37 protein-coding genes are annotated in these 45,422 nt (G+C 74.5%); 18 read left to right on the top strand and 19 right to left on the bottom strand.

Annotated features, from left to right (window positions below):
* Nucleotides 1–249 precede the first annotated feature (249 nt).
* Nucleotides 250–1,542, bottom strand: a complete 1,293-nt coding sequence (locus M0638_RS24020; RefSeq protein WP_248669492.1) for an MFS transporter — start codon at nucleotides 1,540–1,542, stop codon at nucleotides 250–252.
* Between the two features lie 363 nt (nucleotides 1,543–1,905).
* Here M0638_RS24020 and M0638_RS24015 point away from each other — a divergent pair, with 363 nt between their 5' ends.
* Together M0638_RS24015 and M0638_RS24010 are read left to right on the top strand one after the other, a co-directional pair.
* The gene (locus M0638_RS24015; protein WP_248669491.1) at nucleotides 1,906–2,796 is read left to right on the top strand and encodes an ArsR/SmtB family transcription factor; all 891 of its coding nucleotides are present in this window, start codon (nucleotides 1,906–1,908) and stop codon (nucleotides 2,794–2,796) included.
* A 128-nt stretch (nucleotides 2,797–2,924) separates the two neighbouring features.
* A complete protein-coding gene (locus M0638_RS24010; RefSeq protein ID WP_248669490.1) occupies nucleotides 2,925–3,266 on the top strand; it encodes a hypothetical protein in 342 nt (113 codons plus the stop codon).
* A 266-nt stretch (nucleotides 3,267–3,532) separates the two neighbouring features.
* Here the strand turns inward: M0638_RS24010 and dnaE are convergent, their stop codons facing one another.
* From dnaE to M0638_RS23985, 5 genes are all read right to left on the bottom strand, one after another.
* The gene (gene dnaE / locus M0638_RS24005; RefSeq protein ID WP_248669489.1) at nucleotides 3,533–7,018 is read right to left on the bottom strand and encodes a DNA polymerase III subunit alpha; all 3,486 of its coding nucleotides are present in this window, start codon (nucleotides 7,016–7,018) and stop codon (nucleotides 3,533–3,535) included.
* A 188-nt stretch (nucleotides 7,019–7,206) separates the two neighbouring features.
* Nucleotides 7,207–8,319 (bottom strand): ketopantoate reductase family protein, encoded by a 1,113-nt coding sequence (locus M0638_RS24000; protein ID WP_248669488.1) that lies wholly within the window; start codon nucleotides 8,317–8,319, stop codon nucleotides 7,207–7,209.
* Between the two features lie 297 nt (nucleotides 8,320–8,616).
* Nucleotides 8,617–9,315, bottom strand: coding sequence for an enoyl-CoA hydratase/isomerase family protein (locus M0638_RS23995; protein WP_248669487.1), 699 nt, complete (start codon nucleotides 9,313–9,315; stop codon nucleotides 8,617–8,619).
* Nucleotides 9,316–9,594: 279 nt separating this feature from the next.
* Nucleotides 9,595–10,986: a Si-specific NAD(P)(+) transhydrogenase gene (sthA, locus tag M0638_RS23990; RefSeq protein ID WP_248669486.1), complete on the bottom strand. Its 1,392-nt coding sequence runs from the start codon at nucleotides 10,984–10,986 to the stop codon at nucleotides 9,595–9,597.
* A 286-nt stretch (nucleotides 10,987–11,272) separates the two neighbouring features.
* Entirely contained in the window at nucleotides 11,273–12,589 is a 1,317-nt protein-coding gene (locus tag M0638_RS23985; RefSeq protein WP_248669485.1) for a DUF445 domain-containing protein, read from the bottom strand.
* Between the two features lie 316 nt (nucleotides 12,590–12,905).
* Here M0638_RS23985 and M0638_RS28960 point away from each other — a divergent pair, with 316 nt between their 5' ends.
* From M0638_RS28960 to M0638_RS23940, 10 genes are all read left to right on the top strand, one after another.
* Entirely contained in the window at nucleotides 12,906–13,037 is a 132-nt protein-coding gene (locus M0638_RS28960; RefSeq protein ID WP_282572260.1) for a hypothetical protein, read from the top strand.
* An 8-nt stretch (nucleotides 13,038–13,045) separates the two neighbouring features.
* On the top strand, nucleotides 13,046–14,095 hold the full coding sequence (locus tag M0638_RS23980; protein WP_345893064.1) for a metal ABC transporter ATP-binding protein: 1,050 nt from the start codon (nucleotides 13,046–13,048) through the stop codon (nucleotides 14,093–14,095).
* A gap of 35 nt (nucleotides 14,096–14,130) precedes the next feature.
* Nucleotides 14,131–15,081, top strand: a complete 951-nt coding sequence (locus tag M0638_RS23975; RefSeq protein WP_248669484.1) for a metal ABC transporter permease — start codon at nucleotides 14,131–14,133, stop codon at nucleotides 15,079–15,081.
* A 397-nt stretch (nucleotides 15,082–15,478) separates the two neighbouring features.
* Nucleotides 15,479–15,844, top strand: coding sequence for a RidA family protein (locus M0638_RS23970; RefSeq protein ID WP_248669483.1), 366 nt, complete (start codon nucleotides 15,479–15,481; stop codon nucleotides 15,842–15,844).
* Nucleotides 15,845–16,443: 599 nt separating this feature from the next.
* Nucleotides 16,444–17,391, top strand: coding sequence for an NAD-dependent epimerase/dehydratase family protein (locus M0638_RS23965; protein ID WP_345893063.1), 948 nt, complete (start codon nucleotides 16,444–16,446; stop codon nucleotides 17,389–17,391).
* Between the two features lie 112 nt (nucleotides 17,392–17,503).
* A complete protein-coding gene (locus tag M0638_RS23960; protein WP_456316055.1) occupies nucleotides 17,504–18,808 on the top strand; it encodes a DegT/DnrJ/EryC1/StrS family aminotransferase in 1,305 nt (434 codons plus the stop codon).
* A gap of 218 nt (nucleotides 18,809–19,026) precedes the next feature.
* Nucleotides 19,027–20,184, top strand: coding sequence for an aminotransferase class V-fold PLP-dependent enzyme (locus M0638_RS23955; RefSeq protein ID WP_248669481.1), 1,158 nt, complete (start codon nucleotides 19,027–19,029; stop codon nucleotides 20,182–20,184).
* 261 nt (nucleotides 20,185–20,445) lie between these two features.
* On the top strand, nucleotides 20,446–21,282 hold the full coding sequence (dapD, locus tag M0638_RS23950; RefSeq protein ID WP_248669480.1) for a 2,3,4,5-tetrahydropyridine-2,6-dicarboxylate N-succinyltransferase: 837 nt from the start codon (nucleotides 20,446–20,448) through the stop codon (nucleotides 21,280–21,282).
* Between the two features lie 104 nt (nucleotides 21,283–21,386).
* Complete coding sequence (gene dapE, locus M0638_RS23945; protein WP_248669479.1) at nucleotides 21,387–22,664, top strand: succinyl-diaminopimelate desuccinylase; 1,278 nt, start codon at nucleotides 21,387–21,389, stop codon at nucleotides 22,662–22,664.
* A 434-nt stretch (nucleotides 22,665–23,098) separates the two neighbouring features.
* Nucleotides 23,099–23,329: a hypothetical protein gene (locus M0638_RS23940; protein WP_248669478.1), complete on the top strand. Its 231-nt coding sequence runs from the start codon at nucleotides 23,099–23,101 to the stop codon at nucleotides 23,327–23,329.
* A 25-nt stretch (nucleotides 23,330–23,354) separates the two neighbouring features.
* Here the strand turns inward: M0638_RS23940 and hemW are convergent, their stop codons facing one another.
* Nucleotides 23,355–24,515 carry a radical SAM family heme chaperone HemW gene (hemW, locus tag M0638_RS23935; RefSeq protein WP_248669477.1) on the bottom strand — a complete coding sequence of 387 codons (1,161 nt, stop codon included), beginning with the start codon at nucleotides 24,513–24,515 and terminating at the stop codon, nucleotides 23,355–23,357.
* A gap of 108 nt (nucleotides 24,516–24,623) precedes the next feature.
* On the opposite strand from hemW, the gene M0638_RS23930 reads away from it, so the two are divergent.
* The 4 genes from M0638_RS23930 to M0638_RS23915 all read left to right on the top strand — a co-directional run bounded on the left by M0638_RS23930 (nucleotide 24,624) and on the right by M0638_RS23915 (nucleotide 27,594).
* Nucleotides 24,624–25,367, top strand: coding sequence for a hypothetical protein (locus M0638_RS23930; protein ID WP_248669476.1), 744 nt, complete (start codon nucleotides 24,624–24,626; stop codon nucleotides 25,365–25,367).
* A gap of 174 nt (nucleotides 25,368–25,541) precedes the next feature.
* A complete protein-coding gene (locus tag M0638_RS23925; protein WP_248669475.1) occupies nucleotides 25,542–26,012 on the top strand; it encodes a YbaK/EbsC family protein in 471 nt (156 codons plus the stop codon).
* Between the two features lie 278 nt (nucleotides 26,013–26,290).
* Nucleotides 26,291–26,965 carry an RraA family protein gene (locus tag M0638_RS23920; protein ID WP_248669474.1) on the top strand — a complete coding sequence of 225 codons (675 nt, stop codon included), beginning with the start codon at nucleotides 26,291–26,293 and terminating at the stop codon, nucleotides 26,963–26,965.
* A 254-nt stretch (nucleotides 26,966–27,219) separates the two neighbouring features.
* The gene (locus tag M0638_RS23915) at nucleotides 27,220–27,594 is read left to right on the top strand and encodes an FKBP-type peptidyl-prolyl cis-trans isomerase (RefSeq protein ID WP_248669473.1); all 375 of its coding nucleotides are present in this window, start codon (nucleotides 27,220–27,222) and stop codon (nucleotides 27,592–27,594) included.
* 81 nt (nucleotides 27,595–27,675) lie between these two features.
* Here the strand turns inward: M0638_RS23915 and M0638_RS23910 are convergent, their stop codons facing one another.
* Together M0638_RS23910 and pnp are read right to left on the bottom strand one after the other, a co-directional pair.
* On the bottom strand, nucleotides 27,676–29,076 hold the full coding sequence (locus M0638_RS23910) for an NAD(P)H-dependent flavin oxidoreductase (protein WP_248669472.1): 1,401 nt from the start codon (nucleotides 29,074–29,076) through the stop codon (nucleotides 27,676–27,678).
* A gap of 160 nt (nucleotides 29,077–29,236) precedes the next feature.
* Complete coding sequence (gene pnp, locus M0638_RS23905; RefSeq protein ID WP_248669471.1) at nucleotides 29,237–31,441, bottom strand: polyribonucleotide nucleotidyltransferase; 2,205 nt, start codon at nucleotides 31,439–31,441, stop codon at nucleotides 29,237–29,239.
* A gap of 558 nt (nucleotides 31,442–31,999) precedes the next feature.
* Between pnp and M0638_RS23900 the strand changes: the two genes are divergently transcribed.
* Nucleotides 32,000–33,130 carry an AI-2E family transporter gene (locus M0638_RS23900; protein ID WP_248669470.1) on the top strand — a complete coding sequence of 377 codons (1,131 nt, stop codon included), beginning with the start codon at nucleotides 32,000–32,002 and terminating at the stop codon, nucleotides 33,128–33,130.
* A gap of 213 nt (nucleotides 33,131–33,343) precedes the next feature.
* On the opposite strand, the gene rpsO is transcribed toward M0638_RS23900, so the two are convergent.
* The 9 genes from rpsO to M0638_RS23855 all read right to left on the bottom strand — a co-directional run bounded on the left by rpsO (nucleotide 33,344) and on the right by M0638_RS23855 (nucleotide 43,487).
* Nucleotides 33,344–33,613: a 30S ribosomal protein S15 gene (gene rpsO / locus M0638_RS23895; RefSeq protein ID WP_248669469.1), complete on the bottom strand. Its 270-nt coding sequence runs from the start codon at nucleotides 33,611–33,613 to the stop codon at nucleotides 33,344–33,346.
* Nucleotides 33,614–33,636: 23 nt separating this feature from the next.
* Complete coding sequence (gene truB, locus M0638_RS23890) at nucleotides 33,637–34,587, bottom strand: tRNA pseudouridine(55) synthase TruB (protein WP_248669468.1); 951 nt, start codon at nucleotides 34,585–34,587, stop codon at nucleotides 33,637–33,639.
* Nucleotides 34,588–35,042: 455 nt separating this feature from the next.
* Nucleotides 35,043–35,567: a hypothetical protein gene (locus tag M0638_RS23885; protein WP_248669467.1), complete on the bottom strand. Its 525-nt coding sequence runs from the start codon at nucleotides 35,565–35,567 to the stop codon at nucleotides 35,043–35,045.
* 118 nt (nucleotides 35,568–35,685) lie between these two features.
* A complete protein-coding gene (gene rbfA, locus M0638_RS23880; RefSeq protein ID WP_248669466.1) occupies nucleotides 35,686–36,114 on the bottom strand; it encodes a 30S ribosome-binding factor RbfA in 429 nt (142 codons plus the stop codon).
* 294 nt (nucleotides 36,115–36,408) lie between these two features.
* Nucleotides 36,409–39,126 (bottom strand): translation initiation factor IF-2, encoded by a 2,718-nt coding sequence (gene infB, locus M0638_RS23875; RefSeq protein WP_248669465.1) that lies wholly within the window; start codon nucleotides 39,124–39,126, stop codon nucleotides 36,409–36,411.
* A gap of 41 nt (nucleotides 39,127–39,167) precedes the next feature.
* Complete coding sequence (locus M0638_RS23870) at nucleotides 39,168–39,938, bottom strand: RNA-binding protein (protein ID WP_282572259.1); 771 nt, start codon at nucleotides 39,936–39,938, stop codon at nucleotides 39,168–39,170.
* Nucleotides 39,904–41,490 carry a transcription termination factor NusA gene (gene nusA / locus M0638_RS23865; protein WP_248669464.1) on the bottom strand — a complete coding sequence of 529 codons (1,587 nt, stop codon included), beginning with the start codon at nucleotides 41,488–41,490 and terminating at the stop codon, nucleotides 39,904–39,906. The genes M0638_RS23870 and nusA overlap by 35 nt, the downstream gene beginning before the upstream one ends.
* 4 nt (nucleotides 41,491–41,494) lie before the next feature.
* Nucleotides 41,495–42,043 (bottom strand): ribosome maturation factor RimP, encoded by a 549-nt coding sequence (gene rimP, locus M0638_RS23860; RefSeq protein WP_248669463.1) that lies wholly within the window; start codon nucleotides 42,041–42,043, stop codon nucleotides 41,495–41,497.
* Nucleotides 42,044–42,278: 235 nt separating this feature from the next.
* The gene (locus M0638_RS23855; protein ID WP_248669462.1) at nucleotides 42,279–43,487 is read right to left on the bottom strand and encodes a M20 aminoacylase family protein; all 1,209 of its coding nucleotides are present in this window, start codon (nucleotides 43,485–43,487) and stop codon (nucleotides 42,279–42,281) included.
* 157 nt (nucleotides 43,488–43,644) lie between these two features.
* On the opposite strand from M0638_RS23855, the gene M0638_RS23850 reads away from it, so the two are divergent.
* Nucleotides 43,645–44,457 carry an alpha/beta fold hydrolase gene (locus tag M0638_RS23850; protein ID WP_248669461.1) on the top strand — a complete coding sequence of 271 codons (813 nt, stop codon included), beginning with the start codon at nucleotides 43,645–43,647 and terminating at the stop codon, nucleotides 44,455–44,457.
* 76 nt (nucleotides 44,458–44,533) lie between these two features.
* On the opposite strand, the gene trmB is transcribed toward M0638_RS23850, so the two are convergent.
* The gene (gene trmB / locus M0638_RS23845) at nucleotides 44,534–45,262 is read right to left on the bottom strand and encodes a tRNA (guanine(46)-N(7))-methyltransferase TrmB (protein WP_248669460.1); all 729 of its coding nucleotides are present in this window, start codon (nucleotides 45,260–45,262) and stop codon (nucleotides 44,534–44,536) included.
* Between the last annotated feature and the right edge of the window lie 160 nt (nucleotides 45,263–45,422).

Raw genomic sequence — 45,422 nt, 5'->3', positions numbered from 1 at the left:
CCTGGCGGCTGGAGTCGGCTTCTGCCAGCAGCTTCCAGAACGGATCAGGCAATTTCAATGAGCTATGGCGCTTAAGGCAGCCTGTGTCTTTTCGTGTCATGATACTGGTTCGGTTTTGTAAACCGAAGGTCGGGGGTTCGATCCCCTCACCCGGCACCATCGCGGGCGCGCCGCGGCGCCGGCCTGCCGGAGCGCCCGGCGCCGAAGCCCCGACGCCGGGGGGGCGGTACCGGACGGGCGGCGGGGCGGTCATTCCGCCGGGACGGCCCCGGGCCGGCCGCGCAGCATCACGACCATCGCCGCGACCTGGATCGCCGCCACGGCGGCGAACAGGGCGACGGCTCCCCCGCCCGGCAACGCCGCCTCGGCGGTGTCCCGCACGAGGCCGAGCAGCGCCGGCGCGAAGGCGTAGCCGGCCTGGCCGGCGGCGGTGGCGAGCGCCACGACGCGGGCGACATCGGCCGGCCGGAACTCCGCCTGCGCGATCAGCGGCGGCAGCGAGGTCGCGTTGCCGATCCCGAGGCCGAACAGCACCACGCCGAGCAGCAGCACCGCCCCGCCATCGGCGGCGAGGAAGGCGAGCGAGCCGGCCAGTTGCACGCCGTAGCCGGCCGCCGAGGCGACGCGGCGGTCGGCGCCGGGCGGCAGCAGCCAGCCCGTGGCCGTCCGCCCCAGCACCGCGCAGGCCGTGGCGAGGCCGAGGGCGAACCCGGCCTGCCGCATCCCGATCGCCGGCGCGAGCAGCGAGAGCAGGTGCGCGAGGAGGCCGACCTGGGCGAACAGGCCGAGCGAGGCGCCGGCGGCGAGCGTCAGGAAGCGGCGGTCGCGCCAAGGCGAGCCGGGGGAGGAGCCGGGGGGAGAGCCGGCGAGCGGCGCCGCGTCGGCACGGGCCCGGGCAGGCGGCGTCACGCCCCCCGGCGCGTCCCCGTCCGGCGCCAGCCCCAGCTCCGCCGGCAGGCGCCCGAGGCAGCGTCCCGAGAGCCACCAGAGCGCGAGCGCCATGGCCGCGCCGAGCAGCGCCGCGGCGCCCGCGAGGCCGCACCAGGCGATCAGCGCCACCCAGAGCGGCGAGAACAGCACGCCGCCGACGCTGGCGCCGTTGTAGGCGGTCGAGAGTGCGGCCGGACGCAGGCGGACGAACCAGGGTGCCACCATGGCGTTGATCGCCGCCGCTCCCGTTCCCGCCCAGCCGAAGCCGGTCAGCGGGGTGGCCGCGAAGAGCTGCCAGGGCTCGCGCGCCAGTGCCCAGCCGAGGAAGCCGCACGCCGCGGCGAGCCCGGCCGCACGCGTGACCGCGACCACCCCGAAGCGGCGGTGCAGCGCGGCGAGGTTGGCGACCGCCAGCGCCCCGAGCAGGAAGTGCAGCGTGACGGCGGCCGAGACGAGCCCCACCGGCCAGCCGCGCGATTCGTGCAGCGCGTGCAGGAAGACCGGGGGGCCGTAGAAGCCGACGCCCCAGCCGAAGACGGCCACCGCGAAGGCGGCCCGGACGACGCGCCAGCCGGGGAACGGGGCCGGCCGGTCCTGCCTCGCGACGATCATGCGCGGCGCGTGGCGGCGGCACCGGGCCGGGGAGGCAGGTCGGGAGGGGGCCGGGACAGGCTCATCGGGGTGATCCGCCATTGCCGGGACGATGGTCGCGCCGCGCGCCGGCCATTGCTACGGGCGCGGCCGAAGCATCGCGCCGCGTGCCGCCCTATGCTTGCCCACCCCGTGCTCGCCTGCCCCAAGCACGCCGGCCGCGAGCCGGGGCCGTCCTCGCGGCCGCACCGGCCGGAGACGGTGCCGGCCCTCGATCCGACGGACCTCGGCATCGCGGGACAGGCGCGTCCCCTGGGCCCGCACGCCCCCGCGTGGTTCCGGGGGGCGAAGGGAAGCTGAGGAAAGCCGAAGGAGAGCACGCCCATGCTCAGCACCGCCGCCTTCGCCGGGACCGCCGCCCTCGCGGGCGACCCGGCACGCGCCAGCATGCTGCTGGCGCTGATGGATGGCCGCGCCCTGACGGCGACGGAGCTGGCGGGCATCGCGGGAATCGCGCCGCAGACGGCGAGCGGCCATCTCCTGCGCCTGGCCGAAGGCGGCCTGCTGGCGGTGGAGCGACAGGGGCGGCACCGCTACCACCGCCTGGCCTCGCCCGCGGTCGCCGCCATGCTGGAAGGCATCATGGCCGCCTCGGCCGGCCTCGACGGGCAGGCGCCGGGCCGGGCGGTGGCCGCCAGGATCGGCCCGCGGGACCGGGCGCTGCGTCGCGCCCGCACCTGCTACGACCATCTCGCCGGCCGGCTCGCCGTGGCGATGACGGACCGGATGGTGGCGCGCGGGCAGGTGGAGCTGTCGGCGGACGGCGGCGCGCTGACCGGGGCGGGAGACGCGTTCCTGCGGGGACTCGGGGTCGATCTCGATTCGGCGACACGGCGCGGCGGGGCGCGGAGTGGCCGCGTGTTCTGCCGCCCCTGCCTCGACTGGAGCGAAAGGCGGCCGCACCTCGCCGGGGCGGTGGGCGCGGCCCTGTGCCGGGCATGCTTCGCGCATGGCTGGCTGCGGCGCCTCGACGGCACGCGCGCCGTGGCCGTCACGCCCGCCGGGCGGCTGGCGCTGGGGAACGCCTTCGACCTGCCGGCCGAGGCGTGGGAGCCGGCCGCCGGCGCGGGAGATGGGCCGGCCCCCGGCCGGGCGGCGCACGGGCCGAACGGCCGGCGGGGAACACGCGCCGCCCCCGGCGATCCGGGCACGGGCGGCCCGGATCGTCGCGCCGGCAGGCCCTCACCCTGCCCCGCCGGGTCCGAAACCCGCTGATCCGCCGGCATCCCGCCGAACCCCTTGCGCGCTCCCTGCCTCGACGGGCTTATGCCCGGACGGCCGGAGACATCGGGCGCAGCCGGTGCCGGGGAGACCGGCCCAGGAGCGAGGAAGGAAGGGTTGCAATGAGCCGTCGTCGCACGGGCCGGGCGGCCGGGCAGGGCGCCGCCAGGCCGACCGGCCCCGAAAGCAACGATCTCGCCCAGCTCCGGCGCGAGCTGGACGAGGCGCGCACGCGGCTGCGCGCCATCGAGCAGCAGGGAATCGCCAAGGTGACCGCCGACCGGCTGGCGGCGCTGGACGAGGGCCAGAAGGTCGCGCGCGGCCAGGCCCTCGATGCCGTCCTGGCCCGCAACCAGGCGGAGGCAGAGCTGCGCGCGCTGCGGGACGCGATCGCGAAGGCGCCGGGCGTGTCGGGCTGGCTGATACGGCGCGCGGCGCGGCGCCTCGTCGAGCGGGGCGGCTGAGCGGGACGGCGCCGATCGGCCGCGCCGGTCGGCCCAGGGTGACCGATCGGTGACCGATCGGCGGCCGATCGGCGCGACCCGACCGGCGCGGCCACCCAGCCCGCCGCCGGCGATGACAGGTCGCGCTGCATCCTTGCCCGGGCCCGTGCGGTCCACAGCCGTTTCGTACCGCTTCCGCATCATGGCGCCGCCCGGCCGCCAGCCGCGCATCCTCCGCGGCCGGGTCGCATGCCGCCCGCCGGCGCTCCGCGCGCGCCCGGGCGGCGTCAGATCGGCTCGACGGCCGCGACGCCCGGCACCACCTGCACCGCCTGCATCAGCCGCGGCGAGACGTTGAAGCCGCCGGGCAGGCTGATCTCCACCTCCTGTCCCTGGCCGGTGCGCGGCACCAGCACCACGCGGCCGCGCCCCCTGCCCTCCCGCTCCAGCAGCACGCGGATCCGGTCCACCGCCTCGGTCTGCTCCAGCCAGAGCCGGAGCCCCTGGCCGACGCCCTGCGCCGCCTGCTCCAGCGCCTGCACCTCGTTCGCCGTCAGCCGCAGCGCCTCGCCCTCCAGCCGCGCCTCGGCATGGATCAGCACCGGCGTGCCCTCGGCCAGCAGGTCGCGCGAGCGGGAAAGGACCTCGGAGAAGCAGGTGACCTCGTAGGTGCCGGCGGCATCCGAGAGGCGCACCCAGGCCATGCGGCTGCCGGTCTTGGTGGTGCGCTCCTTGCTGTTGACCACGGTGCCGGCCAGCTTGAGGCGCGATCCGCCCTGGCGCGCCTTCTCGGCGATGCGCGAGGAGGCGGTGACGCCGAGGCGGCGCAGCACGACGTCGTAGACGTCGAGCGGATGGGCGGAGAGGTGGAAGCCCACCGCCTCCTGCTCGAAGGCCAGGCGCTCGAGCTGCGGCCAGTCCGGCACCTCGGGCAGACGCAGCGCGGCGAGGGCGGCGGGCGCGTCGCCGAACAGCCCGGCCTGGGAGGAGCTGCGCTGCTCGCCGTCGGCCTGGGCGCGGCGCATGATCGTCTCGGCCCCGGCGACGAGGCGGGCGCGGTTGCCCTCCAGCGTGTCGAAGGCGCCGGCCTTGGCGAGGTTCTCAATCATCATCTTGTTGATGAGCTTCGGATCGACCCGGCCGGCGAAGTCCGTCACCGAGGCGAAGGGGCCGGCCGCGTCGCGCGCCGCGACGAGGTCCTTCATCGCCTGCTCGCCGACGCGCTTGACGGCGGCGAGCGCGAAGCGGATGGCGGCCTTCCCGTTCCCCTCCGCGTCCACGTGCCGCTCCACCCGGAAGTCGTGCCCCGAGCGGTTGATGTCGGGCGGCAGCACGGTGATGCCGAGCCGCGTCGCCTCCTGCATGTGGCCGGCGAGCTTGTCGGTGTTGGTGAAGTCGAGCGACATGGAGGCGGCCAGGAACTCGACCGGGTGGTTCGCCTTCAGCCAGGCGGTCTGGTAGGAGACCAGCGCGTAGGCCGCCGCGTGCGACTTGTTGAAGCCGTAGTCGGCGAACTTCTCCATGATGTCGAAGATCTCGCCCGCCACCTGCGGATCGACGCCGTTCCTTGCCGCGCCCTCGGCGAAGATGACGCGCTGCTTCTCCATCTCCGAGCGGATCTTCTTGCCCATGGCGCGGCGCAGCAGGTCGGCGGCGCCGAGCGAGTAGCCCGCCAGCTCCTGCGCGATCTGCATCACCTGCTCCTGGTAGACCATGATCCCGAAGGTCTCCTCCAGGATGTGCCGGATCTTCGGGTGCGGGCTCTCCCACTCGGCCTCGCCGTTCTTGCGCTGGCAGTAGGCGGGGATGTTGGCCATCGGGCCGGGGCGGTAGAGCGCCACGGCCGCGACCAGGTCCTCGAAGCGGTCCACGCGCATCTGCCTGAGGCAGTCGCGCATGCCCTGGCCTTCGAATTGGAACACCCCGGCGGCGTCGCCGCGGCGCAGCATCTCGTAGGTGGCCGCGTCGTCGAGCGGGATGGCGGCGATGTCCACCACCACGCCGCGATCCTTGAGCAGGGCGAGGGCGCGCTCGATCACGGTCAGCGTCTTGAGGCCGAGGAAGTCGAACTTCACGAGGCTCGCCAGCTCCACGTACTTCATGGAGTACTGGGTGACCAGCATGTCCGAGCGCGGATCGCGGTAGAGCGGCACGATGTCGATCAGCGGCTTGCGCCCGATCACCACGCCGGCGGCGTGGGTGGAGGCGTTGCGGTACAGCCCCTCCACCTGCAGCGCCGTGTCGAGCAGGTGCGCGACGGTCTCGTCGGATTCGCGCATCTCCTGCAGCCGGGGCTCGCTCTCGATCGCCTGCTGCAGCGAGATCGGCTTGGCCGGGTTGAAGGGGATGATCTCGGCGATTCGGTTCACCTGGCCGTAGGGCAGCCCCATCACGCGGCCCACGTCGCGCACCGCCGCCTTGGCCTGGAGCTTGCCGAAGGTGATGATCTGGCCCACCCGGTCCGCCCCGTACTCGCGGCGCACGTACTCGATCACCTCGCCGCGCCGGTCCTGGCAGAAGTCGATGTCGAAGTCCGGCATCGAGACGCGCTCGGGGTTGAGGAAGCGCTCGAACAGCAGGCCGAAGCGCATCGGGTCGAGGTCGGTGATGGTCAGCGCCCAGGCGGCGACCGAGCCGGCGCCGGAGCCGCGCCCCGGCCCCACCGGGATGCCCTGCTGCTTGGCCCACTGGATGAAGTCGGCCACGATCAGGAAGTAGCCCGAGAAGCCCATCTTCTCGATCACGCCGAGCTCGTAGGCGAGGCGGCCGCGATACGTCTCCCGCGTCGCCGCGTCGGCGCCCATGGCGTCGAGGCGGGCCTCCAGGCCGCGGCGGGCCATGTCCTGCACCGTCTGCTCCTCGGTCATGCCGGGCAGGACCTTGGGGCAGAGCGGCAGCTCGGGCTTCTTCACCTCGGTCATCACGGCGCAGCGGCGCGCGATGGCGAGCGTGTTGTCGCAGGCATCCGGCAGGTCGGCGAACAGCGCGCGCATGGCGGCCGCCGGCTTGAACCAGTGCTCGCCCGTCACGCGGCGGCGGTTCGGATCGGCGATGGCGCGCCCCTCGGCGATGCAGAGCAGCGCGTCGTGCGCCGCGTGCATCGAGGACCTGGCGAAGTAGACGTCGTTGGCGGCGACGATCGGCAGGCCGGCGGCGTCGGCGAGGTCCAGCAGGCCGGGCTCGACCAGCCGCTCCTCCGGCAGGCCGTGCCGGTGCAACTCGACGGCGAGGCGGTCCGAGAAGGCCTCGGCCAGCTTCGCCAGCAGGCCGGCGGCCGGCTCGCGCCGCCCTTCCGAGAGCAGGCGGCCCAGCGGGCCGGTGGTGCCGCCGGTGAGCAGGATCAGCCCGGCCGCGTGCTCGCGCAGCGTGTCGAGCTTCAGGCAGGGTTTCCCGGAGGGATCCGCAGCGAGGTAGGAGCGCGAGGAGAGGCGCTGGAGGTTGTCGAGGCCGGTGGCGTCCATGGCCAGCGCCACCACCGGGTCCGGCGCCTGCCGCTCCGCCTCGGGGCGCTCGTCGGCGGCGGCGCGGGAGAGGAAGAGCTGGCAGCCCATGATCGGCTGCACGCCCTTGCCGCTGCACCCTTGCGCGAATTCCAGCGCGCCGAACAGGTTGGCGCTGTCGGTCAGCGCCACGGCCGGCATGCCGGCCTCCTTCGCCAGCGCCGCCAGCTTCTCCGCCTTGATGGCGCCTTCCGAGAGCGAGTAGGCGGAATGGTTGTGCAGGTGGACGAAGGAGGGCGAGGCGGGGGACGGGCTGGGCGCTGTCTCTGGCATGTCGGTTCCGGCGGTCGAGTCCGCTGCCCGCAGGGTAGAGCATTTTCAGGCCGGGTGGACGCGCCCGGCGGCCCGGAAGATGCGCCGGGTCGGCGGCCGCAGCCGTCCCGGCCGGGCGCGCGGCCCGTGCCGACGTCAGGCCCGGCTCGGGGGCTCCGGCGGCGGGTCGCGGCGGTCGGGTCGCGGTGTCACCGGAATGCCGGCGCGGCCGGGGCGCCGCCGGGGGACGACGCCTGGGGGGCAACGCCCGGGGGAGGCAACGCCAGGGTGGGCGTCGACAGGGCGGTGCGGGCCAGGACGCGCCGCATGACCGCCGCGTTGGCGGGCACGGGCACGCCGTGCTGCCGCGCCAGCCGCACCACCGCGCCGTTGATGAAGGGTAGCTGGGTCGGCCGCCCGGCTGTCAGGTCGGCCATGATGCAGCCCAGCGGGCGCGGGTCCTGCCGCGCCCCGGCCCGCAGCAGCCCGGCCTCCAGCGCCTCGAGCGGGGCGGCCTCGCTGCCCAGGGCGGCCCGCCACAGCGCCTCGGGCATGCCGCAGATCGGGTCGAGCCGGATGCCGGCGGCCGCGGCGGTCGCCACCGCCTCGAGGCCGAGCCCCAGCATCTCCGCCCGCAGCGCCGCGTCGAGGAACAGATCCCGCAGCGGCCGTTCGTTCAGCGCCGCGAGGGGCCCGATCATGCTGCACAGCACGAGATGGCTCCAGCGCGCAGCGACCAGGTCCCGCACCGTCTCGGTCGGGGCGATCCGCCCGAACAGCGCGGCCAGCGCCGCCAGCCGGTCGGTGGCCGCCCCGGTCGCCTCGCCGAGCCGGAAGAGCGCCGGCGGCCGGGCGGGAAAGGGCTCGTAGGTGCGGATCCGGCCGGGCGCCACCAGGTCGGCGGCGCAGCCGTTGACGATGCAGCCCATGACGCGCTCCGCACCGATCAGCGATGCGAGGTCGAGGTCGGCCAGGCCGTCCGCCACGACGAGGTAGGGGCCCCGGTAGCAGGCTTCCAGCGCGGCGACGGCCGGGCCGATCTCGGGCAGCTTGACGCAGAGCAGCGCCACGTCGGCCCGCGCCGCGTCGAGCGCCTCGGCGCGGTCGTGCACCGCCAGAGGCACCACCTCGCGGCGTCCGCCGTCACGCTCCAGCCGCAGGCCGCCGGAGCGGATCGCCGCGCGGTTCGGTGCCCAGGGTTCGAGCACCAGGACCTCGATGCCGGCCCGGACCATCGAGGCGGCGAGCAAGCCGCCCATCCCGCCCGCGCCGACGATCAGGATCGGGCCGGTCGGGCGCGACAGGGCGGCTCCATGCGGCACGGCGATCCCGTCGCTGGCTCGGGCAGGGGCGCCAGCCTGCACGCGCCGGCGGCACGCATCAACGACAAAGAGCCGCGATGGCTTTCCGGATCCCCGATCCCGGCTCCGCCGGCGGGACGGAGCCCCGAGGGCGAGACGGCCATGCGGCCTCCGGCACGCCGCCGGCCGGGGCGGCCTGCCGCCGGCGATCCGCCCCGAGCGGACCTCCGGCGATCCGCGCCCGGCCGGATGGCCGGGCAGGCCCGCGCAGCCCGCTGCCGCGGAAATCCATCCGCGCGGCAGGCTGCGCGGGCCCGCTCAGAGACGCGTCTGCCAGACCGTGCGGGCCGAGGCGAAGCCGGCGGCGATGCCCTGCGGCCCGTGGGAGCAGAGCGCCTTCATCGACAGCATCACGGAAGGGCTGAGCAGCGCCGCCGCGTGCACCAGCCGGACCGCCTCCTCGCGCAGCTTCTCCGACGGCACGATGCGGTTGACCAGGCCGAGGCGCAGCGCCTCCTCGGCCGGCACGTCGCGGCCGGTGGCGAGCAGCTCGAAGGTCAGCTTGGGGCCGAGATGGCGTTGCAGGATCGGCACCATCTGCACCGGCAGGATGTCGTGCCGCGCCTCGGGGAAGGCGAAGCGCGCCCCGGGCTCGGCCACCACCATGTCGCAGCTCAGCGCCATGGCGGCGCCGGCGCCCATGGCGGCGCCCTGCACCGCCGCCACCACCGGCTTGCCGATCTCCTCGGTGATGCGCAGCAGCTTCTCGCCGAGCGCGAAGCGGGCGAGGCGCGCGTCGCGGTCGTCGGCGTAGGCGCGGTTCTCGCCGAGATCCTCGCCGGCGCAGAAGGAGGGGCCGGCGCCGCCCAGCACCACGCCGATCACCGACTGGTCGCGCATCACCGCGCGCAGCTCGGCGAGCAGCGACTCCGCGAGGGCGCGGTTCAGCGCGTTGCGCTTCTCCGGCCGCTCCAGGCTGAGGATGCGGACCTTGCCGTCGTTCTCGCGCCGGATCATGGCGCGCGCTCCGCCGACGCGGCGCGGCGCCGCCCATCCCGGCCGATCCATGGCTGCATGCGTGCACACTCCCGTTCCATGCGCCCGCCGGGCGCGGCGCCCAACCCCGGCGGGCCGCCACGCGATGGCCCGGCCTGCCCGTATCCTGGCCGCTCGCGGCGGTGGGGTCGATAGAGCAAATCCGCTCCGCCGGGGCCGCGCCTTGCGCCATCTCATGGCGGCCGGGACGGGTTCGTGCGCGCGGCTGAAGGCACGGGGCCGCCCGGCGGCCCCGTGCCTTCAGCCGCGCGCGAGGCGGTTCCAGGCGTCGAGCGCCGCGATCTTGTAGGCCTCGGCCAGCGTCGGGTAGTTGAAGGTGTTCTCGATGAAGTAGTCGAGCGTGCCGCCGAGGTTGAGCACGGCCTGGCCGATGTGGACCAGCTCCGTCGCCCCCTCGCCCACGATGTGCGCGCCGAGCAGGCGGCGGTCCTCCAGCGCGAAGATCAGCTTCATCATGCCGGTGCTGAGGCCCATGATGTGCCCGCGCGAGGTCTCGCGGAAGCGCGCGAGGCCGCATTCGTAGGGGATGCCCTTCGCCCGCGCCTCCTGCTCGTTCAGCCCGATGGTCGAGATCTCCGGCACGGCGTAGATGCCGTAGGGGAAGAATTCCGGTGCCTTCGGCACGGCGACGCCGCAGGCATGGCCGGCGGCGATGCGCCCCTGCTCCATCGAGGTGGAGGCGAGGCTCGGGAAGCCGATCGCGTCGCCGGCGGCGTAGATGTGCGGCACCGCGGTCTGCATCGTCGCCGGATCGACCGCGACGCGGCCGCGCTGATCGGCGGCGAGGCCGCAGGCGGCGAGGTTCAGCGTGTCCGTGGCGCCGGTGCGGCCGGCGCAGTAGAGCAGCATCTCGGCGCGGACGCGGCGGCCGCCCGCGAGCTCGGTGACGACGCCGCCTTCCTCCACCGCGATGCGCTCGACCTTGCTGCCCAGGCGCAGCGTCATGCCGCGGTCGCGGAGCTGGTGGGTGAAGTCCTCGATCAGCTCCTCGTCGATGAAGTCGAGGAAGGAGGGGCGGGCCTCGACCAGCGAGACGGCGACGTCGAGGGCGCTGAAGATCGTCGCGTACTCGACCCCGATCACCCCGGCGCCGACCACGGTGAGGGAACGCGGCAGGCGCCTGAGGTCCAGGATCTCGTCGCTGTCGAGCACGCGCTCGCCGTCGAAGGGGATGCCGGCGGGCCGGTGCGGGCGGGTGCCGACGGCGATGACGAAGCGTTCGGCGGCGAAGCGGCGCGTCTCGTCCTCGCCGGTGCGGACCTCGACCGCGTGGCTGTCGAGGAAGCGGGCGGTGCCGGTGATGGTGGCGACGCCGTTGCGGGCGAACTGGTGCTCCAGCACGTCCACCTCGTGGTCCAGCGTCTTGCGCAGGCGGATCAGCAGGTCCTGCGCCGTGAGGTCCTTCTTCACGCGGTAGGCGCTGCCGTAGAAGCCGCGCTCGCGCCAGCCGGTGAGGTTCAGCACCGTCTCGCGCAGCGTCTTGGAGGGGATGGTGCCGGTGTGGACCGAGACGCCGCCGACGCGGCGGCCCTTCTCCACCACCAGCACGCGCCGGCCGAGCTTGGCGGCCTGGATCGCGGCGCGCCGCCCGGCGGGGCCGCTGCCGATGACGATGAGGTCGTAGCTGCTCATCGGGGGGCGCTCATCGGTCGGCGCTCATGCAGGCGAAGCCGTGCGGCGGGCCGTTGGGGGCATGGGCCGAGCATCCTTCCGCATCCCTGGATCCATCGTAACCGTGATTATCGGCCCGCGAACAGTGGATGCTTGGTGAAGCGGCCGGGACCCGAAACGAGCGGGGTCCGGGGCCTCCCCATCCTCCCCCCCCGGACCCAAGCGGGATGGTCCAGGAAGGGCGGCGCCCTTCCTGGCGGGGTCCGGGGCAGCGCCTCGGAATGCCCCGGCGCCGGGGGGCGCCCCCCTACTCCGCCACCACCCCGAACACCGCCTTGAGCAGCGCGTAGAGCGCCCCGCCGACCAGGAATCCCACCAGCGTGCCGTTCATGCGCACGTATTGCAGGTCGCGCCCGACGCGCAGCTCGATCCGCTCCGTCACCGTGGCGGTGTCCCAGTTCTGCACCACGCCGGCGATGAAGTCGGCGATGCGGGTGCGCGCCGCGGGCAGCAGGCGCATCAGCATGGCCTCGGCCAGCCGGTTCAGCCGGTCGCGCGCGGCGGGGTCGGAGGCCAGCATCTCGCCGGCGTTGCGGAAGGCGCCTTCCAGCAGCGTCACGGTGCGCCCCTCGGGCCGCGACGCGTCCTCCTCCAGCTTCGCCCGCAGCCGCGCCCAGACATCGCCGAGCCAGGCGGCGACGGCCGGGTGGGACACGGCGTCGCGCAGCGCCCGGCCGACCGAGGCGGCGCGCTCCGGGTCGTTCTCCAGCCGCTCGATCTCGGCCAGCAGCCAGGTCTCGAAGGCCGCGCGCAGCTCGCTGTCGCCGGGCTCGATCCTGCCGAGCTCGGCGTTGAGCGCCGAGAGCACGCGGCGCGCCACGGCGGCGCCGGCCAGCCAGCCGACCAGCGCGCCGCCCTCGTCGCGCACGCGCCGGGCGATGGCGTCGCGCAGCGCCGCCTCGCGCGCCTGGAGCAGGATCTTGATCTGCGCGACGGCGAGGCCGAACACCTCCTGGTGCTGGCCGCCCGCCATCAGCACGCGCAGCACGCGGGCCAGCACCTTCGCCCCGCCCGGACCGCCGGCGACGCGCGGCAGCAGCCGCCCGAGCAGCCGCCGCGCGCGGCCGTCGCCCAGGCTCGCCAGCACGCCGGGCAGCGTCTGCGCCATGGCCTGCGCGGCGGGGCGGGCGGAATCCGGGTCCGACAGGAAACCGCGCAGGATGGCGGCGAGGTCGAGCCGGCCGATCACGCGCCGCACCTCGGCCTCGGTGAAGACGTGGTTGGCGACGAAGCGGCCGAGGCCGCGCCCCAGCCGCTCCTTCTGGCTCGGGATGATCGCCGTGTGCGGGATGGGCAGGCCGAGCGGGTGGCGGAACAGCGCCGTCACCGCGAACCAGTCGGCCAGGCCGCCCACCACGCCGGCCTTGGCGGCGGCCTGCAGCAGCTCGGTCCAGTAGCCCGGCGGCATCCAGTAGGTGCCGAGCATCAGCCCGGCCATGAGCAGCAGCAGGCCGGTGGCGATGGCGCGGTGCCGGCGGAGCGCGCGGCGCAGCGGCGCCTCGGGGTCCTCGGCCGGTACCGGGATGGAAGCCGGCGCGAACCCGGCATCGGGCGGGGCGGGCATCGACGGTTCCGGGGGCTGTCCCGGGGGCGGCTCCGGCGATGCCTCGCGCGGGGCGGTCGAAAGGGAGGGAGAACCCTGCATGGAGGCCGGACCCTATCCGCCGACGGCGCCCTTGCCCAGCGCCCTTCCCCCGCCCCCCCTTGCCGGCGATCCCCTCGCCCGCCCCCCTATCCCGGCTCCCTCCCTGGCTCCCCTGGGCTCCCCTGGGCGGGCCAGGCCGGCCACCCTGGTGGCGCGAGCCTGCCCCGCCGCCGGGGCCGGCCCGGCGGCCCGGTCACGCCTTGCCGGCCAGAGGGTTTTTGTTATGCTATAACATATGGTCGAACCGGCATCCGTCCCGCGCCCCAACCCGCTCGCCCTGTCGGCGGGCGCCGGGGCGCGCCTGCTGCTGGCGGCCGCCATCCTCGCCGCGCTCTGGCTCGGCGTGCTCTGGGCGATGCGGGCGTGAACGCCTCCATGCCCGCTCCCGCGATCGCCCTCACGCCCCCCCCTGGGCCGGCCCATGGCCCGCCCGCGCTGGCGGTGCGCGACCTCACCCTCTCGCATGGCGGGCAGGTGGCGGTGCGCGGCCTGAGCGGCTGCTTCGCGCCGGGCAGCCTGACCGCCGTGGTCGGGCCGAACGGCGCCGGCAAGACCACCCTGCTGCAGGCCCTGGCCGGGCTGCACCGGCCGGCCGCCGGCACGGTCTCGCTCTCCCATCCCGCGCGGATCGCGCTGCTGCCGCAGGCGGCGACGCTGGACCGCGGCTTCCCGATCGCCTGCCTCGACGTGGTGGAATTGGGCCACTGGTCGCGCCTCGGCCCGTTCCGCCGGGTCACCCCGGCGCTGCGCCAGCGTTCCCGCGCGGCACTGGCGGCGGTGGGGCTGGAAGGGCACGAGCGGCGGCCGATCGGCAGCCTCTCGGGCGGGCAGATGCAGCGCCTGCTCTTCGCCCGGCTGCTGGTGCAGGACGCGCCGGTGATCCTGCTGGACGAGCCGTTCAACGCCGTGGATGCGCGCACCCTGGCCGACCTGCTGTCGCTGCTGCGCCGCTGGCACGGCGAGGGGCGCACGGTGGTGGCGGTGCTGCACGACCTCGACCTCGTCCGCCACGCCTTCCCGGAGACGCTGCTGCTGGCCTGCGACTGCCTGGGCTGGGGGGCGACCGCCGAGGTGCTGACCCCCGCCAACCGGCGGCGCGCGCGCATGGCGCGGGACTGGTGGGCGGGCGAACCCTGGGCCGATGACCACGGGGCTGATGACCACGGAGCCGGCGCCCGGTGGACCGACGCCTCCTGGCCCGGCGCCCCCCGGCCCGGCGCCCCCCGGCCCGGCGCCCCTCGGCCCGACGCCTCCTGGCCCGATACCCCCTGGCCCGGCGCCCCCTGGCCCGATGCCCCCTGGCCCGATGATCGTCGGGCGGGCGACCATGGGGCGGGCGACCGCCGGCCGACCGGCCCGGCGATGCCGGGCATGCCGGCGCCGCCGCGTGCGGACGCGGCGGGCCGCCCGCACCACCTGACCTGATCGCCGCGCCCCGCGCGCGCCCCCGCCCCATCCCCATGCACGACCTGCTGTTCGCGCCCTTCGCCGATTTCGGCTTCCTGCGCCGTGCCCTGGCGGGCTGCCTCGCCCTGTCGGTCTCGGCGGCGCCGCTCGGCGTCTTCCTGGTGCTGCGGCGGATGAGCCTGACCGCCGACGTGATGGCGCACGGGGTCCTGCCGGGCGTCGCGGCCGGCTTCCTGCTGTTCGGCCTCTCCGTGCCGGCGATGGGGATCGGCGGGCTGCTGGCGGGGCTCGCGGTGGCGCTCGGCGCCGGGGCGCTGTCGCGGGCGACGGGCGGGCGGGAGGATGCGTCGCTCGCGGCGCTCTACCTCGTGGCGCTGGCGGCGGGCGTCGCGATGGTCTCCTGGCGCGGCGGGGCGGTGGAGCTGACGCAGCTCCTGTTCGGCAGCGTGCTCGGCGTGGACGACCAGGCGCTGCTGCTGATGGCCGGCGCCGCGACCGTGACGCTGCCGGCGCTGGCCTTCGCCTGGCGGCCGCTGGTGCTGGAGTGCTTCGACCCCGGCTTCGCCGCCTCGGTGGGGGCGCGCGGCGGGGCGTGGCACCTGCTGTTCCTCGCCCTGGTGGTGCTGAACGTGGTGGCGGCGCTGCAGGCGCTGGGCACGCTGATGGCGGTCGGGCTGATGATGCTGCCGGCGATCGCGGCGCGGCACTGGGGGCGCTCGGTGGGCGCGATCGCGGCGGCGGCGGCGGGGATCGCGGCGCTGGCCTCGGCGGCGGGGCTGCTGCTCTCCTACCACGCCGACCTGCCGAGCGGGCCGGCGGTGGTGCTGACGGCCGGCGCGCTTTGGGCCGCCTCGGCGCTGCTCGGCCCGGTGGACGGGGTGCTGGCGCGGCGGCGCCGGCGGGCCGGCCGGGACACGGGTCCGGAGGGCGGGGACGGCGGGTGGGAGACCGACCCGACGCCCGGCGCGCGGCCCGGCGTGCCGCCAGGGCGGCCATCCCGCTGATCCTGCGCACGCCGGTCGAATGCCGCCGCCAGGGCGCGGCATCGACGGGCGCGGCATCGACGGGCGCGACATCCACGATCGGAGACGCAGGCGGAAATTCGGGGCGGGTTGCGGATCGAGGCAGGCGCCGCCGATCTTCCCGGCGACCAGCGACCCTTCCGGCAGGCGGTGCTTGCGGCCGGGTTCGAGCGGAACGGAGCGGAACGCGGTCCGGCCGGGACCGAGCTCCGCTCCATCTCATTGTTTTCCGGGCGGATTCACGCCTCCGGGCGTAGCCGCCCGCCGGCGATCCGCTCTAGATTCCCACCGGGCGGAGCGCCGGGCCGGCCGCCCTCGCCGCTCCCGGGCGGCGTCGCCGGTGCCGTCCCCCGGCCCGACACACTGGAGCGACCGCGCCATGACCATCCGCCGCCACGCAGAGGAAGCCCGTCTCTCCGGCGCCGTCGCCGGCGGCGGGCTTCTCCACCTCGCCGGGCAGGTGGCGGACGATGCGCTGTTCGAGCGGGGCGAGGCCGACGCCGAGGCGCAGACCGCCGACATCCTCGCCCAGATCGACGCGCTGCTGGCCGAGGCGGGCACCGACAAGCGCCGGCTGCTCTCCGTCACCGTCGTGCTGGCGGACATCGCCGACGCGCCGGCGATGAACCGCGCCTGGGACCGCTGGCTGGACCCGGCCGCCAAGCCCGCCCGCATGACCATTGAGGCGCGGCTGGTGGACCCGCGCTGGAAGGTGGAGATCACCGGGGTGGCGCTGCTGCCTTGAGCCGGCCGGGTTCCCCGCCACGGCGACGACCCCGAACGGGGCCAGCCGCGCTGCCTCGGGCCGGTACCGCGGCATGCCCGGCGGAGGGGTCCCGGCAAAGGGCCTGGAACCCGCGGCGCGGGTCGGCCGGCGGCGCCGTCTCTCGATCCCGCCCGTGCCGCCGGGCCGGCCGCGCCACGGCCGCCCCGGGGAATGGATGCGCGCGGTCGCGCCTCCTGCGTCGTTGCCATGTTAACGAGACGAAAGTGATGCGGCGCAACAATCCGCGGGATCGCGGCCGAAGCGCGGCAGACCGCCACGTCAATGCCGGGCGCCCGGCACGCTTTCGTCGCAATCCTGCGACAATGATGCAATACTGCACCGTCGCCAGAGGGTCCGGTCCGCATGCCCGCCACGCCACGTCCCCGCCTGTCACCGCCCTGCCCCTCCGGCGACCGGGCCGCACGCCGCCCGGCAGCGGGCACCGGCCGGCGCCGCCACCGCGCCCGGCTGCTGCGGCCTTGCCCCGATCCGGGGCCGGCCAGCCGATGAATGGCGCGCGAGAGCCCGATCCCGGCCGGAACGACCACCGGCGGGAGGGGCGTTGGCAGGGCCGCCGCGTGCTGGTCACGGGTGGCGCCGGCTTCCTCGGCAGCGGGCTCTGCCACGCCCTGGCCGAACGCGGCGCGCGGGTGACGGCGATCGACGCGATGGTGCCGGGCACGGGGGCCAGCGCCGCCAACCTCGCGGGGCTGCCGGTGGAGCTGGTGGAGGCGGATCTGCGCACGGCGGACCTCGCCCCGCTCTGCCGCGACGTGGAGGCGGTGTTCAACCTCGCCGCGCAGACCAGCCACATGGACAGCATGGCGGACCCGGCCAACGACCTCTCGGTCAACGCCCTGGCCCAGCTCCGCCTGATCGCGGCGCTGCGGGCCGAGGCGCCGGCGGCCGTGGTGGTGCATGCCTCGACCCGGCAGTTCTACGGCCGCGCGCAGTACCTGCCGGTGGACGAGCGGCATCCGGTGGTGCCGCCGGATGCCAACGGCGTCGCGAAATTCGCCGGCGAGCAGTACTGGCTGCTGGAGCACCGGGTGCACCGGCGCCCCGTCGTCTCGCTGCGGCTGACCAATTGCTACGGCCCGCGCATGCGCATCCGCGACCACCGGCAGACCTTCCTCGGCATCTGGGTCCGCCGGGTGCTGGAGGGCGAGCCCTTCGAGGTCTGGGGCGGCGAGCAGCTGCGCGACCTCGCCTATCTCGACGACGTGGTGTCGGGCTTCCTGCTGGCCGCCGAGACGCCGGGCTGCGCCGGCGGGACCTACAACCTCGGCGGCGCGTCGCCCGTCTCGCTGCGCCAGCTCGCCGAGGCGGTGGTCGCGGCCAATGGCGGCGGCACCTACGCGGTGCGGGAATTCCCGGCCGACCGGAAGGCGATCGACATCGGCTCCTTCCATGCCGACGACCGTGCCTTCCGGGAGGCGACCGGCTGGGCGCCGCGCCACGGACTCGCGGAAGGATTGCGCATGACGCTGGACTGGTTCCGCCCCCGCCTCGCCTCGTACCTCTGACGATCCGCCCATCCCCGAAACGATACGCGCGCCAGCGCTCGCTCCCTCCCGGACGGCGGAACGCCTCCCCGGGTCCGGCAGCAACGGCGCGGCCGCCGCCAGGACGACGACCATGACGACCTCCGATCTCACGGCCGCTGCCACCCTGCCGCAGCCGCACTTCAGGCTGGGCGATGCCCCGCTGGACATCCCGCGGGCGGCCACGCCGGCGGCGCCGGCGCAGCTCGCCGTCCCGCCGGCCGCGCCGGCGCCCGCCCCTGTCCTGGCCCCGGCCCCGGCCTCGGCCCCCGGGCCGCTGGCGATGATCCCGCCCGCCGATCCGGGCGCGGGCTACCGCGCGCAGCAGGCCGAGATCGACGCGGCGCTGCACCGCGCCGCCGCCAGCGGCTGGTACATCCTGGGTCGCGAGGGCGCGGCCTTCGAGGCGGAGTTCGCGCGGTGGCTCGGCACGGCGCGCGCCGTGGGCTGCGGCAGCGGCACGGACGCCATCGTGCTGGCGCTGCGGGCGCTCGGCATCGGGCCGGACGCGACGGTGGTGACGGTGTCGCACACCGCCGTCGCCTCGGTGGCGGCGATCGAGGTGGTGGGCGCGACGCCGCTGCTGCTCGACATCGACCCCGAGACCTTCACCATGGACCCGGACGAGCTGATCTCGGTGCTGGGGGACCCGCCGCCGGGCCTGCCGCCGATCCGCGCCGTGCTGGCCGTGCACCTCTACGGCCAGGGCTGCGACCTCGGCCCGATGCTGGAGGCGTGCGGCGCGCTGGGCATCCCGCTGATCGAGGATTGCGCGCAGTGCCACGGCTCGCTGCTGGACGGGCGCAAGCTCGGCACCTTCGGCCGCGTCTCGGCCTTCAGCCTCTACCCGACCAAGAATCTCGGCGCGCTGGGCGATGCCGGCATCGTCGCGACCGACGACGCGGCGCTGGCCGACCGCATCGGGGCGCTGCGCCAGTACGGCTGGCGGGACCGCTACATCTCGGCCGAGAGCGGCATCAACAGCCGGCTCGACGAATTGCAGGCGGCCGTGCTGCGGGCGCGCCTGCCCCGCCTCGACGGCAACAACGCGCGCCGGCGGGAGATCGCGGCGGCCTACGACGCGGCGCTGACCGGCGGGCCGGTCGCGCCGCCGGTGCGCCGGCCGGGGGCGGAGCACGTGTTCCACCAGTACGTGCTGCGGGTGCCCGGCCGCCCGGCGATGCAGGCGATGCTGCGCGAGGCGGGGATCGGCACCGCCATCCACTACCCGATGCCGGTGCACCTGCAGCCGGCGTATCGCGGGCGGGTGCCGCTGGGGCCGGCCGAGTGCCGGGAGACGGAGCGGGCGGCCGAGGAGGTGCTGAGCCTGCCCATGTACCCGGAGATGACGGACGAGCAGGTGGACCGGGTCTGCGCCGCGCTGCGCGCGCTGCGCTGAGTCGGATCGACGGCGGGCGGGCACACTGTCGGGGCAGGAGCCGGGGCGGGCCGCCGCCCCGAAGCCTGCCCGACGTGGATTCATGCCTTCGGGCGGATACGTCCTACAGCGAACCGCAGTCCGGTTGGGACTGCGGTTCGCTGTAGCTCATTGTTCTCGGCGCGGATTCACGCCGCCGGGCGTGTCCGCCCGTCGGCGATCCGCTCTAAGCTGCCGGCATGTCCCTGCCGGCCCCGCTCTTCGACCCCGCCGACTTCCGCATCCCGCCTGGCGTCGCGCATGTCTGCGCCGCCGGCGAGACGCCCTTCCTCCATCGCCACGACGCCGCGCTGCGGCGCTATGCCGAGGACAAGAGCCGCGGCGCGCCGGGCCGCGACGGGCAGGAGGCGGTGATCCGCCGCGCCCGCGCCGCCGTGGCGCGCGCCTGGGGCGCCGGCGCGGACGAGATCGGCTTCTGCGCCAACGTGGCCGAGGGCGTCTCGCTGCTGGTCGAGAGCATCGACTGGCGGCCGGGCGACAGCGTGGTGCTGGATCCGGACGAGTACCCTTCCCTGGTCGGCCCGCTGCTGCTGCACCGGCGGCCTTCCATCGCGCTGCGCTTCGCCCGCGCCGACGACCCGGCGGCGATGGCGGCGGCGGTGGACGGCGGGACGCGGCTGGTCGCGGTCAGCCACGTCTCCTACCTGAACGCGGCGCGGCACGACCTCGCGGCGCTGCGGGAGGTGGCGGATTCCGTGGGCGCGCTGCTGGTGGTGGACCACACCCAGGCGGCCGGCTGGGCGCCGATCCGGGCGGACCTCGCCGACTTCGCCTTCTCGGCCTGCTACAAGTGGATGCTCGGCATCACCGGCACCTGCGTCGCCTACTGGAACCGGGCGCGGCAGCCGGACTGGGCGCCGGCCAGCGCGGGCTGGCATTCCCTGGTGCCCGCGGCCGGCGCGGCATCGGGCGCAGCGGGCATCCTGGGGGCGCGGCCGGACTATGCCGCGGGCGTCGCGCTGGTACCGGACGCGATGCGCTTCGCGCGCGGCAACCCGGCGCACCTTTCGCTCTACGTCCTGGATTCGGCGCTGGACTACCTGGCCGGCTTCGAGCCGGCGGCCGTGCAGGCGCATGTGCAGGCGCTGACCGTGGGGCTGCTGGCGCGGCTGGCGGCGGCGGGCATCCCGAGCATCACCCCGGCGGACCCGGCGCGGCACGGCGCCAGCGTGTGCATCGCCTCGCCGAACGCGGCGGCGCTGGTGCGGGCGCTGGGGGAGCGCGGCGTGCTGGCCTGGAACGGTCGCGGCCGCATCCGGATCAGCTTCCACGGCTACAACGGGGCGGCGGATGTCGAGCGGATCATGGCGGCGTTGCGGGAGGTCTGGCCGGGGTAGCCTCCCCGCGGCGGGCACGGGAATGGCGGCGCGCCGGGGGGCGCCCCGGGCCACGCGGGCGCCACGGGCGCGACGGCTGGGGCCGGCCGCCCCCACCCCTGCCCCACCCCTGCCCCCTGCGCGTCACGGCCGGCGCGCGTTGACGGGCAGCGGCGGCCTCGGCATGGTCCGGCCGAACCCGCCCGTGCCGTGGGCCCGACCGCGTCGGTGCCCGGCACGGGCGCGGCCGTTTCCGCCTTATCCCGTCCAGGACCGCGACCCATGAGCCTTTCCGCCCTGCAATCCGGCATCGAAGCCCTGTGGGAGCGCCGCGCCGAGCTTTCCGCCCAGACCACCGGTGAGGACCGCGCGACCGTCGAGCAGGCGCTGGAGCTGCTGGACACCGGCGCCGCGCGCGTCGCCGAGCCGGACGGCAAGGGCGGCTGGGTGGTGAACCAGTGGCTGAAGCAGGCGGTGCTGCTCTCCTTCCGCCTGCACGATTCCGCGCCGATGGACACCGCCGCCGGCGCCTACGACAAGGTGCCGCTGAAATTCGCCGGCTGGGGCGAGAACCGCTTCCGCGAGGCCGGCTTCCGCGCCGTGCCGGGCGCCGTGGTGCGCCGCTCCGCCTACATCGCGCCGGGCGTGGTGCTGATGCCCTCCTTCGTGAACCTCGGCGCGCGCGTCGAGCGCAACACGATGATCGACACCTGGGCGACGGTCGGCTCCTGCGCGCAGATCGGCGCCAACTGCCACATCTCGGGCGGCGCCGGCATCGGCGGCGTGCTGGAGCCGCTGCAGGCCGAGCCCGTCATCATCGAGGACGACTGCTTCATCGGCGCCCGCTCCGAGGTGGCCGAGGGGATGATCGTCGAGCGCGGCGCCGTGCTCGCCATGGGCGTGTTCCTCGGTGCCTCCACGAAGATCGTCGACCGCGCCACGGGCGAGGTGTTCATGGGCCGGGTGCCGGCCTATTCGGTGGTGGTGCCGGGCTCGCTGCCGGGCAGGCCGCTGCCGGACGGCACGCCGGGCCCCTCGCTCTACTGCGCCGTGATCGTCAAGCGCGTGGACGCGCAGACGCGCTCCAAGACCTCGATCAACGACCTGCTGCGCGACTGATGCGCGGCCGCCCCGCCCCACCCTCCGCCCCGGCCCCCATCCCGGGGCCCCTCTCGGCCCCCGCCTTGGTCCCCGCCTTGCCCCCCCCTCCGGGCCACGCCGCGATGAGCGAGGCACGCCCGCAGGCCGGCACGGCGTCGCCCGTTCCCTCATCCGCGGCAGGCGATCCCTCGCGGCCGGTGGCGGCGGACCCGTTGCCGCTGGCGCAGGCGCTGATCCGCTGCCGCTCCTACGCGGCGCCGGACGGCACGCCCGAGGATGCGGGGGCGCTGGCCGTGCTGGAGGCGGCGCTCGCGCCGCTCGGCTTCCGCTGCGAGCGGGTGCGCTTCGGGGCCACCGAGAACCTGTGGGCGAGGCGCGACCCGCCGGCGGGGGCGGGCAATCGCGGCCCGCATCTCTGCTTCGCCGGCCACACCGACGTGGTGCCGCCGGGCGACCTCGCCGCCTGGCGCCACGACCCGTTCGGCGCCGAGGTGCGCGACGGCGTGCTCTACGGGCGCGGGGCCGTGGACATGAAGGGCGGCGTCGCCGCCTGGGTCGCGGCGGTGGCGGGCCTGCTGGCCGAGCAGCCGGACCTGCCCGGCACGCTCTCGCTGCTGATCACCGGCGACGAGGAAGGCCCGGCGCTGGACGGCACGGTGAAGGTGCTGGAATGGCTGGCCGAGCGCGGCGGGATCCCCGATCTCTGCCTCGTCGGCGAGCCGACCAGCCGGGTGCGGCTCGGCGACATCGTGAAGGTCGGGCGGCGCGGCAGCCTCAACGCGGTGCTGACGGTGCACGGGAAGCAGGGCCACGTCGCCTACCCGCAGCGCGCCGACAACCCGGTGCACCGCCTGCTGCGCGTGCTGCACGGGCTGACCGCGACGCCGCTGGACGCGGGCAACGACTGGTTCGAGCCCTCCTCGCTGCAGGTGACCAGCATCGACGTGGGCAACCCCTCGACCAACGTCATCCCGGCCACGGCGCAGGCGCGGCTGAACATCCGCTTCAACGACGGGCATACCGGCGCGGGCCTCGCCGGCATGCTGCGCCGCGCGCTGGAGGCCGAGGGCGAGGGGCACGGGCTCGAGGTGAAGATCTCCGGCGAGGCCTTCCTGACCGAGCCCGGCCCCTTCGTGGAGGCGCTGCGCCGCGCCGTGCGGCGCGCGACCGGCGAGGAGACGGCGCTGGACACGGGCGGCGGCACCTCGGATGCGCGCTTCATCGCGCGCTACTGCCCGGTGGCGGAGCTGGGTTCGGTGGGCAGCACCATGCACCAGGTGGACGAGCGCGTGCCGGTGGCGGAATTGCGCGGCCTCGCCGCCCTGTACCGCGCGGTGATCGACGAGGTGATGGGCACGGGCCACGGCAGCATGGGGCCCGGCGCCGGGACCCGCGCCTGAGCACCCCCTCCCCGCCTTCCGGCGACCCTCCCGGCTCTCCCCCCGGCCCGCCACACGATCCTCCGCCGGACGCGCCGGCAGGCCGGCCGCCGCTCGCCGCGATCATCGCGGCCGGGCTGCACGGGGCCTTCCTGCTCGGCCGCGGGCGGCGCGAGGGGCTGCGCTGGATCGAGGCCACGCCGGAGGGCGCCGCGCGCTCCTTCTGGGCCGCCGCGATCTGCCTGCCGGCCTTCCTGGGGCTGCGCCTGCTCACCTGGTCGGCGGGCGAGGGCGGCGCGCCGGACGCGGCGGACCCCGTCCCCGGGCTGCTGGCCGAGCTGATCGCCTATGTCTGCAACTGGGCCGGCTTCGCGCTGATCTCGCACGCGCTGGCGAAGGCGGCGGGGCGGCAGGCGCTGTGGCCGCATTTCCTGGCGGCGTGGAACTGGGCCAACGTGGTGCAGTACGTGGCGCTGCTGGCCCTGACCCTGCCGGGCGGGCTGGTGCCCGGGGGGCTGTCGCGCACTCTCGGCGTGGTGGCGCTGTTCTACGCGGTCTGGCTGGAATGGTTCGTGGCGCGGACGGCCCTGCAATTGCCGGGCGGCCGCGCGGCGATGTTCGTGGTGGTGGACCTGATGCTCGGCCTGTTCCTGAGCGGGCTGACGGTCCGGCTGTCGGGGGGTTGAGGGCGGGTCCGGCCTCCCTCCGCGCTCAGCGCAGCAGCGCCGGCAGCATCGCGTCCAGCCTGAGCCGGCCCTCGGGAGTCGCGACCAGCCTCGTGCCACGCCATTCGAGGTAGCCCTCCTCCAGGCAGGCATCGAGCATCCGGGCATCGACGGCCTCTCCGAACGGCAGGCCGCTGCGCGCCTCGATGCGCGCCGGGTCGATGCCCTCGGCCAGGCGCAGCCCCATCAGCAGCGCCTCGCGCGCTCGGTCGGCGGGCGCCAGGGCCTCCGTCTCCACCGCGCCGTGCCCGTCGCGCTCCACCCGCGCGGCCCATTCCTCCGGCGCGCGGTGCCGGCGCGTGGCGAGGATCCCGGCCCCCTGCGACACGCGCTGATGCGCGCCGGGGCCGATGCCGAGATAGTCGCCGTAGCGCCAGTAGGCGAGGTTGTGCCGGCTTTCCGCCCCCGGCACGGCGTAGTTGGAGACCTCGTAGGGCAGCAGCCCGAAGCGCGCCGCCTCCTCGGCGGTCGCTTCGTAGAGCCGGGCCGCGTCCTCCTCCTCGGGCAGCCGGAAGGCGCCGCGCGCGTATTCGGTCGCGAAGCGCGTGCCGGGCTCGATGGTGAGCTGGTAGAGCGAGAGGTGGTCGGCCGCGAGCGCCAGCGCGCGCCGCAATTCCGTCCGCCAGGACGCCTCGGACTGGCCGGGCCGGGCATAGATCAGGTCGAAGGAGAGGCGCGGGAACAGCGCGCGCGCCAGTTCCAGCGCGGCCACCGCCTGCGCCGCGTCGTGCCGGCGGCCGAGGAAGCGCAGCGCCTCCGGCTCCAGCGACTGCACGCCGAGGCTGGCGCGGTTCACCCCGGCCGCGCGGAAGGCGGCGAGCTTGCCGGCCTCGACGCTGGTCGGGTTGGCCTCCAGCGTGATCTCGATGTCGGGCAGCGGGTCGAAGAAGGCGAGCGCGTCGCCGATCAGCGCCGCCACCGTCTCCGGCGCCATCAGGCTCGGCGTGCCGCCGCCGAAGAAGACCGAGGCGAGCGGCCGGCGCCCCACCCGCGCCGCCTCGTGCGCCAGCTCCCGCCGCAGCGCCGCGGCGAAGCGCGACTGGTCGATGCGCTCGCGGACATGGCTGTTGAAGTCGCAATAGGGGCACTTCGCGGCGCAGAACGGCCAGTGGATGTAGAGGGCGAGCGGCTCGGTCACGCCGTCCATATGGCATGTCAGCGCGGCGTCAGTCCGTTGCCGTGTGGTATGGCGGCCATGCCGTGACCGGGCCGTCCGGTCCCATCATGCCCACCATGCTCCCCCGGGGAGGCGCGCATGTCCGGTTCCCAAGGCTACCAGCCGCCGCGCCACCTGCTCGGCGACTACACCCTGAGGCTCGACCCCGTGCTGATGGCGAAATTCGACCCCGCCGGGGTGGCGCCGCACACGGGCTGGATCGCCCACACGCGGATCGGCGCGCCGCTGAAGCTCGGCCTGCAATTGCCGGCCCTCGACGACCCGCTGGCACCGATCCTGGCCGGCATCGCCCGCGACGCGGCGGCGAACCCGAAGGCCGACCCCACGAAATTCGCCCAGGCCCGCCTCGCCGCCGCCGATACCGAGGTGATGGACCTGCTCGCCAAGCTCGTCCTCGCCGCCGGCCAGGGCACCTGGAAGGACGTGACGGCGCCGGGCACCAACATGGTGACGGGCGAGCCGGCCTCGATCGGCAAGATCGAGCCGGGCGGGCGGGTGCGCCACGACGGCGTGGAGGATTCCACCGTGGCCGGCACCGGGATCGACCTGGAGAAGCTCGGGGCGGTCTCCATCGCCAAGAAATTCGCCTTCGCCTCGGACCTCAACGTCCATGCCATGATCTTCGTCGACAAGGATGCGGTGCTGGGCGGGAAGATGCTTTCCGCCATGCCGGGCGGCGGGCTGGTGGTGAAGGGGCGCACGAGCTGGGGGGCCGAGCTGAACCTCACCGTCGGCGCCGGGCGCGACCAGACCGGCGGCGCGGCGGGCTTCATCGGGCTGCGCATCGGGCCGGAGATCCCGCCCGATCCGGTACGGCCGTAGGGCACGTTCAGGCGGGGCGTACTGCCCGGCGCCTCGGGAAATGGACCGGATCAAAGGCCGGCGGGCTGCAATACCCGGAAGCGTGAAATCCGTCCGGAAAGCGACGAGCCGGTCTGGCCGCCACGCCGGCCAGCCGGTAAGGCCCACCCGGACGGATCCGCGGCGGAGGGCGGCATGGCGGAAGGCTCGGTGGAACGCGTCCGGCGCGCGCTGGTCGAGGCGGGACACCCGGACAGCATCACCGAATTCCCCGAGGGCACGCGCAGCGCCGCCGAGGCCGCCGCCGCCGTGGGCTGCGCGGTGGCGCAGATCGCGAAGTCGATCGTGTTCCGGGCCGGCGACCGGCCGGTGCTGGTGATCGCCTCCGGCGCCAACCGCGTGGACGTGGCGAGGTGCGAGGCGGCGCTGGGCCTGACGCTCGGCCGCGCCGAGGGGCGCTGGGTGCGCGAGGCGACGGGCTTCGCGATCGGCGGCGTGGCGCCGCTCGGCCACCTGACGCCGCCGCTGGTGCTGGTGGACGAGGACCTGCTGGCGCTCGACCCGGTCTGGGCGGCGGCAGGCAGCCCGCGGCACGTGTTCCGCAGCACGGCAGCCGAATTGCTGAGGCTTTCGGGCGGCCAGGTGGCGGCGGTGCGGGAGGACTGACCGCATGGCCCCCTCGGCCCTCCCGGGGGGATCCGGAAGCGGCCTCGAGCCGCGCCGGGTTCGGCAGGCAGCGAAGTTCCGCGCCGGCGTCGCGACCGGACGGGCCCCGCGGATCGGGATGCGGCACTCGGCGGGAGCGGCGGCCGGGAGGACGTGACGGCGCGCGCGGGGTCTCGGGCGCGACCGCTTCCCCACCCGCGCCGATCATGCGATCACGTCGCCCCGAGCCGCAGACGTCGCGGGCCGCGCGACGCACGAACGCCGGAGGAGGCCGCCCCATGACCCTCGGATTCCGCATCCGCCCCATCACCACGCGCGTGCCCGCCGCGCTCTGCGCCCGCGCGGCGAAGGTGCCGGCGGCCAATCTCGGCGACGTGGTGAACCGCATCCAGACCATGCGCGGCGGCTTCCGCCCCTATGGCGGCCACGCCGTCGTCGCCGGCCCCGCCTTCACCGTGCGCGCCCGCCCCGGCGACAACCTGATGCTGCATCGCGCCATCGACCTCGCCGAGCCGGGCGACGTCATCGTCTGCGACGGCGGCCACGACCTCTCCATCGCGCTAATGGGCGAGCTGATGATTGGCCACGCGGCGAAGCGCGGCGTCGCCGGCATCGTGCTGGACGGCGCGGTGCGCGACATCGACGCGCTGGCGAAGATGCCGATCGGCGTCTGGGCCTGCGGCGTGACGCCCTCCGGCCCCTACAAGGACGGTCCGGGCGAGATCGGCACGCCGACGGCCTGCGGCGGGCAGGTGGTGATGCCGGGCGACCTGATCCTGGCCGACACGGACGGCGTGGTGGTGATCCCGCGCGAGGATGCCGAGGCGGCGGTGGCGGCCGGCGAGGCGCACAACGCCAAGGAGGTGCGCAACCAGGCCGAGATCGAGGCCGGGGCATGGGCGCGCGACTGGGTGGCGGCGTCGCTGCGCGCCAAGGGCTGCGAAGGCGCCTGACCCGGCGGCCGCCACTGTCTGTCCCAGGGGGCCGTCCCAAGGGGCCGTCCCAAAAGGCCGTCCCAGGGGGAACGACTCAGGGGGCCGACTCAGGAAGCCGGCCGCGTCGGCGCATCCGGCGGGCGGCAGGCCGGGCCGCGGGAAGCCGCTGCCGGTTCCTGCCCGTCCGCGGCTTCCCGCCCCCCGGCCCATCCGGCCGAACCCCGCGGCGACGCGGCCGTTTCCATCCTTCGAACATCCGGAGAAGCCAGCCGATGACCGACACGCCGAACACGTTCGCCACCATGCCGAACGGCATCCGCTACCGCGACGAGACGGTGGGCGACGGCCCCTCCCCCACGCCCGGCCAGACCGTGATCGTGCACTACACAGGCTGGCTGGACGCGGGCGGGGGCACGCCGGGCCGCAAGTTCGACAGCTCGCGCGACCGGGGCCAGCCCTTCCGCTTCACCATCGGCGTCGGCCAGGTGATCTCGGGCTGGGATCTCGGCGTCGCCACGATGAAGGTCGGCGGCCGGCGCATCCTGGTGCTGCCGCCCGAGCACGGCTACGGCGCGCGCGGCGCCGGCGGCGTGATCCCGCCGAACGCGACCCTGGTGTTCGACGTGGAGCTGCTGGGGCTGGGCTGAGCGGCACGGCGGCGCCAGGCTGGCGCCGCCAGGCTTTCCGGGGAAGGCGCTGCCTTCCCCGCCGCCTTCAGCGCCCGGCCTTCAGCGCCCGGTCAGGATGCGCTCGACGAGCTGCTTCACGGTCGGGATGAAGCCGTTCGAGTAGAACGGGTCGCGGCCGAAGCGGAAGGCGTTGTGGCCGGCGAACATCAGGTTGTGCTCCAGCGCGCCGTCATGCGCGATGTCCTGCAGAGTCTTCTGGATGCAGAAGCTGCGCGGATCGGCCTTCTTGCCGTTCGAGTGGTCCGCCGTCTCCTGCGCCCAGTTGGAGAAGCGGCAGGAGGACAGGCAGCCCATGCAGTCCACCTGATCCTTGAGGATCTCGGCCTGCCGCTCGGGGGTCACGAAGATCAGCGTGTTGTCCGGGGTGCGCATGGCCTCGGTGAAGCCCTCGCTCTCCCAGCCGCGCACGCGCTGCAGGTCGTGCTCGGTCAGCCAGACCGGCCGCTTGCGCGGGCCGACGCCGTAGGTGGCGACGTGGTCGCCCACCGGCTCGCCGGTATAGGCCACCTGGTGCTCGTTGCGCTGCTCCAGCTCGCCCAAGAATTCGTTGCGCACGGCGCTGCTGTAGAAGCCGGTGGGGGAGAAGCGCTGCAGCAGCACGTCCCCTTCCTTCACCGTCAGCAGGCGCTGCTTCCAGGCATCCGAGATCGGGCTCTCCTGCGTCACCAGCGGGCGGGTGCCGAACTGGAAGGCGATCGGGCCCAATTCCGGGTTGTCGATCCACTCCTCCCACTCCTCCAGCCACCAGACGCCGCCGGCCATGATGATCGGCACGTCGCCGAGGCCGAATTCGCGCATCTGCTGGCGCAGCTTCAGCACGCGGGCGAAGGGCGCCTCGGGCTTCAGCGGGTCCTCGCTGTTGGAGAGGCCGTTGTGGCCGCCGGCCAGCCAGGGGTCCTCGTAGACCACGCCGCCCAGCCACTCGCGCGTCTTGCTGTAGGAGCGCTTCCACAGCGCGTTGAAGGCGCGCGCCGAGGAGACGATCGGGTAGTAGAACACGCCGTACTCGCGGGCGATGTCGGCGAGGCGGTAGGGCATGCCGGCGCCGCAGGTGAGGCCGTTGATGAGGCCCTTCGCCCCCTCCAGCACGCCGCGGATGACGCGCTCGGCGCCGCCCATCTCCCAGAGGATGTTGGCGTGGACACGGCCCTTGCCGCCGGCCCGCTCATGCGCCTCGCGCGCCTGCGCGATGCCGCCGACGATGCCGTACTGCACCAGCTCCTCGTGCCGCTCACGGCGCGTGGTGCCGTGATAGACCTGCGGGATCCGGTTGCCGTCGGCGTCGAAGCTGTCGGCGTTGACCGCCGAGAAGGTGCCGACGCCGCCGGCCGCCGCCCAGGCGCCCGAGGAGGCACCGGTAGAGACGGAGACACCCTTGCCGCCCTCGACGAGCGGCAGGACTTCGACCCCTCCCATGCGGATCGGGTTGATCGTCTTCAAGGCGGCACGCTCCGGCGGTTCGGGACTGGGATATGGGCAACCGGGGAGCGAAAGCGACCCCCCTGTCGCGCCGTTTACACGTTTTCGTCAGAAAGCGCGATTCCGGAAGGCAAGCGGCGCCGCCGCCACAGCGGGGCGCCGCCTGCCGGCCGGCAAGGGCTCAGGCGTAGTCGCGGCGCGGGCGCCGGTCGCGACGGTCGCCGCGATCGCCACGGTCGCGGTCGCCGCCACCCTCGCCCTCCTCGCGCGGGCGGCGGGCGCCGACCTGCTCGGAGATGTCGGCGCCGGTGGCCTGGTCGACCTGACGCATGGAGAGCTTCACCTTGCCGCGGTCGTCGAAGCCGATGACCTTCACCTTCACCGCGTCGCCCACGTTCACCACGTCCGTGGTGCGGCCGACGCGCTCGTTGGCGAGCTCGGAGATGTGGACGAGGCCGTCCTTGGCGCCGAGGAAGTTCACGAAGGCGCCGAAATCGGCGGTCTTGACCACCTTGCCGGTGTAGATCACGCCCACCTCGGCCTCGGCCGTGATGCCGCGGATCTTGTCGATCGCGGCCTGGCTCTGCTCGGGGGAGGTGGCCGCGATCTTGATCGTGCCGTCATCCTCGATGTCGATCTTGCAGCCGGTCTGCTCGACGATCTCGCGGATCACCTTGCCGCCGGTGCCGATCACGTCGCGGATCTTCTCCTTGGGCACGTTGATGACGGTGATGCGCGGCGCGTTGCTCGCCACGTCGCCGCGGGCGCCGGTCAGCGCCTTGCTCATCTCGCCCAGGATGTGGATCCGGCCCTCGCGCGCCTGCTCCAGCGCGATCCGCATGATCTCGGGCGTGATCGAGGTGATCTTGATGTCCATCTGCAGGGCGGTCACGCCCTGCTCGGTGCCGGCCACCTTGAAGTCCATGTCGCCGAGGTGGTCCTCGTCGCCCAGGATGTCGGAGAGCACGGCGAAGCCGCGATCCTCCTTGATCAGGCCCATGGCGATGCCGGCCACCGGGCGGGTCAGCGGCACGCCGGCATCCATCAGCGCGAGGCTGGAGCCGCAGACGGTCGCCATGGAGGAGGAGCCGTTGCTCTCCGTGATCTCGGAGACGATGCGCAGCGTGTACGGGAACTTGTCCTTGGCCGGCAGCATCGGGTGGACGGCGCGCCAGGCCAGCTTGCCGTGGCCGACCTCGCGCCGGCCCGGGGAGCCCATGCGGCCCGTCTCGCCCACCGAGTAGGGCGGGAAGTTGTAGTGCAGCATGAAGTTCTCGCGGTACTCACCGCCGAGCGCGTCGATGATCTGCTCGTCCTGGCCGGTGCCGAGGGTGGCGACCACGAGGGCCTGGGTCTCGCCGCGGGTGAACAGCGCCGAGCCGTGGGCGCGCGGCAGCACGCCGACCTCGGAGACGATCGGGCGCACGGTCCTGGTGTCGCGGCCGTCGATGCGCAGGCCGGTGTCGAGGATGGCGTTGCGGACGACGTCCGCCTCCAGGTCCTTGAAGAAGCCCTTGGCCTTCTCGGCATCCTCGCCGAGCTCGGCCATGACCTGCTTCTTCGCCTGGCCCACCTTCTCGTAGCGGACCTGCTTGACCGTCTCCTTGTAGGCGGCGGCGACGGCCTCGCGGCCCAGCTCGGCCACGCGGGCCTTGAGCGCGGTCTCGGCCTCGGAGGCCTCGGGCAGCGCCCAGGGCTCCTTGGCGGCGCGCTCGGCCAGCTCGATGATGCCCTCGATCACCGGCTGGAACATGCGGTGGCCGAAGGTCACGGCGCCGAGCATCACCTCCTCGGAGAGCTCCTGCGCCTCGGATTCGACCATCAGCACGCCTTCCTGGGTGCCGGCGACGACGAGGTCGAGCTGCGACGCCTTGCGCTGCTCCACGGTCGGGTTCAGCACGTACTGGCCGTCGATGTAGCCGACGCGGGCACCGCCGACGGGCCCGAAGAACGGGATGCCCGAGAGGGTCAGCGCGGCCGAGCAGCCGACCATGGCGACGATGTCGGGATCGTTCTCCATGTCATGGCTGAGGACGGTGGCGACGACCTGCACCTCGTTGCGGAACCCTTCCGGGAACAGCGGGCGGATCGGGCGGTCGATCAGGCGCGAGATCAGCGTCTCGGCCTCGGAGGGACGTCCCTCGCGCTTGAAGAAGCCGCCCGGGATCTTGCCGGCCGCGAAGGCCTTCTCCTGGTAGTTCACGGTGAGCGGGAAGAAGTCCTGCCCCGGCTTCACGGAACGGGCGCCGACCGCGGTGCAGAGCACGATGGTGTCGCCCAGGCGGGCCATCACCGCGCCGTCGGCCTGACGGGCGATCTTGCCCGTCTCCAGCGTCAGGGTGCGGCCACCCCAGGAGATGTCCTTGCGGAAGTAGTTGTCGAACATGCGTCGTCCTTCGTGGGACCGCGCCCGGTGGCGACGATCCGCGGCGGCCCCGTCCGGGGCGGCCGATGGCGAGGTGGGGCGGAAGGGTGCCGCTCGGCGGCCCGCCCCTGGTGCGACGCAGCGGGATGACGACGGTTCCGGCGACCCTTGCGGCGGGTGCTCGGCGTCTCGGGCGGCATGGCGGCCGCGTTGCGAACGCGGCGGGGTGCGGGGCACCCCTCTCCATGTGGCCGGAAACGCCGTCGCGATCCTCGTCATCCGGGGTGCCGCGCGGCAGCGTCCTGTCAGCCCGCCACGTGCGCGGCGGATGGCCTGCCCCCTCGGGGCAGGCATGGGCCGGAGATATGGCCCGCCTGCTTGCGGAATGCCACGGAATTCTTCTCGCCCCTGCCATGGCCGCCGCAGTGCCGCCACGACCCGCCGCCACGACCGCGCCGGCCCGCGCGGCCGAGCCCGGCCATGGCCTCCCGGACCGGGCGCTCCGGGCCGGGCCCGGCCCGTCACCTCCCCGGGCCGCGACCGGCGGCAACGAATTCGGCACAGGATTGTTGCAGCAGCATGCCGGAGCCCGATCCCACCCCCTCCTTCACCCCGTCCTTCCCCGGCCGCAGCGCCCTGCTCGACGAGCGCCGCGTGCAGGCGCTGGAGCGGATCGCCGCCATCGTCCGCTGGAGCGCGATCGCCGTCGCCGTGGCGCTGGCGCTGTGGCTGCTCGCCGACGTGGCGATGCTGATCTTCGCCGCCGCCCTGCTCGCGGCCGGGCTGCGCGGGGCCGCCTGCTGGCTGAGCCGGCGGACCGGCCTGGGCGTCGGCTGGTGCCTCGCCCTGGTGGTGCTGGCGCTGGTGCTCGTCGCCGCGCTCGGCCTGTGGCTCGCGGGGCCCTCGCTCGCGCAGCAGTTCGGGGCGCTGCGGGAGCAACTGACGCAGCAGCTCCGGCAGTTGCGCGAGACGATGCAGGACAGCCCCTGGGGCCGTTGGACGATGGAGCACCTGCCGCCCGCGCTCGGGGGCAGCGGCTCCCAGGAGGGCGGGGGAAGCGACGTGGCGCCGCGCATCGCCGGCACGGTGGCCGGGGTGCTCTCCTCCACCCTGGGCGCGCTCGGCACGCTGGTGCTGCTGCTGGCCGCCGCGCTGTACTTCGCGGCCTCGCCGGAAACCTACGTGAACGGCATGCTGCGGCTGCTGCCGGCGCGCCAGCACCGGCGCGCGCGCGAGATCCTCGGCCGGCTCGGCCTCACCCTTCAGGCCTGGCTCGGCGGGCAGATGGTGGACATGCTGGCGGTCGGGGTGGTGACGACGCTCGGGCTGATGGCGCTCGGCGTGCCCCTCGCCCCCGTGCTCGGGCTGATCGCGGGGCTGCTGAACTTCATCCCCTATATCGGCGCCATCGCCGGCGCGGTGCCGGCGGTGCTGGTGGCCGCCGCCGACGGGCCGCAGCAGATCCTGCTGGTGATCGCGCTCTACACGGTGATCCAGACCGTGGAGGGCAACGTGCTCGCCCCGATCATCCAGAAGCGCGCCGTGGACCTGCCGCCGGCCGCGACCATCCTGGCGCAGACCGCGATCGGCACGCTGTTCGGCCTAGGCGGCGTGATCCTGGCGACGCCGATCGCGGCGGCGCTGCTCGCGGTCGGGCAGGAGGTGACGGTGCCGGTGGAGGAGGAGACGCCCGGAAAGCCGGCAGAGTAGCGTCGCATCGGCGCCGTGCAGGCGCCGTGGCGTAGCAAAATCGCCGTGCAGGCGCCATGGCGCAGCGAAATCGCCGTGCAGGCGCCGGGTGGCGCGTGGGCGCCATGCACGGGTCGGGCGCGCGGCACCGGGCGGCGGCGCGGGGAGACGAAAACCCCGCGCGGGCGGACACGAAGCGTCCGCCGCGTTCCGGGGCCGAGGCCCCGGATCAGCTCAGCGGCGCAGGCCGAGCCGCTGGATCAGGCTGGCGTAGCGCGCCTGGTCCTTGCGCTTGAGGTAGTCGAGCAGCGAGCGGCGCTGGCCGACCAGCACCAGCAGGCCGCGGCGCGAGTGGAAGTCCTTCGCGTGGGCCTTCAGGTGCTCGGTCAGGTTGCTGATCCGCTCGGAGAGCAGGGCGACCTGCACCTCGGGGCTGCCCGTGTCGCCGGGCTTCGTGGCGTATTCGGAGACGAGCGTCGTGCGACGCTCCGCGGTGATCGACATCGTGTGATCCTCGATGGTCGGTTTCAGGGATCGCCCGCGACGAGCAGCCGCTCCGGCTTCAGCAAGCCTTCGTGGAAACGGCACAGCCCGACGAGGCGCCCCCCCGCCATGGCGCGCGCCAATCCGCCATCGGGATCGGCCGCGTCCGGAACCCGGCCCATCAGGTCGACCAGCGAGATGAACTGGCCGTGCGAGAGGCGGGCGATCTCCTGGTCCGTCAGGGCCAGCGCCGGGATGTCGTCCAGCGCGGTCGTCACGGGAAGCAGGAGGTCCGGGGAAGGAGGCGGGGTATCCTCCGACGGCACCAGCTTGTCCAGCGGAATCGCGTGGCTCTCGCGGAAAGGCCCGACGCGGTGGCGGCGCAGCGCCGCGATGTGCCCGACCGTGCCCACCGCGAGCGCGAGGTCGCGCGCCAGCGAGCGCATGTAGACGCCCTTGCCGCTCTGCACGAGGAAGGTCGCCGTGTCCGCATCCGGGCGGGAGACGAGCTCGAAGCGATCCACCCGCGCCGGACGCGGCGCGATCACCACCGCCTGCCCCTCGCGGGCCAGGTCGTAGGCGCGCTCGCCGCCGATCTTGATCGCCGAGAAGGCGGGCGGCACCTGCATGATGTCGCCGGTGAGCGCGGGCAGGGCGGCACGGATCGCCTCGTCGGTCGGGCGCGCCTCGCTGGTCCCCGTCACCTGCCCGTCGGCGTCGTCCGTGTCGCGCGCCTCGCCGAAGCGGAGGGTGAAGGTGTACTCCTTGGTGCCGTCCATGATGTAGGGCACGGTCTTGGTCGCGGCGCCGAAGGCGACCGGCAGCAGCCCGGTGGCCAGCGGGTCCAGCGTGCCGCCATGCCCGGCCTTCTGCGCGTTGAAGGCACGCTTGACGCGGTTGACCACGTCGGTCGAGCCGATGCCGCTGGGCTTGTCGACGATCAGCCAGCCGTCGAGCGGCAGGCCACGGGGTTTGCGGAACTGGCGTCGCTGCATCGCGATCGGAAATCCGGTGGGCGGGCGCACCACGGGAGCGGCGCGCCTCGCGGCGTCGGCCGGCTCGTGCCGGGTGGCGCGTGGGCAGGAAAGCCGGGCTCGGGGCGGAGCCGGGCGGGCGGATCGGGCCCGGCGCGCAGAGGCACCACCGGACGGAGGGCAGCGTGTAGCGGCTGGGAAGGCGAACCGGAAGGGCCGTTCTCGCGTGGCGGGGTTCGCCGGACGTCGGGGCACCGGGAAGGGCGCCGCCCCCGCCGGCCCCATCCCGGCAGGAGGGCGGGTCCTTCCCGCGCCCCTCTTGGTCCTGGCCCCGGGTGTCTCCACCGACGGGCCGTCTCTCCCCGCAACGGGGGTTCCAAGGGGGCTTCGCCCCTTGGTGGGCGGGGTGCGGGGGAGGGCAACGCCTGCCCCTGCCGGGGTTCGGGGCAGCGCCCCGCTGCCGACGCGCCGGCCGCTCAGCGCACGCTCGGCGGCGGCTTCCCGCCGAAGCCCGGCTGCTGCTGATAGGGCTGCTGCTGATAGGGCTGCTGCTGATAGGGCTGGGGCTGATAGGGCTGCTGCTGCTGGAACTGGGGCTGCTGCGGCGGCGGCTGCCGCCCCGGTGGCGGGCTGTCCTGCCCGCCATCCGTGAAGGCGGCGACGATCCGGTTCACCGTCTCCAGCGGATCGCCCTCGTTCAGCAGGTGCACGGTGACGCTGATCACGCGCCGGTCGGCGATGCAGCGCACCACGGCGAGGTCGCCGTTGCGGCCGGCGAAGAGCGTGCTGTTGCCGGGCGGCACCGCATCGGGAATGAAGCCGGCGCCGCGCACCACGGCGGTGGCGGTGGCGATGCACTGCTCGCGCGTGCCGCCGAGGTCGGTCCAGCCCGTGGCGGCGCTGCCGGCGTAGCTCTGCGGCTGCTGCGCCGCGGCGGGCAGGGCGGCGAGGCCGAGAGCGACGGCCACGACGGCGGCGGCGCGGCGGGACGGGCGGAACATGCGGCACTCCTGCGGACCGGGATTCGTTACGGTCAGTCTTTCAGGAGAACGGCAACAGGGCGATGAACGACTTCATCACGCCAGGGCGAGACGCGCGATTTTCCGCCGCGCCCTCGCCTCAGCCGGCCGTCGGGGCGTCCGGGGCGGGATCGGGCGCCGCCTCGCCGTCCAGGTCGCGCGCCACCTCCGGGCGCTTGAGCAGCGCGTCGATCTTCATCGCGTAGCCGAGGGCGGTGTCGGGCTCGAAGTGCAGGTCGGGGGCGTATTTCAGCCGCACCGCATGCGCCACCTGGCTGCGCAGGAAGGCGGCGGAGTGCTTCAGCGCCCGCAGCTCCATCTCCGTCAGGTCGCGGCCGAGGGCGGAGACGAAGGCGGTCATGTGCTTGAGGTCGGGCGAGGCCCGCACCTCGGTGACGGTGACGTGCACCGAGGCGAGCTCGGGGTGCCGCACCTCGCCGCGCGAGAAGACGGCGGCGAGGGCGTGGCGCACCTCCTCGGCGACGCGGAGCTGGCGCTGCGAGGGACCTTGGGGCTCCCGCTGGGACATTCCTTCCGCCCCGCCCTTCGGCGGGCGGCGGGCCGTGCCCCTGCCCTGCCCGCGCGACGCGTCGGGCCGCTCCTCCCTGCTCCTGTTGGCCATGGACCGAACTCCGAGAAACGCCGGACCGTCCCCGACTGCGACGGGGCACGACGTCCGGGAAATATGGCGGGCGGGAATGCCCGCGGAAAGCGGCGGTCGGCACGCCCGGAAGGACGCGGCGTGGCGCCGCCGGAAAAGAAGACGGGCGCGGCACCCGTTCCGGCGCCGCGCCCGGGATCGAACCCCGGAGGGGTGGGGCGGCTACACCGCCGCCACCGTCTCCACCTCGTAGCACTCGATCTGGTCGCCGACGCGGATGTCGTTGTAGTTGGCGAAGGACATGCCGCACTCGTAGCCGTTGGTGACCTCCTTCACGTCGTCCTTGAAGCGACGCAGGGTCGAGAGCTCGCCCTGGTGGATCACCACGCCGTCGCGCAGCAGGCGGACGCCGCAGCCGCGCCGGACCATGCCCTCGGTGACGCGGCAGCCCGCCACGTTGCCGAGGCGCTTGACCTCGAACACCTGGAGGATCTGCGCGTAGCCGAGGAACTTCTCGCGCTGGATCGGGGCGAGCTTGCCGCGCACCAGCTTCTCGATGTCGTCGGCCACCTCGTAGATGATCGAGTAGTAGCGGATCTCGACGCCGTCGCGGTTGGCCATCTCGCGCGCCTGGGTGGTGGCGCGCACGTTGAAGGCCACCACCACGGCGTTGGACGCCTTGGCGAGCTGGATGTCGCTCTCGGTGATCTGGCCGACCGCCGAGTGCAGCACCCGCACCCGCACCTCGTCGCGCGAGAGCTTGCCGAGCGTCACGCCGAGCGCCTCGGCCGAGCCCTGCACGTCCGCCTTGACGACGACCGCCACCTCCTTCTGCTCGCCCGCCTGGATGCGGGCCAGCATCTGGTCCAGCGTGCCGCGCGCGGCGCTGTTGGCCGCGGCCGCCTTCTCGCGCAGCTTGCGCTGGCGGTACTCGGTGATCTCGCGCGCCCGGGTCTCGTCCTCGACGGCGACGAAGGGCTCGCCGGCGGCGGGAACGCCCGAGAGGCCGAGGATCTCGACCGGCAGCGAGGGATCGGCCTCCTTCAGCTGGCGGCCCTTGTCGTCGAGCATGGCGCGCACGCGGCCCCACTCGGCGCCGGCCACCACGATGTCGCCCTGCTCCAGCGTGCCGCGCTGCACCAGCACGGTCGCCACCGGGCCGCGGCCGCGGTCGAGCTTGCTCTCGATCACCGTGCCCTCGCCGGCGCGGTGCGGGTTGGCGCGCAGGTCCAGCACCTCGGCCTGGAGAGAGATCGCCTCCTCCAGCTTGTCGAGGTTGGTGCCCTTGAGCGCCGAGACCTCGATCTCCTGCGTCTCGCCGCCCAGGCTCTCCACCACGATCTCGTGCTGCAGCAGCTCCTGCCGCACGCGGTTCGGGTTGACGCCCGGCTTGTCGATCTTGTTGACCGCCACGATGATCGGCACGTTCGCCGCCTTGGCGTGGCGGATCGCCTCGACCGTCTGCGGCATCACGCCGTCATCGGCCGCGACCACCAGCACCACGATGTCCGTCACGCTGGCGCCGCGCGCCCGCATGGCGGTGAAGGCCTCGTGGCCCGGCGTGTCGATGAAGGTGATCTTCTGCCCGGAGGGCGAGACCACCTGGTAGGCGCCGATGTGCTGGGTGATGCCGCCCGCCTCGTGCGCCGCCACGTCGGTCTTGCGCAGCGCGTCGAGCAGGCTGGTCTTGCCGTGGTCGACATGGCCCATGATGGTCACCACCGGCGGGCGGGCGAACAGGTCGTCCTCCTCGTCGGTCGCGCCCTCCAGGCCGATCTCCACGTCGGCATCCGTCACGCGGCGGACGCGGTGGCCGAACTCCTGCACCACCAGCTCGGCGGTGTCGGCGTCGATCGACTGCGTGATGGTGGCCATCACGCCCATCTTGAACAGCGCCTTGACCACCTCGCCGGCGCGGGCGGCCATGCGGTTCGCCAGCTCCTGCACGGTGATGGTCTCGGGCAGGATCACGTCGCGCACCACGCGCTCGTTGCCCGAACGCAGCCGCGCCAGCTCCTGCTGCCGCCGCTCGCGCTCGCGGGCGCGGCGGACGGAGGCGAGGGAGCGGGAGCGGTCGTCCTCGCCCTCGATCGCCGCCTGCACGTCGATGCGGCCGCCACGGCGGTCGGCACCGCCGGCGGGGCCCTTCTTGGCGGGGGCGAGGACCGGCTTCTTGGCCGGGATGACCGGGGCGCCGGGGCGGCGGACCACCGGGCGGCGCTCCTCCTCCTCCTCGGCACCGCGGCCCTTGAGGGTGAGCCGGGCGGCGGCGCCGGGCGCGGCCGCAGCCGGCGCACCCGGCGCGGCGGGGGCGGCACCGGGGCGACGCAACGCGGGCGAGACCGGCACGGGGCCGGGACGCCGCGCGGCCGGCGGGGCGCCCGTCGGCTGGGTCGCGGCGGCCACCGCCGCGGCGGCCGCCTCGGCGGCCTTGCGGGCCTCCTCCTCGGCCTTGAGGCGGGCCTCCTCCTCGGCGCGGAGCGCGGCTTCCTCGGCGGCGCGGCGCTCCTCCTCGGCCTTGCGGGCCGCTTCCTCGGCGGCGGAGCGGACCATGAGCGCCTGGCGCTCACGCGCCTCGCGCTCCCGCTGCGCCTCCATGCGGCGGTTCTCCTCCAGCACGCGCTGGCGGGTGGCGAGCTCGGCCTGCGTCAGCGGCCGGCCGGCCTGCGGGCGCGCACCGCCCCCGCCGCCGCCGCCGGAGCGCGGCGGACCGCCTGGGCGCCCGGAGGGGGCGCTGCCGGTGCCCGCGGGGGCCGGGGCGCCGGGCGCCCCCACACGCTTCTTGCGGACCTCGACCTGCACCACCTTGCTGCGGCCATGCGAGAAGCTCTGCCGCACGCTGCCCGCGTCCACCGTCTTGCCGCCGAGCTCAAGCCGTCCGCCGCTGGGCCTGAGGCTCAGCCGGTTCTTCGCCGCGTCCTGTTCGTTCTGGTCGCTCATCCGCCGATTCGAACCTGATCCATCCAGTCTGTTACATCGTCTTACCCGACGATTGGGGGTTGAGAGCCTGGCGCGGCCAGCCCGTCCAGACGGGCCGCCTCGCGCAGGATCGTGTCGGCCAGCCGCCCCGGCGCCACCGCGGCATGCACCGCGTGGTCGCGACCGAAGACGCCGCCGAGTTCCGCCGCCGTGAGCGGCGCCACCACCGGCAGGTCGCGCCCGCCGATCAGTCTGGCCCGCTCCGACGGGCTGCCATCCGAAGCCTCCAGCAGCAGGCCGGCGCGGCCTGCCTGCATCCATTCCCGCACTGCCTCGCGCCCGCAGACCGCCTGGCCGGCGCGCCGTGCGAGGCCGGCGAGGTCGCGCAGGCGCTGCCTCAGGCCAGCCTCGATCCGGTCGCGTAGGTCGGGGGGCAAGCGCACGGGGCCCCGCGCCGCCTTCGCGAACGCCCCCCTTGCGGCGGCCCGTTCTATCACATCGGCCCGGGCGCTCAACCACATTCCCCGCCCGGGCAGCCTGGCGGCCAGATCCGGCACCACCTCGCGGTCCGGCCCCAGCACGAAGCGGACCATCCGCTCGACCGGCAGCCGCTCGCGCGTCAGGGCGCAGCGGCGGACCGGGCCGCGCTCCTCCGGCTCCGCGTCGGCGAAGCCGGAACCGGGCGCGGCGGGGCGCCGGGGAGCGCCGGGGGCCGGGTCCGGAAGCGTGCCGGGGGCCGCGCCCGCGGGGGCGGCGATGCCGGTCGTCCCGGCGCCGGCCGGCCGGGCGGCCGCCCGGTCAGCCCTGTCGGTCTTGGCCGGGCTGCTCGCCATCGGCGCCATCCTCCGACGGGGCGGCGGAGTCGGCCGCCGACTCGTTGCCCTCGAACCAGTGCTGCCTCGCCTGCATGATGATGGCGTTGGCGCTCTCCTCGTCGAGGACGTCGGGGAAGATCTCCACCAGCTCGTCGCCGGCGAGGTCGGCCAGGTCGTCGAGGGTCTTGATGCCCTTCTCGCCCAGCGTCACCAGCATGGCCGGGGTGAAGCTCTCCAGCTCGGCGATGGCGTCGTCCACGCCGAGCGCGCGGCGCTGCTCGTCCTGCTCGGCGTAGCGCTTCTCCAGGAAGGCGAGGCCGCGCCGCTTCAGCTCGGCGGCGACGTTCTCGTCGAAGCCCTCGATTCCCGCCAGCTCCTCGTCGTCGACGTCCACGATCTCCTCGATCGTGGAGAAGCCCTCGGTCACCAGCAGGCCGGCGATCACGTCGTCCACGTCCAGCCCCTCGACGAACAGGCTGGTGCGCCGGCGGAAGTCCTCCTGCCGGCGCTCGCTCTCGTCGGCCTCGGTCAGGATGTCGATGTCCCAGCGGGTGAGCTGGGAAGCGAGTCGCACGTTCTGGCCGCGCCGGCCGATGGCCAAGCTGAGCTGGTCGTCCGGCACCACCACCTCGACGCGGCGGGTGTCGTCGTCCATCACCACCTTGGCGACCTCGGCCGGGGCGAGGGCGTTCACCACGAAGGTGGCGTTGTCCTGGCTCCAGGGGATGATGTCGATCTTCTCGCCCTGCAGCTCCGCCACCACCGCCTGCACGCGCGAGCCCCGCATGCCGACGCAGGCGCCCACCGGGTCGATCGAGGAGTCGCGGCTGATCACCGCCATCTTGGCGCGGCTGCCCGGGTCGCGGGCCACGGCCTTGATCTCGATGATGCCGTCGTAGATCTCCGGCACCTCCTGGGCGAACAGCTTGGCCAGGAAGCCGGGATGGGTGCGGGAGAGGAAGATCTGCGGCCCGCGGATCTCCTCGCGCACGTCGTAGATGTAGGCGCGCACGCGGTCGCCGTTGCGGAACGCCTCGCGCGGGATGGTCTCGTCGCGGCGCAGCAGCGCCTCGGCGCGGCCGAGGTCGACCATCAGGTTGCCGTACTCGGTGCGCTTGACGATGCCGTTGATGATCTCGCCGACGCGGTCCTTGTACTCGTCGAACTGCTTCTTGCGCTCCACCTCGCGCACGCGCTGCACGATCACCTGCTTGGCGGTCTGGGCGGCGATGCGGCCGAAGTCGATCGGCGGCAGCGGGTCGACGATGAACTCGCCGGCGCTGATCTCCGGCTTGAACTTGCGGGCGATGCGCAGCGGGATCTGCGTCGCCTCGTTCTCCACCGTGTCCGCGTCCACCACCTCGGTCCAGCGGGAGAGGCGCACCTCGCCCGACTTGCGGTCGATGACGGCGCGGATGTCCTTCTCGTGGCCGTACTTGGCGCGGCCGGCCTTCTGGATGGCCTGCTCCATCGCCTCCAGCACCTCGTCGCGCTCGATCATCTTCTCGCGCGCGACGGCGTCGGCGACCTGGAGCAGTTCGGGGCGCGCGATGGCGACGTCCACGGCCATGGTCTCAGTTCCTCTGCGTCTCGTTGTCCCGGCTCGCGGCCGTGGCCTCGATCAGGGCGTCGGTCAGCACCAGCTTGGCGCGGCGGATGTTGCCGCGGGCCAGCGCGATGTCGTTGCCGTCCTCCAGCCGGAGCCGGGCTGTCTCCTCGTCGGCCCCGAGCACGATGCCGCGGAAGCGGCGGCGGCCCTCCTGCGGCACCAGCAGCTCGGCCGTGGCCAGGTGGCCGGCGAAGCGGTTCCAGTCCTTGGTGCGGGTCAGCGGCCGGTCGATGCCGGCGGAGGAGACCTCCAGCGTCCAGGCCCCCGCGATCGGATCCTCGACGTCCAGCACGGCGCCCACCGCATGGCTGATCGCCTCGCAGTCCTCGACCGTGATCTGGCTGCCATCGGCGCGGTCGGCCATGATCTGCAGCGTCGGCCGGTCCTTGCCCTGCACCTGCGCGCGCACGAGCTCGTAGCCCATGTGCTCCAGCGTGGGCGAGACGATGCGGGAGATGCGGGCCTCCAGGCCCTCATGCTGCGGCAGATCGCCGTCTGCGTCGCGGCGTTCCACGTCACGGTGCTCCAAAAACGAAAAAAGGCGGCCCGCGAAGGCCACCCCCCAGAAACCGGCGGATTGTCTACAGCCGCAGCATCTAGCGCATCGGGCCCCGCGAAACAAGGGGAGGCGGCAGGTCGATTCCGGCCTGGAACGGCGCCCCGGCCTTGGCCGGGGCGCATCGGCCCTGGACGCCGGGGGCATCCCGGGGCCGGCTCCCCCTCCCGCGGCCCCTCCCCGTCCCCGCCCTTCAGCCCAGCTCCTGCTGCACCATCCCCGCCAGATAGGCGGCGCCGATCGGCAGCAGGTCGTCGTTGAAGTCGTAGCCCGGGTTGTGCACCGGCACCCCGCCCCGCTCAGGCCCGCGCTGGCCGAACATCAGGTAGGCGCCGGGAACGCGCTCCAGGAAGAAGGCGAAGTCCTCGCCGGCGGTCAGCGGCGGCGCGTCGCGGACCAGCGCCTGCTCGCCGCCCAGCACGGCGGCGGCGCAGCGCGCGGCGCGCTCCGTCTCCTCGGGCGTGTTGACGGTGGCCGGGTAGGCGCGGCGGTACTCCAGCTCCACCGTCGCCCCCTGCGCCGCGGCGGTGTGGCGCACCGCGTTGTCGAACAGCGTCTCCACCCGGTCGCGTATCTCGGGCTTCAGGGTGCGGACCGAGCCGCGCAGCTCCACCGTCTCCGGAATCACGATGTCCGAGGTGCCGCCGTGGATCTGGCCGATGCTGACGATGGCCGTCTCCAGCGGGTCGATGTGCCGCGCCACCAGCGCGTGCAGCACGTTGACGATCTGCGCCGTGACGGCGACGGTGTCGATGCCCCGGTGCGGCTGCGCCCCGTGCGAGGAGCGGCCCCGCACGACGAGGCGGAAATAGTCGATCGCCGCCAGCGCCGTGCCCTTGTGCACCAGCACGCGGCCGAGATCGACATAGGGGTCGTTGTGGATGCCGTAGACGGCGTCGCAGGGGAACCTCTCGAACAGCCCGTCGTCCAGCATGGCCTTGGCGCCCGCCAGCCCCTCCTCGGCGGGCTGGAAGATCAGGTGGACGGTGCCGGCGAAGTCGCGCGTCTCGGCCAGCACCCGGGCGGCGCCGAGCAGCATGGTGGTGTGGCCGTCATGGCCGCAGGCGTGCATCCGGCCGGGTGTCGCGGAGCGGTGCGGCAGGTCGGGGTTGGCCTCCTGCATCGGCAGCGCGTCCATGTCGGCGCGCAGGCCGATGGCGCGGTTGCCGCCCGCGCCCGACCGCCTGCCGCGCAGCACGCCGACCACGCCGGTGCCGCCGAGGCCCCGGTGCACCTCGATGCCCCATTCCGCCAGCTTCGCGGCGACGATCTCCGAGGTGCGGTGCTCCTCGTAGCCGATCTCCGGATGGGCGTGGAAGTCGCGCCGCCAGGCGGTCATCTCGGGGTGCAGCGCGTCGAGGCGTTCGCGCAGGGTGGCGTTCGCGGTGGCGGAGGCGGTCATCGGGGCGGGCTCCATCGGGACGGGACGGGCGGCATCGGGCGGGGCGGCAGCTTCGAGCGGCGGGGCGGCCGAGGCAAGCCGGCCCGTCGTCCCGTCGATTGGCCCGCCGCCCGGCCCGCTGATAGGCTCGCCGCACCATCAGGGGAGGAACGACGCCATGCAACGACGCGCCATGCTGGGCGCCCTGGCGCCGCTCGCCGTCGCGACGGCCGCGGCCCAGGCACAAGCCCAGACCCAGCCGGCGGCGGGCGCGGCGCCGCCCGGCAAGACCTACGTGCTGGTGCACGGCGCCTGGGGCGGCGGCTGGATCTGGCGCCACACGGCGGACGGGCTGCGGGCGAAGGGGCACCGCGTGTTCACGCCGACCCAGACCGGGCTCGGCGAGCGGGCCCACCTGCTCGCCGCCGGCATCACCATCGACACCTTCGTGCAGGACATCGTCAACGTCATCGAGTCGGAGGAGCTGCGCGACGTCGTCCTGGTCGGCCATTCCTTCGGCGGCATGGCGGTGACGGGCACGACGGACCGGCTGGGCGACCGCATCCGCCACCTCGTCTACCTGGACGCGCTGCTGCCCGAGAACGGCGAGAACGCCATCGCGACCCTGCCGCAGGACCTGGCCGGCAACCGGCAGCGCCTCGTCACGCAGTCAGGCGCGGGCATCGCCATGCCGGTGCCGGCGCTGGACAGCTTCCCGCTGCCGCCGCCCTTGCGCGAATGGTTCGGCCGGCGGCTGCGGCCGCACCCCTGGGGCACCTACACGAGCCGCCTGACGCTGGCCAACCCGGTGGGCAACGGCCGCCCCGTGACCTACGTCTCCTACACCAACCCACCCCTCGGCAGCATCGAGCCGAGCCGGCAGCGCGCCCGGTCGAAGCAGGGCTGGACCTATCGCGAGCTGCCCGTGCCGCACGACGCCCAGGCGGCGGAGCCGGAGAGGATCGTCGCCCTGCTCGACGGGATCGGCTGAGCCGGGGCCGGCGCGCCGCCGGCCCACGCCTTCCGGCGGGGTCGCCGGAGGCGGGCGGCCCCGGCCGGCGCGCCGCTCAGCGCCGGCGGAACGACCAGAACCAGGGCGTGCGGCCCTCGCGGTGCGCCTTGGCCTCGTAGCGCGTCCCGGGCCAGCCCTCGGGGCGGGTCTCGTGGAAGGCGACCCGCTCGAACAGGTCCTGCGCGCCCATCACCTCCTCCACCCAGGCCTGATAGACCGGGTGGTCGCTGGCGATGCGCCACTCCCCGCCCGGCCGCAGCGCCCGCGCCACCAGGGCGAGGTTGCCGGGATTGACGAAGCGCCGCTTGGCATGCCGCGCCTTCGGCCAGGGATCGGGGAAAAGGAGAAAGACCCGGTCCAGGCTGCCAGGGGCGAGCCGGCCGAGCAGCACCCGCGCATCCTCGGGCCAGAGGCGCAGGTTGGGCGGCAGCGGCGCGTCCGCCTCGCCGCCCTCTGGCACCAGCCGGGTGAGCAGCGAGCAGAGGCCGTTCTCGAACACCTCGCAGGCGATCAGCCCGGCCTCGGGGTTGGCGGCGGCCTGCGCCAGCGCGTGCTCGCCGCCGCCGAAGCCGATCTCCAGCCAGGTCTCGCGCAGCGGCGCGGAGGCGGGCGCGGCGAAGGCGGCGCGCGGGTCGGCGGCGGCCTCGGCCGGGAAGCGCAGGCGCGGCAGGGTGACGTCGAGCAGGCGCTGCTGGCGCGGGCGCAGCGCGTGGCCGCGGCGGCGGCCGTAGAGGCGGCTGTCCTGCGGGGTGTCCTCGGACTGCGGATCGGCAGGTCCGGTCATGCGATGGTCTCTGTCGTGGATGGCAGAACGCCCGCAGCGGGGGCTGCGGGCGTCGGAAGCGTTCGGGGCTCCGCCCCGGACCCCGCCAAGGGGCGCTGCCCCTTGAACCCCGCCAAAGGGCGAAGCCCCTTTGGAAACCCCGTTTGGATTCGAGGCCCGA

The organism is Roseomonas acroporae (assembly GCF_023223525.1).
Taxonomy (GTDB): Bacteria; Pseudomonadota; Alphaproteobacteria; order Acetobacterales; family Acetobacteraceae; genus Roseomonas_E; species Roseomonas_E acroporae.
This window is presented reverse-complemented; position numbering and strand designations above follow the sequence as displayed.

Coding starts and splice junctions, on each gene's coding strand:
- M0638_RS24020 (WP_248669492.1), bottom strand. CDS start 1,542: ATGATCGTCGCGAGGCAGGACCGGCCGGCCCCGTTCCCCGGCTGGCGC.
- M0638_RS24015 (WP_248669491.1), top strand. CDS start 1,906: ATGCTCAGCACCGCCGCCTTCGCCGGGACCGCCGCCCTCGCGGGCGAC.
- M0638_RS24010 (WP_248669490.1), top strand. CDS start 2,925: ATGAGCCGTCGTCGCACGGGCCGGGCGGCCGGGCAGGGCGCCGCCAGG.
- dnaE (WP_248669489.1), bottom strand. CDS start 7,018: ATGCCAGAGACAGCGCCCAGCCCGTCCCCCGCCTCGCCCTCCTTCGTC.
- M0638_RS23995 (WP_248669487.1), bottom strand. CDS start 9,315: ATGATCCGGCGCGAGAACGACGGCAAGGTCCGCATCCTCAGCCTGGAG.
- sthA (WP_248669486.1), bottom strand. CDS start 10,986: ATGAGCAGCTACGACCTCATCGTCATCGGCAGCGGCCCCGCCGGGCGG.
- M0638_RS23985 (WP_248669485.1), bottom strand. CDS start 12,589: ATGCCCGCCCCGCCCGATGCCGGGTTCGCGCCGGCTTCCATCCCGGTA.
- M0638_RS28960 (WP_282572260.1), top strand. CDS start 12,906: ATGGTCGAACCGGCATCCGTCCCGCGCCCCAACCCGCTCGCCCTGTCG.
- M0638_RS23980 (WP_345893064.1), top strand. CDS start 13,046: ATGCCCGCTCCCGCGATCGCCCTCACGCCCCCCCCTGGGCCGGCCCAT.
- M0638_RS23975 (WP_248669484.1), top strand. CDS start 14,131: ATGCACGACCTGCTGTTCGCGCCCTTCGCCGATTTCGGCTTCCTGCGC.
- M0638_RS23970 (WP_248669483.1), top strand. CDS start 15,479: ATGACCATCCGCCGCCACGCAGAGGAAGCCCGTCTCTCCGGCGCCGTC.
- M0638_RS23960 (WP_456316055.1), top strand. CDS start 17,504: ATGACGACCTCCGATCTCACGGCCGCTGCCACCCTGCCGCAGCCGCAC.
- M0638_RS23955 (WP_248669481.1), top strand. CDS start 19,027: ATGTCCCTGCCGGCCCCGCTCTTCGACCCCGCCGACTTCCGCATCCCG.
- dapD (WP_248669480.1), top strand. CDS start 20,446: ATGAGCCTTTCCGCCCTGCAATCCGGCATCGAAGCCCTGTGGGAGCGC.
- dapE (WP_248669479.1), top strand. CDS start 21,387: ATGAGCGAGGCACGCCCGCAGGCCGGCACGGCGTCGCCCGTTCCCTCA.
- hemW (WP_248669477.1), bottom strand. CDS start 24,515: ATGGACGGCGTGACCGAGCCGCTCGCCCTCTACATCCACTGGCCGTTC.
- M0638_RS23930 (WP_248669476.1), top strand. CDS start 24,624: ATGTCCGGTTCCCAAGGCTACCAGCCGCCGCGCCACCTGCTCGGCGAC.
- M0638_RS23925 (WP_248669475.1), top strand. CDS start 25,542: ATGGCGGAAGGCTCGGTGGAACGCGTCCGGCGCGCGCTGGTCGAGGCG.
- M0638_RS23920 (WP_248669474.1), top strand. CDS start 26,291: ATGACCCTCGGATTCCGCATCCGCCCCATCACCACGCGCGTGCCCGCC.
- M0638_RS23915 (WP_248669473.1), top strand. CDS start 27,220: ATGACCGACACGCCGAACACGTTCGCCACCATGCCGAACGGCATCCGC.
- pnp (WP_248669471.1), bottom strand. CDS start 31,441: ATGTTCGACAACTACTTCCGCAAGGACATCTCCTGGGGTGGCCGCACC.
- M0638_RS23900 (WP_248669470.1), top strand. CDS start 32,000: ATGCCGGAGCCCGATCCCACCCCCTCCTTCACCCCGTCCTTCCCCGGC.
- rpsO (WP_248669469.1), bottom strand. CDS start 33,613: ATGTCGATCACCGCGGAGCGTCGCACGACGCTCGTCTCCGAATACGCC.
- truB (WP_248669468.1), bottom strand. CDS start 34,587: ATGCAGCGACGCCAGTTCCGCAAACCCCGTGGCCTGCCGCTCGACGGC.
- M0638_RS23885 (WP_248669467.1), bottom strand. CDS start 35,567: ATGTTCCGCCCGTCCCGCCGCGCCGCCGCCGTCGTGGCCGTCGCTCTC.
- rbfA (WP_248669466.1), bottom strand. CDS start 36,114: ATGTCCCAGCGGGAGCCCCAAGGTCCCTCGCAGCGCCAGCTCCGCGTC.
- infB (WP_248669465.1), bottom strand. CDS start 39,126: ATGAGCGACCAGAACGAACAGGACGCGGCGAAGAACCGGCTGAGCCTC.
- M0638_RS23870 (WP_282572259.1), bottom strand. CDS start 39,938: ATGGCGAGCAGCCCGGCCAAGACCGACAGGGCTGACCGGGCGGCCGCC.
- nusA (WP_248669464.1), bottom strand. CDS start 41,490: ATGGCCGTGGACGTCGCCATCGCGCGCCCCGAACTGCTCCAGGTCGCC.
- M0638_RS23855 (WP_248669462.1), bottom strand. CDS start 43,487: ATGACCGCCTCCGCCACCGCGAACGCCACCCTGCGCGAACGCCTCGAC.
- M0638_RS23850 (WP_248669461.1), top strand. CDS start 43,645: ATGCAACGACGCGCCATGCTGGGCGCCCTGGCGCCGCTCGCCGTCGCG.
- trmB (WP_248669460.1), bottom strand. CDS start 45,262: ATGACCGGACCTGCCGATCCGCAGTCCGAGGACACCCCGCAGGACAGC.